Source organism: Spongiactinospora sp. TRM90649, assembly GCF_029382225.1.
Lineage (GTDB): Bacteria > Actinomycetota > Actinomycetes > Streptosporangiales > Streptosporangiaceae > Spongiactinospora.
Genome location: NZ_JARLTC010000033.1, coordinates 107,757 through 150,989, shown reverse-complemented (window position 1 = coordinate 150,989; position 43,233 = coordinate 107,757). Strand labels below are relative to the sequence as shown.

Annotated in this window: 54 protein-coding genes and 2 pseudogenes (1 of these 56 cut by a window edge); 23 read left to right on the top strand and 33 right to left on the bottom strand. The window is 71.6% G+C overall.

Going from position 1 to position 43,233, the window contains the following annotated elements; genetic code table 11:
* A pseudogene (locus tag P3X83_RS33185) lies at positions 1-1,167 on the top strand (AfsR/SARP family transcriptional regulator); the annotation flags it as partial.
* Positions 1,168-1,414: 247 nt separating this feature from the next.
* Here the strand turns inward: P3X83_RS33185 and P3X83_RS33180 are convergent.
* Positions 1,415-2,002: an NAD(P)H-dependent oxidoreductase gene (locus P3X83_RS33180; protein ID WP_277309254.1), complete on the bottom strand. Its 588-nt coding sequence runs from the start codon at positions 2,000-2,002 to the stop codon at positions 1,415-1,417.
* 224 nt (positions 2,003-2,226) lie between these two features.
* Here P3X83_RS33180 and P3X83_RS33175 point away from each other — a divergent pair, with 224 nt between their 5' ends.
* Entirely contained in the window at positions 2,227-2,457 is a 231-nt protein-coding gene (locus P3X83_RS33175) for a hypothetical protein (protein WP_277309253.1), read from the top strand.
* On the opposite strand, the gene P3X83_RS33170 is transcribed toward P3X83_RS33175, so the two are convergent.
* Positions 2,451-2,972, bottom strand: coding sequence for a DinB family protein (locus P3X83_RS33170; protein ID WP_277309252.1), 522 nt, complete (start codon positions 2,970-2,972; stop codon positions 2,451-2,453). The genes P3X83_RS33175 and P3X83_RS33170 overlap by 7 nt on opposite strands.
* Positions 2,973-3,111: 139 nt before the next feature.
* Here P3X83_RS33170 and P3X83_RS33165 point away from each other — a divergent pair, with 139 nt between their 5' ends.
* Entirely contained in the window at positions 3,112-4,095 is a 984-nt protein-coding gene (locus tag P3X83_RS33165; RefSeq protein WP_277309251.1) for a Ppx/GppA family phosphatase, read from the top strand.
* A 4-nt stretch (positions 4,096-4,099) separates the two neighbouring features.
* On the opposite strand, the gene P3X83_RS33160 is transcribed toward P3X83_RS33165, so the two are convergent.
* Both P3X83_RS33160 and P3X83_RS33155 read right to left on the bottom strand, forming a co-directional pair.
* Positions 4,100-4,687 carry a YdeI/OmpD-associated family protein gene (locus P3X83_RS33160; RefSeq protein ID WP_277309250.1) on the bottom strand — a complete coding sequence of 196 codons (588 nt, stop codon included), beginning with the start codon at positions 4,685-4,687 and terminating at the stop codon, positions 4,100-4,102.
* Position 4,688: 1 nt separating this feature from the next.
* A complete protein-coding gene (locus P3X83_RS33155) occupies positions 4,689-5,105 on the bottom strand; it encodes a VOC family protein (protein WP_277309249.1) in 417 nt (138 codons plus the stop codon).
* A 90-nt stretch (positions 5,106-5,195) separates the two neighbouring features.
* Between P3X83_RS33155 and P3X83_RS33150 the strand changes: the two genes are divergently transcribed.
* Both P3X83_RS33150 and P3X83_RS33145 read left to right on the top strand, forming a co-directional pair.
* A complete protein-coding gene (locus P3X83_RS33150; RefSeq protein ID WP_277309248.1) occupies positions 5,196-6,131 on the top strand; it encodes a WYL domain-containing protein in 936 nt (311 codons plus the stop codon).
* 165 nt (positions 6,132-6,296) lie between these two features.
* A complete protein-coding gene (locus P3X83_RS33145) occupies positions 6,297-6,482 on the top strand; it encodes a hypothetical protein (protein ID WP_277309247.1) in 186 nt (61 codons plus the stop codon).
* A 43-nt stretch (positions 6,483-6,525) separates the two neighbouring features.
* On the opposite strand, the gene P3X83_RS33140 is transcribed toward P3X83_RS33145, so the two are convergent.
* A complete protein-coding gene (locus P3X83_RS33140) occupies positions 6,526-7,227 on the bottom strand; it encodes a TetR/AcrR family transcriptional regulator (protein ID WP_277309246.1) in 702 nt (233 codons plus the stop codon).
* Positions 7,228-7,334: 107 nt separating this feature from the next.
* Between P3X83_RS33140 and P3X83_RS33135 the strand changes: the two genes are divergently transcribed.
* Complete coding sequence (locus tag P3X83_RS33135) at positions 7,335-7,946, top strand: dihydrofolate reductase family protein (protein WP_277309245.1); 612 nt, start codon at positions 7,335-7,337, stop codon at positions 7,944-7,946.
* On the opposite strand, the gene P3X83_RS33130 is transcribed toward P3X83_RS33135, so the two are convergent.
* The 3 genes from P3X83_RS33130 to P3X83_RS33120 all read right to left on the bottom strand — a co-directional run bounded on the left by P3X83_RS33130 (position 7,931) and on the right by P3X83_RS33120 (position 9,167).
* The gene (locus P3X83_RS33130; protein ID WP_277309244.1) at positions 7,931-8,236 is read right to left on the bottom strand and encodes a hypothetical protein; all 306 of its coding nucleotides are present in this window, start codon (positions 8,234-8,236) and stop codon (positions 7,931-7,933) included. The two genes, P3X83_RS33135 and P3X83_RS33130, sit on opposite strands and share 16 nt — an antisense overlap.
* 109 nt (positions 8,237-8,345) lie before the next feature.
* Positions 8,346-8,846, bottom strand: coding sequence for a hypothetical protein (locus tag P3X83_RS33125; RefSeq protein ID WP_277309243.1), 501 nt, complete (start codon positions 8,844-8,846; stop codon positions 8,346-8,348).
* A gap of 72 nt (positions 8,847-8,918) precedes the next feature.
* Positions 8,919-9,167, bottom strand: a complete 249-nt coding sequence (locus P3X83_RS33120; protein ID WP_277309242.1) for a hypothetical protein — start codon at positions 9,165-9,167, stop codon at positions 8,919-8,921.
* A 129-nt stretch (positions 9,168-9,296) separates the two neighbouring features.
* Between P3X83_RS33120 and efeU the strand changes: the two genes are divergently transcribed.
* The 3 genes from efeU to efeB are packed head-to-tail and all read left to right on the top strand — an operon-like array spanning position 9,297 to position 12,540.
* Positions 9,297-10,121 carry an iron uptake transporter permease EfeU gene (gene efeU, locus P3X83_RS33115; protein WP_277309241.1) on the top strand — a complete coding sequence of 275 codons (825 nt, stop codon included), beginning with the start codon at positions 9,297-9,299 and terminating at the stop codon, positions 10,119-10,121.
* Between the two features lie 14 nt (positions 10,122-10,135).
* Positions 10,136-11,269 carry an iron uptake system protein EfeO gene (gene efeO / locus P3X83_RS33110; protein ID WP_277309240.1) on the top strand — a complete coding sequence of 378 codons (1,134 nt, stop codon included), beginning with the start codon at positions 10,136-10,138 and terminating at the stop codon, positions 11,267-11,269.
* A gap of 20 nt (positions 11,270-11,289) precedes the next feature.
* The gene (gene efeB, locus P3X83_RS33105) at positions 11,290-12,540 is read left to right on the top strand and encodes an iron uptake transporter deferrochelatase/peroxidase subunit (protein WP_277309239.1); all 1,251 of its coding nucleotides are present in this window, start codon (positions 11,290-11,292) and stop codon (positions 12,538-12,540) included.
* Here the strand turns inward: efeB and P3X83_RS33100 are convergent.
* From P3X83_RS33100 to P3X83_RS33080, 5 genes are all read right to left on the bottom strand, one after another.
* Positions 12,455-13,447, bottom strand: a complete 993-nt coding sequence (locus P3X83_RS33100) for a hypothetical protein (protein ID WP_277309238.1) — start codon at positions 13,445-13,447, stop codon at positions 12,455-12,457. The genes efeB and P3X83_RS33100 overlap by 86 nt on opposite strands.
* Positions 13,444-14,268 carry an ABC transporter ATP-binding protein gene (locus P3X83_RS33095; RefSeq protein ID WP_277309237.1) on the bottom strand — a complete coding sequence of 275 codons (825 nt, stop codon included), beginning with the start codon at positions 14,266-14,268 and terminating at the stop codon, positions 13,444-13,446. Before P3X83_RS33095 ends, P3X83_RS33100 begins: the two co-directional genes overlap by 4 nt.
* Positions 14,265-14,645 carry a GntR family transcriptional regulator gene (locus tag P3X83_RS33090; protein ID WP_277309236.1) on the bottom strand — a complete coding sequence of 127 codons (381 nt, stop codon included), beginning with the start codon at positions 14,643-14,645 and terminating at the stop codon, positions 14,265-14,267. Before P3X83_RS33090 ends, P3X83_RS33095 begins: the two co-directional genes overlap by 4 nt.
* Positions 14,646-14,999: 354 nt before the next feature.
* A complete protein-coding gene (locus P3X83_RS33085) occupies positions 15,000-15,725 on the bottom strand; it encodes a VOC family protein (RefSeq protein WP_277309235.1) in 726 nt (241 codons plus the stop codon).
* Between the two features lie 104 nt (positions 15,726-15,829).
* Positions 15,830-16,300 carry an Lrp/AsnC family transcriptional regulator gene (locus P3X83_RS33080; RefSeq protein ID WP_277309234.1) on the bottom strand — a complete coding sequence of 157 codons (471 nt, stop codon included), beginning with the start codon at positions 16,298-16,300 and terminating at the stop codon, positions 15,830-15,832.
* Between the two features lie 111 nt (positions 16,301-16,411).
* On the opposite strand from P3X83_RS33080, the gene P3X83_RS33075 reads away from it, so the two are divergent.
* Positions 16,412-17,029 (top strand): LysE family translocator, encoded by a 618-nt coding sequence (locus P3X83_RS33075; RefSeq protein ID WP_277309232.1) that lies wholly within the window; start codon positions 16,412-16,414, stop codon positions 17,027-17,029.
* Here P3X83_RS33075 and P3X83_RS33070 read toward each other — a convergent pair whose 3' ends face one another.
* Positions 17,030-17,491: a MarR family transcriptional regulator gene (locus tag P3X83_RS33070; RefSeq protein WP_277309231.1), complete on the bottom strand. Its 462-nt coding sequence runs from the start codon at positions 17,489-17,491 to the stop codon at positions 17,030-17,032. It lies immediately after the preceding gene.
* A 48-nt stretch (positions 17,492-17,539) separates the two neighbouring features.
* Here P3X83_RS33070 and P3X83_RS33065 point away from each other — a divergent pair, with 48 nt between their 5' ends.
* Positions 17,540-17,710, top strand: a complete 171-nt coding sequence (locus P3X83_RS33065; RefSeq protein WP_277309230.1) for a hypothetical protein — start codon at positions 17,540-17,542, stop codon at positions 17,708-17,710.
* Here P3X83_RS33065 and P3X83_RS33060 read toward each other — a convergent pair.
* Positions 17,696-18,889 carry an MFS transporter gene (locus P3X83_RS33060; RefSeq protein ID WP_277309229.1) on the bottom strand — a complete coding sequence of 398 codons (1,194 nt, stop codon included), beginning with the start codon at positions 18,887-18,889 and terminating at the stop codon, positions 17,696-17,698. The two genes, P3X83_RS33065 and P3X83_RS33060, sit on opposite strands and share 15 nt — an antisense overlap.
* Positions 18,890-19,057: 168 nt before the next feature.
* On the opposite strand from P3X83_RS33060, the gene P3X83_RS33055 reads away from it, so the two are divergent.
* A complete protein-coding gene (locus P3X83_RS33055; protein WP_277309228.1) occupies positions 19,058-19,666 on the top strand; it encodes an XRE family transcriptional regulator in 609 nt (202 codons plus the stop codon).
* On the opposite strand, the gene P3X83_RS33050 is transcribed toward P3X83_RS33055, so the two are convergent.
* The 6 genes from P3X83_RS33050 to P3X83_RS33025 all read right to left on the bottom strand — a co-directional run bounded on the left by P3X83_RS33050 (position 19,581) and on the right by P3X83_RS33025 (position 25,419).
* Positions 19,581-20,084: an isochorismatase family protein gene (locus P3X83_RS33050; protein WP_277309227.1), complete on the bottom strand. Its 504-nt coding sequence runs from the start codon at positions 20,082-20,084 to the stop codon at positions 19,581-19,583. The genes P3X83_RS33055 and P3X83_RS33050 overlap by 86 nt on opposite strands.
* A 68-nt stretch (positions 20,085-20,152) precedes the next feature.
* Positions 20,153-22,216, bottom strand: a complete 2,064-nt coding sequence (locus P3X83_RS33045; protein ID WP_277309226.1) for a sensor histidine kinase — start codon at positions 22,214-22,216, stop codon at positions 20,153-20,155.
* Between the two features lie 147 nt (positions 22,217-22,363).
* Positions 22,364-23,509 carry a winged helix DNA-binding domain-containing protein gene (locus P3X83_RS33040; protein ID WP_277309225.1) on the bottom strand — a complete coding sequence of 382 codons (1,146 nt, stop codon included), beginning with the start codon at positions 23,507-23,509 and terminating at the stop codon, positions 22,364-22,366.
* Between the two features lie 37 nt (positions 23,510-23,546).
* Positions 23,547-24,233 carry a cation transporter gene (locus P3X83_RS33035; RefSeq protein WP_277309224.1) on the bottom strand — a complete coding sequence of 229 codons (687 nt, stop codon included), beginning with the start codon at positions 24,231-24,233 and terminating at the stop codon, positions 23,547-23,549.
* A complete protein-coding gene (locus P3X83_RS33030) occupies positions 24,230-24,601 on the bottom strand; it encodes a metalloregulator ArsR/SmtB family transcription factor (protein WP_277309223.1) in 372 nt (123 codons plus the stop codon). The genes P3X83_RS33035 and P3X83_RS33030 overlap by 4 nt, the downstream gene beginning before the upstream one ends.
* Before the next feature lie 542 nt (positions 24,602-25,143).
* Positions 25,144-25,419: a hypothetical protein gene (locus P3X83_RS33025; RefSeq protein WP_277309222.1), complete on the bottom strand. Its 276-nt coding sequence runs from the start codon at positions 25,417-25,419 to the stop codon at positions 25,144-25,146.
* Between the two features lie 72 nt (positions 25,420-25,491).
* Here P3X83_RS33025 and P3X83_RS33020 point away from each other — a divergent pair, with 72 nt between their 5' ends.
* Together P3X83_RS33020 and P3X83_RS33015 are read left to right on the top strand one after the other, a co-directional pair.
* Complete coding sequence (locus tag P3X83_RS33020) at positions 25,492-25,989, top strand: hypothetical protein (RefSeq protein WP_277309221.1); 498 nt, start codon at positions 25,492-25,494, stop codon at positions 25,987-25,989.
* 7 nt (positions 25,990-25,996) lie between these two features.
* Positions 25,997-26,581 (top strand): annotated as a pseudogene (locus P3X83_RS33015) (Tn3 family transposase); the annotation flags it as partial.
* A 35-nt stretch (positions 26,582-26,616) separates the two neighbouring features.
* On the opposite strand, the gene P3X83_RS33010 reads toward P3X83_RS33015, so the two are convergent.
* Together P3X83_RS33010 and P3X83_RS33005 are read right to left on the bottom strand one after the other, a co-directional pair.
* Positions 26,617-27,024 carry a phosphotransferase gene (locus P3X83_RS33010; RefSeq protein ID WP_277309266.1) on the bottom strand — a complete coding sequence of 136 codons (408 nt, stop codon included), beginning with the start codon at positions 27,022-27,024 and terminating at the stop codon, positions 26,617-26,619.
* 43 nt (positions 27,025-27,067) lie between these two features.
* A complete protein-coding gene (locus P3X83_RS33005; protein ID WP_277309220.1) occupies positions 27,068-27,727 on the bottom strand; it encodes a CGNR zinc finger domain-containing protein in 660 nt (219 codons plus the stop codon).
* A 101-nt stretch (positions 27,728-27,828) separates the two neighbouring features.
* Between P3X83_RS33005 and P3X83_RS33000 the strand changes: the two genes are divergently transcribed.
* The 3 genes from P3X83_RS33000 to P3X83_RS32990 all read left to right on the top strand — a co-directional run bounded on the left by P3X83_RS33000 (position 27,829) and on the right by P3X83_RS32990 (position 29,660).
* The gene (locus P3X83_RS33000; protein ID WP_277309219.1) at positions 27,829-28,365 is read left to right on the top strand and encodes a carboxymuconolactone decarboxylase family protein; all 537 of its coding nucleotides are present in this window, start codon (positions 27,829-27,831) and stop codon (positions 28,363-28,365) included.
* A gap of 44 nt (positions 28,366-28,409) precedes the next feature.
* Complete coding sequence (locus tag P3X83_RS32995) at positions 28,410-29,102, top strand: MOSC N-terminal beta barrel domain-containing protein (protein ID WP_277309218.1); 693 nt, start codon at positions 28,410-28,412, stop codon at positions 29,100-29,102.
* A gap of 99 nt (positions 29,103-29,201) precedes the next feature.
* Entirely contained in the window at positions 29,202-29,660 is a 459-nt protein-coding gene (locus P3X83_RS32990; RefSeq protein WP_277309217.1) for a nuclear transport factor 2 family protein, read from the top strand.
* A gap of 314 nt (positions 29,661-29,974) precedes the next feature.
* On the opposite strand, the gene P3X83_RS32985 is transcribed toward P3X83_RS32990, so the two are convergent.
* The 3 genes from P3X83_RS32985 to P3X83_RS32975 all read right to left on the bottom strand — a co-directional run bounded on the left by P3X83_RS32985 (position 29,975) and on the right by P3X83_RS32975 (position 31,643).
* Positions 29,975-30,175: a recombinase family protein gene (locus P3X83_RS32985; RefSeq protein ID WP_277309265.1), complete on the bottom strand. Its 201-nt coding sequence runs from the start codon at positions 30,173-30,175 to the stop codon at positions 29,975-29,977.
* A gap of 71 nt (positions 30,176-30,246) precedes the next feature.
* Positions 30,247-30,597: a hypothetical protein gene (locus tag P3X83_RS32980; RefSeq protein ID WP_277309216.1), complete on the bottom strand. Its 351-nt coding sequence runs from the start codon at positions 30,595-30,597 to the stop codon at positions 30,247-30,249.
* Positions 30,594-31,643, bottom strand: a complete 1,050-nt coding sequence (locus P3X83_RS32975; RefSeq protein ID WP_277309215.1) for an aldo/keto reductase — start codon at positions 31,641-31,643, stop codon at positions 30,594-30,596. The genes P3X83_RS32980 and P3X83_RS32975 overlap by 4 nt, the downstream gene beginning before the upstream one ends.
* Positions 31,644-31,723: 80 nt before the next feature.
* On the opposite strand from P3X83_RS32975, the gene P3X83_RS32970 reads away from it, so the two are divergent.
* Positions 31,724-32,782 (top strand): LLM class flavin-dependent oxidoreductase, encoded by a 1,059-nt coding sequence (locus P3X83_RS32970; protein ID WP_277309214.1) that lies wholly within the window; start codon positions 31,724-31,726, stop codon positions 32,780-32,782.
* Here the strand turns inward: P3X83_RS32970 and P3X83_RS32965 are convergent.
* Positions 32,739-33,128, bottom strand: coding sequence for a hypothetical protein (locus P3X83_RS32965; RefSeq protein ID WP_277309213.1), 390 nt, complete (start codon positions 33,126-33,128; stop codon positions 32,739-32,741). The genes P3X83_RS32970 and P3X83_RS32965 overlap by 44 nt on opposite strands.
* A gap of 68 nt (positions 33,129-33,196) precedes the next feature.
* On the opposite strand from P3X83_RS32965, the gene P3X83_RS32960 reads away from it, so the two are divergent.
* Positions 33,197-33,508: a hypothetical protein gene (locus P3X83_RS32960; RefSeq protein ID WP_277309212.1), complete on the top strand. Its 312-nt coding sequence runs from the start codon at positions 33,197-33,199 to the stop codon at positions 33,506-33,508.
* A 29-nt stretch (positions 33,509-33,537) separates the two neighbouring features.
* Here the strand turns inward: P3X83_RS32960 and P3X83_RS32955 are convergent, their stop codons facing one another.
* From P3X83_RS32955 to P3X83_RS32945, 3 genes are read right to left on the bottom strand one after another with little or no spacing between them, the layout of a single operon-like run.
* Positions 33,538-34,758, bottom strand: a complete 1,221-nt coding sequence (locus P3X83_RS32955) for a DUF6596 domain-containing protein (protein ID WP_277309211.1) — start codon at positions 34,756-34,758, stop codon at positions 33,538-33,540.
* Positions 34,755-35,093 (bottom strand): YciI family protein, encoded by a 339-nt coding sequence (locus P3X83_RS32950; RefSeq protein ID WP_277309210.1) that lies wholly within the window; start codon positions 35,091-35,093, stop codon positions 34,755-34,757. Before P3X83_RS32950 ends, P3X83_RS32955 begins: the two co-directional genes overlap by 4 nt.
* 22 nt (positions 35,094-35,115) lie before the next feature.
* On the bottom strand, positions 35,116-35,514 hold the full coding sequence (locus tag P3X83_RS32945) for a VOC family protein (protein ID WP_277309209.1): 399 nt from the start codon (positions 35,512-35,514) through the stop codon (positions 35,116-35,118).
* Positions 35,515-35,722: 208 nt separating this feature from the next.
* Here P3X83_RS32945 and P3X83_RS32940 point away from each other — a divergent pair, with 208 nt between their 5' ends.
* Positions 35,723-36,847: a cytochrome P450 gene (locus P3X83_RS32940; protein WP_277309208.1), complete on the top strand. Its 1,125-nt coding sequence runs from the start codon at positions 35,723-35,725 to the stop codon at positions 36,845-36,847.
* On the opposite strand, the gene P3X83_RS32935 is transcribed toward P3X83_RS32940, so the two are convergent.
* Positions 36,837-37,697: a LysR family transcriptional regulator gene (locus tag P3X83_RS32935; RefSeq protein WP_277309207.1), complete on the bottom strand. Its 861-nt coding sequence runs from the start codon at positions 37,695-37,697 to the stop codon at positions 36,837-36,839. The two genes, P3X83_RS32940 and P3X83_RS32935, sit on opposite strands and share 11 nt — an antisense overlap.
* Positions 37,698-37,778: 81 nt before the next feature.
* Between P3X83_RS32935 and P3X83_RS32930 the strand changes: the two genes are divergently transcribed.
* Positions 37,779-38,999, top strand: coding sequence for an MFS transporter (locus tag P3X83_RS32930; protein ID WP_277309206.1), 1,221 nt, complete (start codon positions 37,779-37,781; stop codon positions 38,997-38,999).
* Here the strand turns inward: P3X83_RS32930 and P3X83_RS32925 are convergent.
* On the bottom strand, positions 38,984-41,377 hold the full coding sequence (locus P3X83_RS32925; RefSeq protein ID WP_277309205.1) for an excinuclease ABC subunit UvrA: 2,394 nt from the start codon (positions 41,375-41,377) through the stop codon (positions 38,984-38,986). The genes P3X83_RS32930 and P3X83_RS32925 overlap by 16 nt on opposite strands.
* Positions 41,378-41,497: 120 nt before the next feature.
* On the bottom strand, positions 41,498-41,908 hold the full coding sequence (locus tag P3X83_RS32920) for a VOC family protein (RefSeq protein ID WP_277309204.1): 411 nt from the start codon (positions 41,906-41,908) through the stop codon (positions 41,498-41,500).
* Positions 41,909-42,029: 121 nt separating this feature from the next.
* Here P3X83_RS32920 and P3X83_RS32915 point away from each other — a divergent pair, with 121 nt between their 5' ends.
* Both P3X83_RS32915 and P3X83_RS32910 read left to right on the top strand, forming a co-directional pair.
* Positions 42,030-42,494: a MarR family transcriptional regulator gene (locus P3X83_RS32915; RefSeq protein WP_277309203.1), complete on the top strand. Its 465-nt coding sequence runs from the start codon at positions 42,030-42,032 to the stop codon at positions 42,492-42,494.
* Between the two features lie 265 nt (positions 42,495-42,759).
* Positions 42,760-43,233: the 5' portion of a DinB family protein gene (locus tag P3X83_RS32910; RefSeq protein WP_277309202.1), read on the top strand. 96 nt of this gene lie beyond the right edge of the window; the window shows 474 of its 570 coding nt (coding positions 1-474); its start codon is at positions 42,760-42,762; its stop codon lies off the right edge, out of view.

Below are 43,233 nucleotides of genomic sequence, written 5' to 3'. Positions count from 1 at the left end.
ACCGGCCCGGCCCCCGCCGCCGCGCGCGCCAGGGCCGCCGCGTGGAGCGCGGGCCTGGCCCTGCTGCGCGGCGAGGCGGCGGACCGCCCCGACGCCCGGCACCAGGGTCTGCGGCTGTTCGCCGGAGCCGGCGACCCCGCCGGGCAGGCCAGGGCCGAATGGTTCCTGGCCTACGCCGGGCTCGACGCCGGCGACACCGCCGCCGCCGACGACCTGCTCGGCCGGGCGCTGGCCGGTTTCACCGCCATCGGCGACGAATGGGGCCTGGCCGCCGTGCTGGTCACCCGCACCAAGCTCGCCCACATCCGGGGCGATTTGGCCACCCTCGAAGCCGACGGGCGGCGCGCCGCCGCCCTGTTCGCCCGGATCGGCGACCGGTGGGGCGAGCAGCAGGCCACGGCCTGGCTCGGGGCGCTGGCCGAGATGACCGGCGACCAGCGGGAGGCCGCCCGGCTGCACACCGAGTGCCTGCGGCTGGCCGAGGAACTCGGGCTGTGGCCCGAGGTGGCCGGGTCCCTGGCCTGGCTCGGCTGGATCGCGCTGCAGGAGGGCGACCACGAACGGGCCCGCGACCTGTGCGAACGCGGGCACCGGCTGGCCGTGGAACAGGGCTCGCGGCCCCTGGAGGTCTTCACGGGGATGGGGCTGGGGTTCGTGGCCCGCCGGGCGGGGCTGCTGGAGGAGGCCGACGCGCACCTGCGGGCCGTCCTGGCCCTGGGAGGGCACGACCAGCAGGGTGAGCCCGGTGAGGACGCCGATGAGCATCCGGCCCCGCACCTGCCGATGGTCCTCACCGAACTGGGCGTGGTGGCCGAACGGCGCGGCGACGCCGCGGCCGCCCTGTCCTACCTGCGCCGGGCCCTGGCGCCGGCGGTCCGCCTCGGCGCGCCCAGGGCGCAGGCCCTCGCGCTGGAGGGCGCCGCCGCCGCGCTGCTGTGCGCCGGACGCCCCGGCGACGCCGCGCGGCTGCTCGGCGCGGCGGGCGAGGTGCGCCGCACGGCCGCGCTACCCGTCGGCTCCGCCGAACGCCAGGACATCGACCGGGTGGCCGCACTCCTGGCCGAGGTCCTCGGCGAGGACGGCCGCGCCGCCTGCATCATGGCCGGGGCCGCGCTCACCCCCGCCGCCGCCGAGCCGCTGCTGATCCACCCGCCCGCCGCGTCATGAGCCGCCGTTCTCTTGCCCGGGGACGCGCCGTACACCGGGGTGGCGGGGTCCATGGCGCGGCCCGTCGCCACGTCGGCGATCCCGGCCACGGCGTCCACGATCGGCTCGCCGTCCCGGTAAACCGCGACCTGGATCCCGGTCTCCTGCCCGGATCCGACCAGCTCGCCCATGACGTCCTCGACCCGCCGCTGAACATCGCTCATCGTCGCCCTCTCATCAAGCCCGGCCATGCGGCCGGGGCCGGGGGTCACGCCACGAACGGCTGCCGCCGCCTGGCCTCGCGCAGGGCCCGGGCCCACCAGCACAGCCGCTCCAGCACGGTGCGCACGGTGTCCTCGCAGACCGCGCCCGGCCGGGGCCAGCTCCCGTCGGCGGCGAACCGCTCCCAGTAGCACGGCAGGCTCACCCCGTCCCGCAGCGGCACGGCGTGCAGCTCGGTGAACACCTGGCGGAGCTGCGCTACCGCGTGCAGGCCCCCCGACTCGCGGCCGTAGGAGACGAACGCGACCGGCTTGGCCCGCCACTCCCCCAGGTACCAGTCGATGGCCGTCTTCAGCGGGGCGGGAAAGCTCAGGTTGTACTCCGGGGTGACGATCACGAAGGCGTCGGCCGCGTCCAGCCGCGGCGCCAGCCGCCGCACCGCGGGCGGGACGTCGTCGTCCACGTCGCAGAGCGCGTCCGGCAGCCGGGCCTCCGCGAGGTCGATGAGATCGACCTCCAGCCCCGGCGTACGGCGGGCGCGGGTGGCGAACCACCGCGCGACCGTGGGACCGAAACGGCCCTTGCGCGTACTGCCGATGATGATCGCCAGCCGCAGCCGATCGTGCTCGGGCATCCCGTCCTCCCTTGTGCGTGACGCTTCCCTCGAACCGCCGTCAGCGTGCCGGAGGCCGTTTACGGTTCGTTGACCCTCGATTTACGGTCCCCCGGGAGGACGGCGGATCTTGCCGCAGGGGACGCGCCCCCGGTAACGTCGGCACCTCAACCGGTTTAAGTGGTTACGGGGGGTCGCGTGACCGGCGCGGAAACGGCGCGGGCGACGGCCACTTCTGCGAGCGCGTGCTACGCGACGACGCGCTGCTGGTCAGCAGGTTCGGCACGGCGGGAAAGGCCCAGGTCGTGCCGCTGATCCAGGCCAACCGCAACCCGTTCGTGCGGGCGGAGCCGTCCGCGCACCGTGTCGTCGCGCTCGCCGGCCGCGCTCACCGGCGACAGCGCGCTCATCACCTACCGGTGCGACTACACCGCCCGGACGCCGCCCCGCCCGCGCGGCGCGGGCCGCGTCAGTAGTAGCCCTTGTGCCCGTCCAGCAGCTCCCTGATCACGTCCAGGTGGCCGGCGTGCCTGGCGGTCTCCTCCACCATGTGCAGGACGATCCAGCGCAGCGACGCCGCGCCCGCAGGAAAGCCGGGATGACGGCCAGTGTCGTCCAGCGAATACGCGGCGATGATCTTGTCGGAGGCGGCGCACTGCTCGGCGTACTCGTCGAGCAGCCGGGCCAGCGGAACGCCCTCCGCCCGCATGTCGGCGTCCTCGACGTCCTCGCTGAACTGCGGCTGCCCCTCGGACGAGCCGCCCATGAACAGCACCTCGAACCAGGTGTGCTCCGTCCAGCGCAGGTGGGACACCAGCCCGGCCAGCGTCATCAGCGGCGAGCCGGGCAGCACCGGGCGATGCGCGTCGGCCTCGGACACCCCCTCGCACTTGTAGTGCACGATCGCGCGCTGCATGTCGTACCAGCCCATGAGCTGCGTCCGCTCGTCGGCCGTGAAAGGGGGGCGTACGCGTGGAGGAGGAGGCGTCATAGGCGCCGACGTTACTTCGCGCGCCCCGCGCCGCGCACGCCGTTTTCCCGCGCCGCGATACCGGCCACACTATGTGGCCGCGTTGCTACTCTTCGCATTCAGGGGGGTCGCGGGGGCGGATAACCGGGAAGTGGTCCCCGTGGCGAAGGCGAAGGGGGTGCCCATGCACCGGGCGGGTGTGCTCGACGTCGGATGCCACAGCGCCACGCTCACCGTGGTCAGGGGAAGACGGCCCCGCCACCCGGCCGACCCGCCCCGGCGGACCGCCTGGAAGACCATCGCCACGCACAAGGCGCGGCTGCGGCTGCACGACATGCTCACCCCCGACGGGCGGCTCGACGACCACGGCGTGCGCAGCGTCCAGCGGGCGGTGGCCTCCGCCCGCGCCGCCCACCCCGCCGAATGGCCCGAGGTGTTCCCCTTCGCCACCTCCGTCATCCGCGACGCCCCCAACCGCGAGGAGGTCATCGGCCGGGTCGCCGAGGTCACCGGCACCCGGCTGCGGGTGCTGCCCGGCCTGGAGGAGGCCCGGCTCGCCTACGTCGCCGCCCGCCGCTGGATCGGCGACACCGGCGGCGGGCTGCTGGTGCTGGACATCGGCGGCGGCACCGTGGAGATCGCCTGCGGCCACGGCGAACGGCCCGACGTGCTGCTCTCACTGCCGCTCGGCGCGCGGGCGGTCACCCGGCGCTGGCTGCCCGGCGGCATCGCGCCCGGCCTGCCGTACCTGCGGGAGGTGGCGCGGCATCTGCGGCGGGTCCTGGCCCGCGCGCCCGGCCTGCCCGCCGCCGCCCCCGGCGGGCAGGTGCTGGCCTGCTCCAAGACCTTCGGCCAGCTCGCCGTCCTGGCCGCCGCCGCCGGTCCGCCCGGCGCCGCGAAAGACGGCCTCGACCTCGCCGGGGTGCGCGGCTCGCTGGCCGTCCTGGCCGCCACCGACGTTCCCCGCCGGGGCGACCTGCCCGGCATCAGCCGCCACCGCGCCGAGCAGTCACTGGCCGGCGCCCTGGTCGCCGAGTCGCTGATGCGCGCCTGCGGCGTCCCCCGCGTGGAGATCTGCCCCTGGTCCACCCGCGAGGGCCTGCTCCTGGAGACCCTCGACGCCCGGGCCCGGCCCGCCCCCTGACCCATCAGGGGGCGTCGCCCATCCGCACCCCCGGATGGGCGGCCCGGATGTCGCGCGCGGCCAGCGCCACGGTCCGCTCGATCCGGCGCAGCCGGGTCTCCGGCCGTTTCGCCGACGCGATCCACGTCAGGATCAGGCGGCGGGAGGACGGCGGGAAGCCGTCGAAGTTGACGCGCGCCGCCTCGTCCGCGCCGAGCCGTTCGCGCAGGTCGGCCGGTACGGCCAGGCTCTCCGCGTCGGGCACGACCTCCCAGGTCCCCCGGCGCTTGGCCAGTTCGACCATGGCCCGCCCGGCCTCGGTCATCAGCCCCAGCTCCGTCATCCGCGCGGCCCGCCGCCGGTTCACCGCGCTCCACGTGCCGCGCGGATCGCGCGGGGTGAACCGGAGCCGGGAGCTGTGCTCGTCGTGCTTGCGGGCGTGGCTGTCGATCCAGCCGTAGCACAGCGCGTGCTCGATCGCCTCGGCGTAGCCCATGCCCGGGGTGGAGCTGTCCCTGTGGTGGATGACCAGCCACGCCTCCTGCCCGGCGGCGTGGTTGGCGGCCAGCCACGCCCGCCACTCGGCGGGCGTGCCCGCGTGTACCAGGTTCATCTCAGCGCCCCGTCCGGTCGGCGAGGACGTCCAGGTAGTGCTGGTTGTACATGACCCCGAGAACGTTGCCGAACGGGTCGGTCACCGACGCGGTGACGAACCCCGGCCCGCGCTCCACCGGCTCGGCGTGCACGGTCGCGCCCAGCTCGACCAGCCGCCGGAAGGCCGCGTGGACGTCGTCCACGTGCCAGTAGGCGATCTCGCCGCGCGGCTCGGCCGACCGGCCGCCCGGCACGAACCGGGCGTCGATGAGGCCCAGCTCGTGCTGGTAGTCCCCGACCCGGAACTCGATGTAGGCCGGGCGGTCCTCGACCGAGCGGGCGAAGTAGGGCTCGACGCCGAGCACTTCGGCGTACCAGTCGCGGGCGGCGGCCAGGTCCTCGGCGACGAAGGTGACGGTGGTGAGTCCGCGCAACATCTTGGGTGTTCCTTCCCTCGGTGGGTGACCCTTTGATTCTTCGCCCCAAAGTGCTCACCAATTGAGCACTTTTTCCGGCAGTCTTGAACCATGCGCGCTGACCGTCTCGTCGCCGTCCTGCTGCTGATGCAGACCCGTGGCCGGGTGACCGCCACCGAACTGGCCACCGAACTGGAGGTGTCCGTCGCCACCGCCCGCCGCGACCTGGAGGCGTTGTCGGCTGCGGGCATCCCGGTCTACCCGCAGCCCGGGAGAGGCGGCGGATGGTCCCTGGTCGGCGGCGCCCGAACCGACCTCAGCGGCCTGTCCGCCGCCGAGGCGCAGGCCCTGTTCCTGCTCGTCGGCCCGGCGGCGGCGCTGTCGGAGGAGGCTAAGGCCGCGCTGCGCAAACTCGTGCGGGCGCTGCCGACGACCTTCCGCGCCGACGCGCAGGCCGCCGCCGAGGCCACCGTCATCGATCCCGCCCGCTGGGGGGAACGCGACCGCGACAGGCCCGAACCGGTCGCCCTGCTGCAGGACGCGGTGATCAGGCGGCGCAAGGTCCGCCTCACCTATGCCGGGCGCGACCGCCGCAGCGAACGCCTCGTCGACCCCTGGGGCCTGGTCGACAAGGACGACATCTGGTACCTGCTCGCCGGCACCGACGCCGGGCGGCGCACCTTCCGCCTCGACCGGATCATCGCCGCCGAGACCACCGGCGAACCCGCCGAACGCCCCGACGACTTCGCCCTCGCCGCCGCCTGGCAGGAGGTGGTGACCGAGATGGAACGGCGGCGCTCACGCACCTGGGCCACCGTCCTGGTCGAGGCCAGGTTCGTGCGCGTGCTGCGCGACCAGTTCGGCCGCCACTGCCACGACGACGGCGAGAGCGACGGCCGCGCCCGCGTACGGCTCGGCGCCCCCACACCCCTGGACATCGCCCGCCACCTGGCCGGCTGGGGAGCGATGATCGAGGTCCTCGAACCGGCATCGGTGCGCGGCGAACTGGCCCGCATCGGCGGCGAGCTCACCACCCGCTACTCCTGAACCGATCGGTTTCGGTCACCTAGGTATTTCGCTAAGGAGCATGAAGAAAGCCTTATCATTCTGAATTTTATGCTCCTTAAGGCCGTCCCTCCCAATGAACGACGTAGAAGTCTGGGCCGATCGGGAACCGTGGACCTCTCCACACCCGGGTTCCCGATGGAGACCATGAGACCGCTGCGGCCGACGCTCACCGACCTGGCCACCGGGAAGACCGCATCGGTCGCCACGGAGGCCGGGGAACTACGGGTCCTCCTGGAGGCCATCGGCGCCGAGCCGCCACGCCCGGTCCTGCTGATCGCCGGCACGGCTCCCCTTACCCGCCAGGCCGTATGTGTATGCCCTGGGCGCTGAGCGGCAGCGCGAATTCCCGGCGATGATCGGGCGGTTTGGTCGGTCAGCGTGTGCGTTGGTTGATGAGGACTTCTAGGCCGTCGAGGAGGCGTTGGAGGCCGAACTCGCGGCTCTGGTCCGGGGTCTGTTCCCCGGCGGATGCGATGGCGGCGGTCAGCGCGGGAAAGCGGTCGGCGGCGTGGTCGGGCAGGGTGCTGAGGTCGGGCGTGAGCTGCCGCTGTGTGGTCCATGGCTGGGTTCCGGCCGATGCGGATGATCGGGTGTTGCGGACGTGGCCACTGAGCAGGAGGATCGCGTCCATCTGCTCGCTGCCGTCCAGGCCGGTCCCGGCGAGGGCGGCGACCGCGATTTCTGTCCAGCCGATCTCTTTGGGGCCCATGACCCGCTCGCCGATGGTGGCGCCGGGCAGCCACGGGTGGCGGTCCCAGGTCGCCCACAGCTGCTGGGCCCACTGTTGGAGCTTGCCGCGCCAGCCGCCTGGGACCGCGCTCAGATCGAGCGGCTGGCCCACGGCTTCCTCGATCATGACGGCGATGAGTTCGGCCTTCCCGCTGACGTAACGGTACAGCGCCATCTTGGTGAAGCCGAGTTCGCCGGCGACCCGCTGCATGGACAGCGCGGCCAGTCCTTCGGCGTCGGCGAGGTCCATCGCGGCCCTGGCGATGTCTTGGATGGTGAACGCAGGCTTGGGTCCCCGGTTCGGCGCTGGTCGCACCCCCCAAAGCAGCTCAACGGTGCTGTCCAAATCGATCCTCCAGGAATGCCTTGCCGCCGGCCTGAATCTGTGTCTAGCATACACAGCGTCCGCCGGATACTGTTTCGTGGATCGTCATCAGCTACAAGGGGGCCATCATGGCTGAGAACACCGACCAGCAGCGCAAGGTCATCGCCGACGCCGTCGTCTCGATGGACGGATACACCAGCACAGGCCCCGAGGACGACATGAGCTGGGCCATGGCCCACATCAGCAGCGAGCAGAGCGAGATCATGTACGAGGGGATCTGGCGCGGGGTGAGCACGGCGGTCGTCGGCCGCGTCAACTGGGAGGGCTTCACTTCCGTCTGGCCCGGCCTGACCAGCGACCCGAGCAGTTCGGCTCGGACCCGCGATCTGGGCAACTGGCTCGCCACGGTCGAGAAGGTGGTCATCTCCACGACCCTGCAGCAACCCGACCTGGACAAGACCGAATGGACCAACGCCCGAGTCTCCCGCGACCTCGAGGCCGAGGTACGTTCCCTCAAGGCCGCGCCGGGCCGCGACATCCTCGTCATCAACAGCGCCAGCATCATCAAGGCACTGCTCAAGGCCGACCTGATCGACGAGCTCCATATGACCGTGGTCCCGGCGACCCTGGGCGGCGGAGTGCGCCTGCTGCCCGACGGCCTGGCGTCGAAGTGGCGGCTTTCCCACGCCACCACCATCCCCGAGACGAGCGCCGTCGCCCTGTGCTACCACCGCCCCTGAGCCCGGCGTCTCGCCTCGGCCGGGCGGAACCCTTCGGCGACGCCTTCGGTCCGCACGAGGAGGCCGGCCTCGGTGAGGATGTGCCGCTGCCGCAGCAGGGACTGGGTGGCGCCGGAGGCTCGATCTTCAACGTCCCCCCGCCCGATGGCGTCGGGCAGCAGGACGCGGACGGCCGGGCCGGTCGCGCGGAGTTCGTCGAGCTGGGCGTACAAGCGCCGGCCGGTGGGATCGAGGGTGATGGGCTCGCCGCGGGAGCCGGCGGGGCTGGCGGGACTGGTGGGCTCGGTCACGATCTCCTCCTGGGGAAAGGCGGGTCTTCGAGGCCGGGTCGTCGTAAGGGTGGACGGGGGCAGGGCCGCTGACCAGGGCAGATGGAACCGTTGGCGTAGCCTGAACCGGTCACGGCCGGGTGGTGCCGGTGGCGGCGCGGTGCGCGCCGAGTTCGCTGCCAAGCGTGACGGTACGGCTACCGCACCGGCCCGGCAATGTCCCTTTCGCGTGAGAAATCAGCTCCAGCGAGCTCATCCCGCAGGCCCTGCAAGGCTGCCGCAACGTGGGCGTGGTGGGCCTGGCCGGCAACGGCCCGGCGGAACCCGAGGGGATCATCCCCCACCCGCTCTGGGAACGCGCCTCGGCCGGCCTGCCGGGTTCACCGATGTCTCCTTCGACTTCTCCGTGCTCATGCTGACCAAGAGCGAGGAGGAGCTGGCGCTCGCGAGGTACGGTGCCGCGGTCGGCGAGGCGGCCTGCGCCGCCATGCTGGAGATCACCGAGGCCGGGAAGGGTGACGACGGCCTCCACTCCCCGGTCCGGCGCGACCACGGGGGCCGACATCGAGATCACCCCACTCTGCATCTCGCCCGCGCTCAGCGCGAATCCCCGGGACCTGGCCAGCGCCACCTCCGGCCGCTCGCCAGGAACCGGGGGACGCGCGGCGAGCAGCGCCAGGCCGTCGGAACCGCGGTCGAGCGGCTACCGGAACCCCGGGCGCAGCGCCACGTGCAGGCTGCTCGACGGCGGCTCCACCGACATCAGGCACACCGCGTCGCCGCCCTCCGCCACGCTCATCGCCACCGTCGCGTCGAGCCGCTCGGCCAGCCACGTCATGTACGGCACGGCGGCGCGCTGCAGCCCGCCCTCGACGGAACTGCCCAGGTCGAGCAGCCCGGGCCCGAGCCGCAACGCCCCGTTGGCGTCACGTGCCACGCTGCCGCCGTCCACGGCTGACCTGCTCCGGCGCCGATCGACCGGCGCGTGGGCGAAGTGGGACGCCCCTGTGGCGGAACGTTGGGGCGGGCGTAAGGTGAACCTGGCCTGAATTAGGAAAGGCTCACCTTCGGGAGCGTTCACATGTTCGCAAGCTACCTCATCGGCCTCCGCGAGGGGCTTGAGGCCACTCTCGTGGTGTCGATACTCATTGCGTTCCTGGTCAAGAGCGATCGCCGGGACCGGCTGCCGGTCGTGTGGGCCGGGGTCGCGGCGGCAGTGGCGCTCTCCGTCGGTTTCGCCGCACTGCTCTCCTTCACCGCCGCCCGCCTGCGGTACGAGCACCAGGAGCTGTTCGAGGCGGTCGCGTCCATCGCGGCCACGATCTTCGTGACCTGGATGATCTTCTGGATGCGCGGCGCGGCCCGGAAGATCTCGGCCGACCTCAAGGCCAGGCTCGGCCAGGCGATGCAGGTGGGCTCGGTCGCGGTGGCGGTCATGGCGTTCCTGTCGGTCGTGCGGGAGGGGCTGGAGACCTCTCTGCTGTTCTTCGCCTCCGCCCAGGGCGCGGCCACGACCGCCCAGCCGCTGATCGGCATCAGCCTCGGCCTGCTGACCTCGGTGCTGATCGGCTGGGGCCTGTACGCCAGCGCCATCCGGGTCAACCTCACCAAGTTCTTCATGTGGACCGGCCTGCTGCTCGTCCTGGTCGCGGGCGGCATCCTCAAGTACGGCGTGCACGACCTGCAGGAGGCCGGTCTGCTGCCCGGCCTGACCAGCCACGCCTTCGACGTCAGCGGCGTCCTCGACCCCGGCGCCTGGTACTCCGCGGTGCTGAGCGGCATGTTCAACATCACCGCCCAGCCCAGCGTGCTGGAGGTCACGGCGTGGCTCCTGTACGTCGTGCCCGTCCTGTTCCTCTTCCTCCGGCCGCCCACCGCCAAGGCGGCCCCTCAGACCGCTTCATGATCCCGGAGAGAACAATGCGCACCCGAATCCTGGCCGGCCTGCTGGTCCTCGCCGGGCTCACCGCCTGCAGCGCCGACGGCGACGGCGGCACGCCCGCCAAGGCCCCCGCCGCCGCTCCGGGCAAGGTGACCGTGGCCGCCGCCGACGCCGAGTGCAAGGTGTCGGTCGCCCAGGTGAACGCGGGCACCTCCACGTTCGCCATCACCAACGGCGGCACCAAGGTGACCGAGTTCTACGTCTACGCCCCCGGCGACCGCGTCATGGGCGAGATCGAGAACATCGTGCCCGGCCTGACCCGCGAGCTGGTCGTCGAACTGCCGCCCGGCGCCTATGAGACGGCGTGCAAGCCGGGCATGGTCGGCAGGGGCATCCGGGGCCCGCTCAAGGTCACCGGCGAGCACAAGCCGCTCACCGACGACGCCGCGCTGGCCGCCGCCGCGGCCGGCTACCAGCGATACGTGCGCAGCCAGACCGACGCGCTGCTGACCAAGACCCAGGAGTTCGTGGACGCCGTCAAGGCGGGCGACGCCAAGAAGGCCAAGGAGCTCTACCCGGTCGCGCGCACCTACTGGGAGCGCATCGAACCGGTCGCGGAGATCTTCGGCGACCTCGACCCCAAGATCGACGGGCGCGAGGACGTGCTGGAGGAGGGCATGGAGTTCACCGGCTTCCACCGCCTGGAAAAGGACCTGTGGGACGAGGGCGACATCAGCGGTTCCGGGCCGACGGCCGACCGGCTGATGGCCGACATCCGGCTGATCGTGCAGAAGGCCAACGCCGAGAAGCTGTCGCCGCTGCAGCTCGGCAACGGCGCCAAGGAACTCCTCGACGAGGTCGCCACCGGCAAGATCACCGGTGAGGAGGACCGCTACTCCCACACCGACCTGTGGGACTTCGCGGCCAACCTGGCCGGATCCAAGGCCGCCGTCCAGTCGCTGCGCCCGGTCCTTTCCGAGCGCTCCCCCGAACTGGTGACCACGCTGGACCAGAAGTTCGCCGCGGCCGAGACCGCGCTTGAGGCACACCGCTCGGGCGACGGCTGGAAGGCGCACAACGAGCTGAGCAAGGACGAACTGAAGGCCCTCTCCGACGTGATCAACGCGCTCGCCGAACCGGTGAGCAAGATCGCGGCGGTCGTGGCCGCCTAGGGAACGGGAAGGGAGCCGCCGTGAGCGCCATCAGCCGCCGCACGATGTTCGGCATCGGAGCGGCGGGGGTCGCCGCCGCCGGCGCGGGCGCGCTGGCCGCCCGCGCCCTGAGCGGGGAACCCCAGGCCATCCAGACCGTCTCGGCCCCGGGCCCGGTCCCCTTCTATGGCCCCCAGCAGGCCGGGATCGTCACCCCCGCACAGGACCGGCTGCACTTCGCGACGTTCGACGTCACCACCCGCGACCGGGCCGAACTGGCCGGGCTGCTGCAGGAGTGGACGGCCGCCGCCGCCCGCATGACGCAGGGCCAGGAGGCCGGCACGTTCGGCGCCCTCGGCGGGGTCCCCGAGGCCCCGCCGGACGACACCGGCGAGGCGCTGGGGCTGCCGCCGTCCGGCCTCACCCTGACCATCGGGTTCGGCGCCTCGCTGTTCGACGACCGGTTCGGGCTCGCCGCCAAGAAACCCGCCGCGCTGGCCCCGCTGCCCAGATTCCCCGGCGAGGCGCTGATCCCGGAGATCTCCGGCGGCGACCTGTGCGTCCAGGCGTGCGCCGACGACCCGCAGGTGGCCGTGCACGCCATCCGCAACCTGGCCAGGATCGGCTTCGGCCGCGTCACCGTGCGCTACTCCCAGCTCGGCTTCGGCCGTACCTCCTCCACCTCCCGCGCCCAGGCCACCCCGCGCAACCTGATGGGCTTCAAGGACGGCACCGCCAACCTGAAGCTGGAGGACACCGCGATGCTCCGCGACCACCTGTGGGTCGCGGGCAAGGACGGCCCCGCCTGGCTGGCCGGCGGCTGCTACCTGGTCACCCGTAAGATCAGGATGCACATCGAGACGTGGGACCGCACCTCCCTGGCAGAACAGGAGAGGATCTTCGGCAGGACCAAGGGCGAAGGGGCCGGGCTGGGCCACCAGCGGGAGTTCGACGAGCTCGACCTCACCAGGAAGGGCCCCGACGGGCAGCCGGTGATCGCCGACGTGGCCCACGTGCGCCTGGCCCATCCCTCCGCCAACGACGGCGCGCGGATGCTGCGCCGGGGCTACAACTACGTCGACGGCTCCGACGGCCTGGGCCGCCTGGACGCCGGCCTGTTCTTCATGGCCTACCAGCGCGACCCGCGCACCCAGTTCGTCCCGGTGCAGCTGGCCCTGGCCCGGCGAGACGTGCTCAACGAGTACATCAAGCACGTCTCCAGCGGCCTGTTCGCGGTTCCTCCCGGCGTCCGGGACGCGGCCGACCACTGGGGGCGCGCCCTGTTCGAGTGAGCGTCCGCCGTACGGTCACCGCGCTCAGCAGCAGGCTCCCGGCCACGAGGATCGCGGCCTCGGTGAGCTGGAACCGCCAGAACCGGTCCGCGAGGTGGACGTAGGCCACCTGGCGGTAGCCCTTGTCCAGCAGGCAGCGCTCGAACGCCTCCTGCTCCCTGGCGCCGCCGCCGCGCGGGCACACCGCAGGCGGCGGCCCGGCGCTCTCCCGGCCGTCGGGGCTCAGCCAGGCCCGCCGCACGAGCCTGGCGTCGTTCTCCAGCAGCGCCGCGTAGTCCGTGGTCACCACGCGGGACGGCACGGCGTAGTGATCGCTCAGGCTGAACAGCCCGAACGTGACCAGTGCGACCGCCGCGACGACGACCCCCATCGCGGGCATCGTCCTGCGCAGCAGCGCCCCGGCCGCCGTGCCCAGCGCGAACGCGAACAGCCACCACGCCGCGGGCATGATCCCGACCATGTTGAAAACGCCGATGTTGCCGAACACGTCCTGCCTGCCGAAGACCGGCCGCCACAGCGCGATCATCGCCGACAGCGCGAGCCCGCCCGCGACGACGGCGGCCGACAGCAGGCCGAGCTTGACGGCCAGCCACCTGCCGATCGGCACCGACTGGGTCCAGGCGAGCTGGTGGGTGCCGCGTTCGTACTCGCCGCCCAGCAGCGGCGCGCCCAGGAACGCGCCGACCAGGGCGGGAGCGACGATGGGCAGCCAGCCGAAGATCGTGTAGATCACCTGGTACCGCTCGTTGAGTCCGGCCCGCATGTCGCCCTCGGGCAGGGTGGGGTGCCCAGCGCGGAACCCGCCGGCCTCCGCGCCGGAGATGAGGAACATCGCGGCGAGCGCGAGCAGCAGCCCCGAGGCGATCAGGAGTTGGGCGCGGTGCTGACGCCAGGTGAGCCAGATCATTGGGGCACCCCCGCGAGCCTGGGCAGGGCCGCCGATTCGGGGCTGCGCAGGTAGGCCATGACGAGCTCGTCCAGGCCCACGCCCCGCGCCGACCACCGGGGGTCAAGCGCGCCCGCGTCCTTGACCAGCAGCGTGACCTGACCGCCGGCGCGGCCCGCCGCCACCACCTGCGCCGGCTCGGCGAGCCCGGGCGGGCCGGTCAGCAGCAGATGACGTTCCAGCAGCTCGTCGATGTCGCCGCCGACCTGCACGCGCCCGCCGTTGAGCACGATCAGCCAGTCACAGGTGTCGCGCAGGTCGGCGATCACGTGCGAGGAGATCAGCACGGTCAGCTCGCGCTCGGCGACCTCGGCCATCAGCGCCCGCATCACGTCGTGCCTGGCCAGCGGGTCGAGGTTGGCCAGCGGCTCGTCCAGGACGAGCAGCGCGGGCCGCCGGGCCAGCGCCAGGGTGAGCGCGACCTGCGCCTGCTGCCCGCCCGACAGCCGGCGCGCCCTGCGGTCCAGCGGGATGTCCAGCTCCGCCAGCCGGGACCGGGCGGCGGCCTCGTCCCAGACCGGGTTGGTCCGGCGCCCGAACGTGAGCAGCTCGGCCACGGTGAACCCGTGGAAGAGCGGTTTGTCCTGCGCCATGAACGCCACGTCACCGGCCGTCGTGACCGTGCCCCCGGCCGGTGCGAGCAGCCCGACCAGCACATGCATCAAGGTCGTCTTGCCGACGCCGTTCGGGCCGACGAGCGCCGCGACCCGCCCGCGAGGGATCGCGAACGCGCAGTCGCGCAGGCCCCGTATGTGCAGGCCGCGCACCTCGACCGCGTTCACGCGACCGCCTCCATGAGCACGGAGTCGAACAGCGCCTTCATGTCCTCTTCGGCGAGCCCGGCCTGCCGGCATTCGCGCACCCAGGAGGCAAGCCCGCCGCGCAGCCGCGCGTGCTCGGCGAACGTGGCCCCGCCAATGACCCGCCGCACGAACGTGCCCATGCCGGGCAGCGCCTCCACCAGGCCCTCGCGCTCCAGCTCACGGTAGGCCTTGAGCACCGTATTGGGGTTGATCGCCAGCTTCTCCACCACCTCGCGGGCCGTCGGGAGCTGGTCGCCCGGCTTGAGCGCGCCGAGCCGCATGGCGGCCTTGACCTGGTGAACGAGCTGCAGGTAGGTCGGCACCCCCGAACCGCGGTCGAGCTGAAACTCGATCATCACCAAACCACCCTTTCACTAAGGTATTAGCTAAATGGTACATCGGCGATCGCTCACCCCGAGCTTGGCGTAGATGTTCAACAGGGTTCTCTTCACCGTGGCCTCGGTGATGGACCGGCCGGGTCGTGGTAGAAGGGGCCGTAGAGTTCCAGCGCCTCGCCGACCTGGAGGCGGTCAGGCAGCCGGCCGGACTGCAACTGAACGCCGCCGGGTCAGTACCGCGTGGTCCCGCAGGGGGTCGAGCCCGAGGACCCTGATCTCCCCCAGTGGACGGGACCTGCCTGCCGGACGGCGGGGCCGCGCGGTCAGCCGATCGACCGTGGCGATCCACCGATCGGTGGATCGCCACCCGGTTCATTCGCCGGCGGACAGCACACAGAACTCGTTGCCGTCGGGATCGGCCATCGCCACCCGGCCGGCGCCGGGCCGTACCGGTTCGAGCAGGGTCGCCCCCAAGCAGACAAGACGCTCGGCCTCCGACCGGGGATCACCGTCGGCGGGCGGCACGAGATCGAAGTGCAGCCGGTTCCTGCCCGTCTTGGGCATCAGCGGCGGACCACCCCAGGTGATCTTCGGGCCGCCGTGCGGCGAGCGGATCGCGGTCTCCCGGTCCTGGTCCCAGACCAGCGGCCAGTCCAGCGCCCGGCTCCAGAAGTAGCCGACCTCCGGCGAGCCGTCGCACGCGAGCGCCCCGACGAACCCGCATTCGGCCAGGAAGGCGTTGCCCGGCTCGATCACGCAGAACTCGTTGCCCTCGGGGTCGGCGAGCACGACATGACCCTCTTCGGGGCGCTGCCCGACGTCGATGTGCCGCCCGCCCAGGGTGAGCGCCCGCTCCACCGTCCGCCGCTGGTCGTCCGGGGACGTGCTGGTCAGATCGAAGTGCATCCGGTTCTCGCCGGTCTTCTTCGCCGTGCTCGGCAGGAAGCGCAGGCCGAACCCGGTGTCGTCGTCAGGTACGAGCGCGAGGCCATCTCCGGGGCTCCCGGTCGTCTCCCAGCCCAGGACCCCGGCCCAGAAGCGCGCCAGCGCGGGCGGGTCGTTCGCGTCGAAGCAGAGCGCCACGAGCCGAGCGGACATCCCGCGCCTCCAATCCACCGGCCGGCGGGCGCGGACCGGAGCACCACGCTAACCCGCCCGGTGAACGCGATGCCACCGGATAACGGCGCGCGCGGCCCGGCCGGTCACCGCCCGCGCGGCGGGGCCGTCGGCAGCGGACGGTCGTTCACCACGTGCTTCATCACCAGCGTGGAGTTGAGCCGCTGCACCCCCGGCAGCGCCGACAGCACGTCGTCCTCCAGCTCCTGGTAGGCGGTCAGGTCGGCGGTGGCGATGCGCAGCAGGTAGTCGGGGTCGCCGAACAGCCGCTGCGCCTGCAGCACCTCGGGCACCCGGGCCACCGCCTCCTCGAAACCGAGCAGGGTGTCGCGATCCTCCTGCCGCATGGTGACGAACACCAGCGCCTGGAAGGTGAGCCCGAGGGCGGACGGCTCGACGACCGCCCGGTAGCCCAGGATCGTGCCGTCGCGCTCCAGCTCCCGCAGCCGGCGGTGGCAGGGCGACACGCTCAGCCCGACCCGGGCCGCCAGTTCGGTGATCGTCATCCGGCCCTCCTCCTGCAGCAGGGCAAGGATCTTCCGATCGATCGCGTCCATGTGGAAGATTCTCCCACCGATGTGCTCGGGTCGAGGAGAAGTCGGAAGCACTTTCGCAGCTGATCTCACTATTCTTCGGACAAATGCTCATTTGTAAGGAGATTTGATTCCGTGGCCGCAGAATCAGTGGTCGCCTTCTGGGTGGTCTCACTCGCGCTCATCGCCGTTCCCGGACCCGACTGGGCCTTCATCATCGGCGCCGGGGCGCGCGGCAGGCCCGTCTACCTGGCCGTGGGCGGGCTGGTCGCCGGGTACGCGGCGGTCACCCTGGCGGTCGCGGCCGGGGTGGGCGCGCTGGTCGCCGGCGACCCCGGCCTGCTCGGCGTCCTCACCGTGGCCGGTGGCGCCTATCTGATCTGGCACGGCGTGACCACGTTCGCCGCGCGGCCCGGCGCGGCGGCGACGCGGGGGACGCCCGCCGGGGAACGGGGCGTGTTCCTGCGCGGGATCGGCGTCAGCGCGCTCAACCCCAAAGGGCTGCTGATCTTCGTCGCGCTGCTGCCGCAGTTCACCGACCCCCGCGACGCCTGGCCGATCGCCGCGCAGATCATCGCCCTCGGCCTGACCTTCATCCTCACCGTGGGCCTGTTCTACCTGGCCGTCGGCCGCCTCACCCGCAGCGTCCTCGCCGTACGGCCGGGCTCGGCCCGCCTGCTCGGCCGCCTGTCCGGCGCGGCCATGATCGCGCTCGGCGCCTGGCTCCTGGCCGCCCACCTCATCGGCGGATGATCAGTCCACCTCGACGTCGTCGAGCAGCCGCAGTAGCCGCGACAGGACCCGCAGGCACGCGGTGACCTCGGCGTCGGTCAGGTCGCCGCCGATCTGCCGCAGCACGGCGCGCTCCCGCGCGATCATCGCGGTGATGGCGGCCCGCCCCGGGCCGGTGAGCATGATCAGCGAGGACCGCTTGTGCGCCGGGTTCGCGGCGAACTCCACCAGCCCCAGCCCGGCCGCGTCGTTGGTCATCCGCTGCACGAACTGACGGCTCAGCGCCTGCACCCGCCCCATCTGCGGGACCGTCATCGGGCCGTGCTCGTGCAGCATGCAGAGCACCGCCCGTACCCCCACCGACAACCCCTCGATCGGCGCGTCCTGCTCCACCTTGCGCTGCGCGCGCCGGTAGAGCGGCCCCACCAGGTCGAACACCTCACTGAGCCGGTCGGTCACCGGGTCGCGGCGAGTCTCGTTCACCTCACCATCATGACACCTTGGTTGCCATCTTGCCCAAGAAATGACACCTTGGTTGTCATAGATGAACCCTTCTGGCTGGACACCGGCTCCGGCGCCCCCGTCGTCCTGCTGTACGGCGGCTTCCTGGACCACGGCATGTGCAAAGACCCCAACATGGAACGCCCCGACGCCTACAACGCCGTCCTCGGCGACTTCCTGCGCACGCTAGCGGCCGCGTGACATCCGGCGGTCCAGCAGGACGGCCGGCACGACGGCCGCCGCCAGGCAGACCCCCAGCCAGGGAACGGCGGCGACGCCCGCACCGGAGTTCAGCACCGTCCCGGCGAGCGCCGGGACCAGGCTGATGCCGAGCTGGAACGCCGAGACCGTGGTCGCCCCGGCCAGCGTCGGCGCCTCCGCCGCGATGGTGAACACCCGCCCGAAGATGGCCGGATTCAGGACGAACGCGGCGACCCCGAGCAGGGCGACCAGCGGCACCACCGCGACCGCGTTCCCCGCCAGCACGGCCAGCAGCGCCGAGACACCGAGAATGCCCGACGCCCCCAGCAGCAACGCGGCGAAGGGCCACCGGTCGGCGATCCTGCCGCCGACGGACAACCCGGCGAAGGCCCCTGCTCCGAACAACGCCAGGATCGCGGGCACCCAGACGGCCGGCACCCCGGTGACGTCGGTCAGGAACGGCGCCAGATAGTTGAACGAGACCATGTAGGCGGCGGTGCTCAGGACGGTCATGGCGTACACGACCCACAGCCGCGGCCGGCGCATGGTGCGCAGTTCCCGCCGCAGGCCGGGCTCCGTTCCCCCGCTCGTCGCGGGCATCGCCACCAAGGTCAGGACCGCGCCGAGCGCGGTCAGCGCGACCACGCCCCAGAAGCCGCCCCGCCACCCGGTGAAATGGCTGAGCAACGCGCCCGCCGGCCCACCGGCGATCATCGCCAGGCTGAGCCCGCTGACCACCACGCCGGCGGCACGCGCGGTGCGCTCCGGCGTTACCAGCCCGACCGCGGTGACCGCCGCGACCGCCCAGTACCCCGCGTAGGCCAGGCCGCAGACGAAACGGCTGACCAGCAGCACCGTGTGATCGCCGGTCAGCAGGCCGGCGGTCACCGAGACGGCGAACACGGCCTGCGTGGTCACCAGCGTGGTCCGCCTCGGCCAGCGCAGCGTCAGGATCGCGAACGGCGGCCCGCCGATGACGACGCCGACGGCGAAGGCCGAGATCAGCGCCCCGGCGGCGGACAGCGAGACCCGCAGGTCGCCCGCGACCGCGGGCAGCACCCCGGCCAGCAGGAACTCCGCGCTGCCCATCGCGAACAGGCTGAACGCGAGCAGATAGACGCCGAACGGCAGCCGCCCGCGAGGCGCCGCCACCTGCCGCTGTGTGGTCTCGACGCTCACCGCCCCTCACCCCGCACCGGAACCCCGCGCGAGACGGCCCCCGCGCCGCCGTCCTGGTCGTTCGTCGCCTCGATCATGGCGATCACCTCCGCGCCGATCGTGCGTCGGCGCTCGACGGATCGACAACTTCTGTTGCCGTTTCCGGGACGCGGCAGGTGGAATGGGGACATGGACGAGCAATCCCCGATCGCGGCCACGCTGGCCCAGGTCGGCCCCCGCCTCAAGCGCCTCCGCGCCCAGCGCGGGCTGAGCCTCTCGGCGCTGGCCGAGTCCACCGGCATATCCAAGAGCACGCTGTCCAGGCTGGAGACCGGGCGGCGCCGCCCCAGCCTGGAACTGCTGCTGCCCATCGCCCAGGCGCACCAGGTGCCGCTGGACGAACTGGTCGGCGCGCCCGAGGTCGGCGACCCGAGGGTCCGCTGCCGGCCCCGGGTCCACAACGGCCGCACGGTGATCCCGCTGACGGGCCAGCCGGGGCCGTTGCAGGCCTGGAAATCGATCATCCCCGCCGACCAGCACCGGCCCGAGCCGGTCACGCACGAGGGTTACGAGTGGCTGTACGTGCTGTCCGGGCGGCTGCGGCTGATCGTGGCGGGCCGGGACCTGATCATGGGGCCGGGCGAGGCCGCCGAGTTCGACACCCGCCTGCCGCACTGGTTCGGCTCGACCGGCGGATCCCCGGTCGAGGTCCTCAACCTGTTCGGCGGCCAGGGCGAGCGCATCCACGTCCGCGCCCGCCCGCGCTCCGGCGGGAGGGAGCCGCGCGACGACCGCTGATCGTCGCGGCCCGACCGGCCCCGATGGTCCCACCGGCGGGGACGCCGCAGGCGTCGGCCACCACCAGCGGGCGGAAACCGTGCTGCAGCGCGTCGGTGGCCGTGGCACGGATGCAGCCGCTGGTGGTCAGCCCGCAGATGAACAGCGTGTCGATGCCCGCGCTGGTCAGCGTCGCGGCCAGCGAGCTGCCGAAGACCTGCTGTACGCGCTGGACCGGATGGGCGTGGCCACCGGTATACGCGTCCGGCCACTGATCGAGACGGCCGCCTGGCTGGGCGAACGCCTGGGCACGGCCGTCCCCGCCCAGCTCGGCAGGGCCCCCCTCCACGTGGCCGACCCCGACGACAACCGGGTCGTCTCGCAGTTCACGGTGGAGCTCACCGACCCCGAGGGCAACGACGTCCGTCTCACGAGCCAACTTCTTCTACCTGGAGAACGGCCGGTTCAGCCGGGTCTACGTCTACATGAGCGACGGCGTGAACGTGCTCAACTGAACGGGAGGGTGGCCTCCACCTGGGTTCCCGGGCCGCCGTCAGGTGGCGGGGTGATCAGGCAGGTGCCGCCCAGCTCGGCCGCGCGTTCGCGCATCGAGCCGGTGCCGACGCCCGAACGGCGGTGCTCGGGCAGGCCCTTGCCGTCGTCGCGCACCCGGACCGTCACCACCTGCCCGGATCGCACCAGCGTCACTTCGGCGCGGGTGGCCGCCGCGTGCTTGCGCACGTTGGTCAGCGCCTCCTGGACGATCCGGTACACCGCCACCTCCACGGCGGCGGGCAGGCCGGTGGTGTCGCCCTCGATCCCGACGCTCACCGGCGGCCCCGGCGCCTCGGCCAGCGCCCGCACGGCCCCCGCCAGGCCCAGGTCGTCCAGGCTGGGCGGGCGCAGGCCGTAGATCAGCTCGCGGATCTCCTGGCTGACCGAGTCCATGCCGCCGTGCAGGTCCACCAGCAGCCGGTCGGCCGACGAGGGGGCCTGCCGCAGGCTCAGCCTGGCCATGTTCAGCACCATGGACATGTTGGTCAGCGCCTGGCCGAGTCCGTCGTGCAGGTCACGGCGGAGCCTGCGCCGCTCCTCCTCGCGCGTGCTCAGGATGCGCTCCCTGGAGTGCTGCAGGTCGGCCGTCATCAGCACGGCGTGCGCCACGTCGGCCACGTACGGCGTCGCCGTCGCGATCAGCCGCTGGGTGTAGGCCTCGGAGAACCGGCGCGCGCCGGGCGGGCCGACCAGCATCCGCCCGACCGGCTCGCCGTGCCACACCAGCGGCACCTCGCGCGGCTCGGCGCCGATCGCGCCCAGCTCCACCCGGATGCCGGTCGGGCCGACCTCGACGGCCAGGCCGGTGACGCTGAGCCCGTCGCGGACCACCGCCGTCACGGCGGCCAGCGCGTTGGTCGGCCCGGTCTCGCCGACCTCGCGGGCCAGCCGCGCGGCCAGTTCCCTGGGCTGGCCGTGCCTGCCGTACAGCATCACGTCGGTGAGACGGCGCAGCCGGGTGCGCAGCGGCTGGAAGAACGCGCCCGTGGCCAGCGCGGCGGCCAGGCCGACGACCTCGTCGTAGCCCGAGACCAGCAGCCCGGTCAGCGCGGCGGCGCCGAAGTACACCGCTCCGGCGGCGATGATCAGACCGGTGGCCACGACGGTCCGGCTGATGACGGTGTCGATGCCGTACAGGCGGTGGCGCAGCACCGCGAAGGCGACGGCCACCGGGATCAGGCCGGTCCACACGGTCGCCGGCAGCCAGAAGGACGGGCCGAGCAGCGGGCACACCGTGTAGATCGCGAACGCCAGCAGCGGCCAGGCGATCTGCCTGCGCGCCGTCGGCGAGGCGCGCCGCAGCCGCAGCGGCAGGGACAGCAGGACGAGCACCCCGCAGGCGTTGAGCAGCATGGTCAGCACGCTCTGCAGGGTGGCGTTGTGGGCGGCCAGCGCCTCGATCGCCAGCGGGTTCGGGATGACCTCGGGCCAGCGGTAGGAGGCGGCCGGAAGCGTCGGCCGGACGATGTTGCGGGTGGCCTCGGCGAGCACCGCCGCCACTCCGGCGACCGCCACCGGCAGCCAGCGGCGCGAGGGCAGGCGGTCGTCCGGCGACAGCAGCGGCAGGACGATCGTGATGGCGCACCCGCCGACGGCCCAGCCTGCGATCGCCGCGATCCGCGCCAGGCCCGCCCCCGTCAGGTCGCCCGCCGAGGCGAGCGCGAGCTGCACCCCGGTGAGCATCACGTTCAGCGCGCAGCCCAGGCCGCCCGCGCACATCAGCCAGGCCAGCCGCAGGCGGGGGCGGTGGGCGATGAGGAACGCCCCGACCGGCGGGAACAGCAGACCGGCCGCGTGGTCGGGGGCCAGCGGCGGCCACGGCGCCCATTCGGCGGGCAGCGCGAACTGGACGGCGGTGCCCGCGACGGTCAGCGCCACCGACAGCACGGCCAGCGCCACCGACAGGCGGCACGTCCACGGCAGCGCCCGCCGTCCCCGGCCGCTTCCGGCCCGGCTCCCGCTCGCGGGGCCCGGGGACGCCTGCGCGTCGCCGTCCGCCGTCACTGCCCGCCGCACTTCCCGTCCTCCTCTGGCGGGCCGCCGGGAGCCGTCACTCCCCGGCCGCACCCTCCAGAGGTAATTTTGTCCTGGTTGTGCCACCTTCAGGTACGGCTTCCGTCTCGGTTCACGCACGTTCCGTGCGGTGTGCGGCCGTCGCCGCGATCACCCCGCGGGCAGCACGCGGACCTCACCGCCGGGCATATTGCCCCACCAGTGGCCGTAGCGGCGGTACACCTCCGGTTCGCGGTCGCCGAGCAGCGCGAGCAGGGAACGGGCCTCCCCCGCCAGCGCCTCCCACACCTCGCCGGGCAGCGGGTGGAACGCCGTCGCCTCGATGCCGCCCTCGACGGCGCGCCACACCCCCGCCACCCGCCCGTCGACGAGCAGGGTCGGCAGCACGTCGCCGTTCTTGCGGATGACGTGCGGCCGGTAGGCGGGCGGGATATGACGGTCGCGGTCGTCGTGGGCCAGCAGCACGCTGTCCCACATCGCCATCAGCCTCGGCGGGGCCGGGGTCTCCTCATCCGGCCGGGGCGCGCCGGGAAGGTCGTACAGCACCCTGCCGTCGGGGCCTTCCAGCACTTCGACTTCGCCGTCGAGCGTCACCAGGGCCGCCTTGACGCGGGTCCGCTGCACGAGCGCGAACCGGGCGATGTCGGCCACCGACGCCGGTCCGAACCCCGCCAGGTAACGGCGGACCAGGATCCCCAGCGTCCGCGCGGACACCTCGGGGGCGGCCGGGACGGCCACGCCCGCCGCCGCCTCGTAGGACAGCCGCGCGCTGAAGCTCCACGGCCGCCCGGCGGGCGAGTGCAGCAGCGGCGCGTACTGACGCAACATCTGCCAGGCCGGCGGTTGCACGGGCGAGCCCAGCCGCTCGCCGAGCCAGGCCATCGCCTCCGCGGCGGTGCGCGGGCTCCCGGCGAACTTCAGCAGGTCGGGGAGCAGCGCCTCGGCGTCGGCCACGGTCAGCCCGGACTCGCCGAACCGCGGATCGCCCAGCCGCGAGCCGCGCAGCGTGGGCTCCATCGCCTCGCGGAACGGCCCATAGTCCTCGGCGTGCACCACGTGCAGGGTGATCCGCATCAGCGTCGACCTGACCACCCGCCGACCGGCGTACGCGGCGTCGAGCGCGGCGGCGTCGAAGCCGGTTAGCCGGTTCCACAGCGCCAGGTACGGCGAGGCCGGCTGCTGCGCCTGCAGGGCGACCACCCGGCGCACCGCCTCGGCGACGTCGATGGGCTGCCGCTCCAGCAGGAGCTGCCGCGCCAGGGTGGCCCGGTTCAGCGCCCGCGCCGTGACCTTCATGTCCGTGCCCTTTCTTTCGTCACTCGGATCGCCGGTCTCACCCGGGCCGGCCGGGGGCGCAGCAGCCGTCCGCGCACGGCTCCTCCCCGGCGGCCGGCACGGCGCAGCACGCGTTCCCGCGCCAGGCCGCGCGCCCCTCCTTGACCGCCACGGCGGCGATGACCAGGGCCGCGACCGGGTCTGCCCAGGCCCAGCCGAAGGCGCTGTTGAGCGCGAGCCCGGCCAGCAGCACCGCCGACAGGTAGGTGCACAGTAGCGTCTGCTTGGAGTCGGCCACCGCCGAGGCCGAACCGAGCTCACGGCCCGCCCGGCGCTGCGCCGCCGACAGGAACGGCATGATGATCAGGGACAACGCCGCGATCACCAGCCCGGGAGTGGAGTGCTCGGCCTCCCCCGCCCCGAGCAGCGACCGCACGGCGTCGACCGTGACGAAGGCAGCCAGCGCGAAGAACGACAGGGCGATGACCCGCAGCGCGGCCCGCTCGCGCCGCTCGTGCACGGCCGCGGAGAACTGCCAGGCCACCGCGGCCGCCGAGGCCACCTCCACCAGCGAGTCCAGGCCGAACCCGATCAGCGCCGCCGAGGAGGCCGCCGCGCCCGCGCCGAGGGCGACCACGGCCTCGATCACGTTGTAGGTGATCGTCGCCGCGACCAGCAGCCGGATTCGCCGCCGCAGCAGCGCACGCCGGGCGGGCGCCGGCCCGACCGCCATGGCCTCCGTCATCGGACCGCCTCACCGGCGCCGGCCGGACACAGGGCCACGGCGTGCCCGGTGGCGGCGAGCAGGTGCTCGGCGGCCACCAGCAGCCCGGTCAGCTCAGGACGGGTCAGCGAGTAGAACGACTGACGGCCCTGAGCCCGGTAGCCGACCAGGCCACAGTCACGCAGACAGGCCAGATGCTTGGAGACCGTGGACTGGGCCAGTCCGAGCTCGGCGGTGAGGTCCACCACCCGCGCCTCGCCCAGGGCCAGCCGCGCCACGATGCGCAGCCGGGTCTCGTCGCCCAGCGAGTGGAACAACGCCGCCGCCGGTGAGACCCCGGCGGCGATGTCCGCCCGCACACAGCTCCCGCCATCAGCATTAATCGTCATTTGGCGATGATATCTGAAGTTTGTGATGAAATGAAGCCTGTCGCCCGGCCCACGCGTCATGCCATGATCACGAATCGCCGAGTGCGGCGAACCTCTCGTCGACCTTCGCGAGCTGGACGCCCTGCGGGTGCCTGCGCCCGGCTGCGGCAGGGCACCGCCGATCGGCTCCTCCGCGCGGACCCTGCTCCCGGCCAGGCCGCGCCTTGGACGGAGCGCGCGGCCCGATACATCTCCCCGCCCGAGGTGGCCCCGCATGTCATGGAGGTCAACGACACCGACACCTGTCCTGGCCGAGGCCAGACGGGACCGTGGCATCCTCGCCGCGCGCTACGCGACGCAGGCCCCGGCCGCGCTCTGACGGGGCGGGAGCTCCGAGTCTCAGGCGATCGCGGCGGCCGGGCCGGTGTGGGGTCTTGGGACTATCCGGCCGGAATTGAACGGTAAGCCTCCGCCGCAGGTCAGGGGTGTAGGCTGAGGCATCGCGGACGAGTTGATCTCGGTTTGGGTGTACCGGCTGGTAGACAGTCATTGATCTCATACCGTCACGGTTTATGTCGTTTCAGTACTTGTCCGAGGAATAGCGGGCCCGCTACCGGCGGTTCTTGACGGATCCGCCGCCGGAGGATCTGGAGCGGTTCTTCTTCCTGGACGCGGACGGTGTCGGTCGATGACGCGCTGCTGCTGTTCGATCTGCTGATGTCGACGAAGTTGCTGGCGAGGGCGAGCCGGGATGAGAAGAACGCGAAGCTGAAGTCGCTGCCCAAGGTGCGCAAGGCCGCGCTGCAGGCCGAGTCGGCGCTGCGGGCAGCGCTGGACACCCCGATGACCCAGCAGGAACAGCCCCGCAGCCCGATGACCTGGCTGGGGAGAGTGCCGAATCGGGGCCGGTGGTGCGGGAGACGACCGCGTCGGAGACGATCGCACGGATCGCGTCGGTGGTGCCGATCGAGCAGTTGGAGGCGGCGCTGGCGGTGATCAAGGAGTTGGTGCCTCCGGCCGGTGAAGATGAGGATCTGGCGCGGCGGGCGGAGCTGACGAACCGGTTCGCTTCGGTGCGCGGGTTCGTCGAGCTGCTGGCCGACACGATCCCTTGGGGCGGCACCGATGCCGGTGTCCCGGTGATCGCGGCATTGCGGGGTCTGCCTCGTGTGCTGGCGTACGGCAAGCACGCCGGGCTGCAGCACATCGAGGCGCACAAAGATCTGGTGGCGGGGTCGTGGCGGCGGCTGGTGTACGACAACCCCGAGCTCGGCGACCGGCTGATCGACCGGCACGCCGCTGGCCGACAGCCTGGATGCCAACCCCGCGATCACGGTCAAGGACGGCCGGCTGAACCTGGCCCGGCTGGAGGCGGCCCAGCTGCCGGAGGCCTACCAGGCGGTCCATGACGCGGTGATGAACATGCTGCCGCGCATCGACTATCCGGAGCTGCCGCTGGAGGTCCACGGCCACACGGGCATGTTCGACGCCTTCGAGCACATCTCCGGTTCGACGTCGCGGCGCGCGGATCTGGACATCAGCCTGGCCGCGCTGATGATGGCGCGCTCCTGCAACCTCGGCTTGGGGCCGGTGGCCTAGCCCGGCGACCCTGTGCTGGGCATCCATCGGCTGATCAGCGCGGAGAAGGGCTATTTCCACCAGGAGGGCATGGGCTTGGCGTCGGGGAAGCTGATCGACAAGCAGGCCAGCATCGACATCGCCCGCGAGGACTGGGGCGGCGGGCTGGTCGCCTCGGCCGACGGGCTGCGGTTCGTGGTCCCGGTCCGCTCCCTGTACGGGCGGCCGAACCCGCACTACTTCGGCCAGTCCAAACGGTCCAAGGGCGCGACATGGCTGGCGGTCGTCTCTGATCGGGTGATGGGCCTGGGCGGGCTGCTGGTGCCGGGGACGATGCGGGACTCGCTGTTCATCCTGGACGCTTTGCACCGGCTGGACGCCAAGGAGCAGCCGGAGGTCCTGACGACGGACACGGCGTCGTATTCCGACATTGTGTTCGGTTTGTTCGCGATCTGCGGCTACCGGTTCGCGGTCAGGCGGGCAGGTGAAGGACCCCGCCGGGCCTGCCGTTCCAGGGTCCCTGCGGGATTGCGGGCGGCGGACGGCCCGTCCGGGCCGAGCATGAGGAACCAGCCCAGCGCGAGCAGCTGGCGGAAGTCCCGTACGCGTTCGCGCTCCTGCCTGGTCAGCTCCGTGGCGGCCAGCAGTTGCTCTGCGTCGAGGGCGCCGTCGACGCGTGAGATGTGCTCGCAGACTTCGGCGAGCTCGAAGGCGCGGTCGCTGCGGCCGGAGTCTTCCCAGTCGATGATGCGCACCTGGCGATCGTGGTCGTCCCACAGGTAGTTGGCATGGTTGCCGTCGGACAGGCCGAGAGTCGGCGGCAGGGGATCAGCGGTGAGCTGTCGGGAGCGCTCGTGGCCAACCACGCCGCCCCCGCCTGGTATGCCCGAAGCGCGACGGGTGCTTCGCCTAGGTTGGGCTGCTATCGGGCGGGCTCTTGTAGTGCCGTTGGTAGTGACGGGCAGCGCGAGCGCGGTTGCCGCATGCGGTTGAGCACCATTCGCGGCGCGGGTGGTTTTTCACGAAGTACAGCACGCAGCCCGGTGCGTAGCACGCATGGAGCTTCATGCGGTCTTCGCCGGTGAGCAGGTGGATGGCCTGGTGGGCGAGGGACGACAGGGCGCGTTGGGTGGCGGTGGCGTGGCCGGCGGTGGATTGGTGGAGTTCGCCGTCGTGATAGGTCAGCTGTGGCCAGGTGGGCGCATGTGCGGCGGCGCTGTTGAGGTCAGTGACGGCTTGCTCGATGTCGGCGGTGGCTGATGCGGCGGCGGGGCGCGCGTCATCGGTGAGCAGCGCGGCGAGGCGGCGCAGTGCGTCGCGCAGGGCACGGAATCGTTGCAGATCGCCGGGGTCGGGGTCCGGCGCCTCTTCGCCAGCTTGGACGGCGGTGAGCCAGGCGTGCAGGTTACCCGTCGTGGTCAGGACGTCGTGAACGCCGCCTCGGTCGGCCCAGATCGTATTCATCAGTTGGACGGGCAGCGGCTCGTCGGGCAGCACGACCACCAAGGATGCGGTGACCAGGCCGTCGGACCGCGCTATCGACTCCGGCGTTTCGACGGTATCTCCCATACTCACGTTCTAACGGTATCACGAGGTTGCATGCGTTAGAGATAGTCGCTATCGTTCCTAACGCAATCAACGCAAAACATCCGTTAGAAAGAAGGAGTCCTATGGCCCACCTGCCTCTCGTCGACCCGGCCACCGCCGCAACACCCGTGTCAGACCTGTTGGCCGAGGTCCAGCGGCGCCTGGGCGCAACCCCGAACATGACCCGGGCGATGGCCAACAGCCCTGCCCTGCTCAGGGCCTACCTGGACTTGTCCGGCGCGCTCAGCCATGGCGTGCTGGACCTGGCGACCCGGGAGCGCATCGCCCTGGCTGTCGCGCAGGGTAACAGCTGCTCCTACTGTCTGTCCGCGCACAGTTACCTCGGCGAGCACGTCGCGCACCTGGACACTGACGAGATCGCCGCGGCGCGCAAGGCCACCGCGTCCGACTCGAAGACGGCGGCGGTCCTGGCCTTCGCCGCCGCGGTCAACGAGGGCCGCGGCAGCGTGACCGATGACGCCTTCGCCGTGGCCCGTGCCGCCGGGCTCACCGATGAGGAGATCGCTGAGACCATCGGCCACGTGGCGCTCAACGTGCTCACCAACTACTTCAACAAGGCCGTCGACGTCAACATCGACTTCCCGGTCGTTTCCGCCTGACCCACGTCGGTCAGGTGGACCATCACCTGAGAAGGGTGGGTCGCATGTACATCGCCGGTCTGTGGCGATACCCGGTTAAGTCGTTGTCCGGCGAGGCACTGAAGACTGCGCAGCTGACCGGTGACGGACTCAGCGGGGATCGGGTCGTGCACGTCGCCAGTCCGCACGGCCCGCTCACCGGTCGTACCCGTCATGGGCTGCTCACCGTACATGCGGCCACCGGCCTTGATGGTGTTCCACGGGTGGCCGGTCACCTGTGGAACACCATCAAGGCCACTCAGGTCATAAGAACGGTCGCCGGCCCACAGGCACGTCTGGTCGGCTATCGCGGGCCAGAACGCTTCGACGTCCTCAACCTGCTCGTCGCCACCGACGGCACCGTGGCCGAGCTCAACGCCGACATCCGCCGTCTTCGTCCCAATCTGCTCATCGGCGGTGTGCCCCCGGGCGCCGAACACTCCTGGCCCGGCCACGAGCTTGTCATCGGCGAGGCGATCATCGGGGTCCACTCGATGCGGCAGCGCTGCATCGTCACGTCCATAGACCCAGACAGCGGAACCCAGGACCTGGAGGTGTTCCGCCGCATCCGACAGCGCTTCGGCAACGAACTCGCTCTCAACTGCTGGGTCATCCGCCCCGGCACCGTCCATCTTGGCGACCGGGTCGACCGTCGACCAACCACCGCCGAGCCCGCACACCTTGGCGGCGGGATTCTCGGCCGCCCCTACAGCCTGTAATCCCCGGTGGCGAGGGGCGGCGCACCGTCTGACCCCGCTCGCCCGCACATGGTCGTGCGGACCACCAACCACTCCACCCCATTGGTCAAGGAGGCCACCATGACAGCACGACCGCCCTTCCCGCCCTTCACGCTGGAAACCGCGCTGGAGAAGGTCCAGACCGCAGAGGACGCCTGGAACACCCGCAACCCCGAGCGTGTGGCACTGGCTTACACCGAGAACTCCGTCTGGCGCAACCGTGACCAGTTCATCACGGGCCGCACCGAGATCATCATATTCCTGCGGCACAAGTGGGACCGAGAACTGGACTACGCGCTCCGCAAGGAACTGTGGGGATTTCGCGACAACCGGATCGCAGTGCGCTTCCAGTACGAATGCCAGGACCCGACCGGCCAATGGTGGCGCAGCTACGGCAACGAACTGTGGGAGTTCACCCCCGAGGGACTCATGAGCCGCCGTGAGGCCAGCATCAACGACATGCGCATCACCGAGGCAGACCGGCGTATCCACGGACCCCGCCCCACCAACCAGCACGGCACCCCACTACCGGTCCGCTAGCGGCTCGGTTGCAACCGGCCGGCCTAAGCGCCGACCTGCTCCAAACTGCCCCGTTACCGACGCCGCCGTCACCGTCACCGTCACCGATGAGGATGAAGATGCGGTTGGGATAACTCCAGTTGACCGCGACGATGCTGCCGAGGTCCGGTTCCTCCATCGTGCTCACGTCTGGACTCCTCTGCCGGCTGAGGTTGGTGGTTCGGCACCTGACTGGGCCCTTACGTGGGCTCGGTGTCGAGATTCCGGTAAATGGTGGTGCGGCCGACGCCGAGCCGGTCCGCGATCTGCTGGACGGTGTACTTGCGCTTTCCGTCTTAGCCCTTCATCTCATACAGCGCTCGGGCCATCTCGATTCCATCGGCGTCCATCGCCCGCGGCCGGCCACCGACACGGCCGCGAGCTCGCGCGGAGGCCAGCCCTTCGAGCGTGCCCTCGACGATGAGCTCACGCAGGAACTCATCGAACGCGCCGAACATGTGAAACTGCAGCCGCCCGGTCGGGGCGGAGGTATCGATCTCGCGTCTCGATAACGATCATTTCTGCGATCCACACACAGTCACCACCCTCACTCACTGTGAGAACTGGGTCAGTTCAGATCTTCGGTGATCGTCCAGCCGCGGCTGCCGCCGATCTTGGCAAGCTGCCGGCGCAGCACCGCGATCCGCTCACGCGCGTCCGGCCCCGCGATCCCGATTGTGATGCGCTCACTGGTCGCGTGATAACTGGTCCGCCGATCCCCCGCCGCGACCCGGCACGTCGCGTTGATGGCGGCTCGCAGCCGGGCCACTTTCCGTGGATCACCCTGCCCGCCGAACCCTTCGATCGTCACCGACAGCGGTGCGAGGCGCAGGCCGGAGTTGCCGGTGCGGCGGTACTCCAGCCTCTCGTAGCGGTCCCCGGCCGCCGCGTAGGTCGTCTCGAAGGCGCCGTGGCTCATGGGCGTGAGTCCTCGCCGGTACGGCCGCGCCGCAGCGCCTCCGGCCGCAGGGACGGCGTGTCGCGGCCGGTGTCGCGTTCGAGGAAGTGGGTGCCCGGATCCACTATCTCGTCGATGCGATCCAGGAGGTCGTCGCCGAGTTCCGCATCGGCCGCCTTCAGATAGCTCTCCAGGTGCTCTGACGTGCGCGGCCCGATGATCACGCTGCTCACCGCCGGGTGGTTGAGCGCGAACGCCACCGCCAGGTCGACCAGCGTCAGGCCGTGCTCCTCGGCGAGCCGGGCCAGCGCGTCGGCGGCGGCCAGCTTGCGCCGGTTGCGCTCCGACGCGATGTCGAACCGGCCGGGCACCTGGTCGGCGCGGGCCGACGGCGGCTGCTCGCCGCCGATCCGGTACTTCCCGGACAGCCAGCCCGCCGCCAGCGGGCCGTAGGCGACGACGCCCACGCCGTACCTGCGCGTGACCGGGAACACCTCGCGCTCGGCGCCGCGGACCAGCAGGGAGTAGGGCGACTGCTCGGTGTGCGGGGCGATCAGCCCGTGCTTGTCGGCCAGCCAGTGCGCCTCGACGAGCTGGTGGGCGGGGAAGACCGAGGTGCCGTAGTAGCGGATCTTGCCCTGCCTGATCAGGCCGTCGAGGGTGGTCAGCGTCTCCAGCAGGTCGGTGTGCAGGTCCGGCCGGTGCGCCTGGTAGAGGTCGATGTGGTCGGTGCCGAGCCGGCGCAGGCTGTCCTCCACCGCGCGCAGGATCCAGTGCCGGGAGTTCCCGGCGTGCCGGGGATCCTCGCCGATCTGCCCGTGGAACTTGGTGGCCAGGAAGACGTCGTCGCGGCGGTCCTTGATCGCCCGCCCGACGATCTCCTCCGACGCCCCCTGTCCGTAGACGTCGGCGGTGTCGATGGCCGTGACGCCGGCGTCGAGGGCGGCGTGGATGATCCGCGCGCTCTCGGCCTCCTCCTGCCAGCGGCCGAAGTTCATGGCGCCCAGGGTGAGCGGGCTGATCGGCACGCCGGTACGGCCGAGCCTCCGGTTGACCTTGATCGTCATCTGGCTTCTTCCTGTCGATTCCATCCCGATCTATACTTTACCTACATGAAGAGTAGGTTTTACAACAGGAAGTCCCACTGATGAGCCTTCAGTTTCTCTGGTACATCCCCAATCAGGCAGAGCCCGGCCACCGTGGCGACGACACGGTGGTGGACCACAACACCCTGGCCACCCTCACCGGCTACGCCGAAGCACTGGAAAGACACGGCTGGGACGGCGCGCTGATCGGCACCGGCTGGGGACGGCCCGACACCTTCACCGTCGCCGCCGCGCTGGCCGCGCGGACGGCCACGTTCCAGCCGCTGATCGCGATCCGCCCCGGCTACTGGCACCCGGCCAGGTTCGCCTCCGCCGCCGCCACCCTGGACCACCTCACCGGGGGCCGGGTGCTGGTCAACATCGTCTCCGGCAAGGACGACCTCGCGGCCTACGGCGACAGCGAGGGCGACCAGGCCCACCGCTACGCCCGCACCAGGGAGTTCCTCCAGATCACGCGCAGGCTCTGGACCGAGGAGAACGTCACCTACCAGGGCGAGCACTTCGCCGTCGCCGGCTCGACCGTGGTCCCGCGCCCGGTCGCGCGGGACGGGCGCGCGCACCCCCGCCTCTACTTCGGCGGCGCCTCGGCCGCCGCCGAGCGGGTGGCCGCGGCCGAGGCCGACGTCCAGCTCTTCTGGGGCGAACCCCTCGACGGCGTGGCCGAGCGGATCGAGCGGCTCAGGCTGCTCGCCGACAAGGCCGGCCGCGAGCATCCGCCGCTGGAGTTCGGGCTGCGGATCACCACGCTGGTGCGCGACACCACCGACCAGGCGTGGGCGGACGCTGAGGACAAGGTCGCCCGGATGGCCGCCGGAGCCATCACCCGCGACCCGAACCGGCAGGTCGCCGTCGGCCAGCGGCGGCTGCTCGACCTGGCGGCGCGGGGCGAGGTGCTCGACGACAACCTCTACACCGCCCCGGGCAAGGTGGGCGGCGGCGGGGCGGGCACCACCTGGCTGGTCGGCTCGGCCGAGGACGTGGCCAGGTCACTGCGCAGGTACCAGGACCTCGGCATCACCCACTTCGTGCTCTCCGACACCCCCTACCTGCCGGAGATCAGGCGTCAGGGCGACCGTCTGCTGCCGCTGCTGCGGGGGTGAGCCGGGTCGCGGTGACCGCCACCGTGGTGTACGACAGCGTGAACCGGCCGCCGAGCGCGTCCACGGCGGCTCCGACGGTGTCCAGGACCTCCCCCAGCGCGTCCGGCGCGAGCCGGGTGAACAGGCCCTGGGTGGGGATCTGGTCCAGCCATTCGTCCTTGGTGTACTCGCGCCGCCAGTTGAAATGCCACTGCTCGGGCTCGCCGAACCCGCCCGCCGCCGCGATCCCCTCGGCGGTCTTGGTGAACATCGGCCGGTAGATCTTCAGGGCGGTCGAGTTCGGGTCGATGGCGGACAGCGGGCCGGGCAGTACCCGGCGGCAGACCTCGGCGAACGCGCTCGCCACGCCGCCCGGCAGTTCGAAGGTGTGCCAGAACGCGGCCGGCCGGCCACCTCACCGACGCGATCATCGCCGTGTACGGCTCGGTCGCCGTGGCGATCGTCGCCCTGGTCACCTTCCACGACGAGCTGCGCGCCCGGCTGCGCGAGACCTGGCCGGTCGGCGTGCCGGTGCTGACGGAGGCCGCCCTCGCGATCGGCGCCTACCTGCGCGAAGAGCGCGACCTCGGCCGCGTCGCGTCGAGCGCCGACGTCGACACGCTCGCCGCCACCCTGATCGGCGCGGGCCACCTGCTCTACGCCGACCGCACCGGCGCCCCGCCGGAGCCCGAAGCCGTGAGCCGGATGGTGACCACCGTCCTCGCCGGAGCCACCCCCGCCCCATGAGCCCGCCGCCCGCCGTCCCGGAGGACGGGTCAGGACCAGTCCAGCCGTTCGGCCAGCAGGGCCTGCTGGGCGGGGTTGGCGGTCAGCTCCAGCGCCCGTTCGTCGCAGCGGCGGGCCTCTTCGCGACGGCCGAGCGCGCGCAGCAGTTCGGCCCGGGTGGCGTGCAGCAGCGGGTAGCGCGCCAGCTCCCGTTCCAGGGACGCCAGCTCGGCCAGGGCGATCTCGGGTCCCTTGACGTGGTGCAGCGCGATGGCCCGGTGCAGCCGGGCGACCGGCGAGGGAGTCAGGCGCACCAGCATGTCGTACAGCACTAGGATCTGCGCCCAGTCGGTGGCCGCGAAGTAGGCGGCCTCGGCATGGCAGGCCACGATCGCCGCCTGCACCTGATACTGGCCGGGGCGGCGGTGGGCGCGTGCCGTCCGGGTCAGCATCGTGGTCGCCTCGGCGATGGCGGCGTGGTCCCACAGCGAGCGGTCCTGGTCGGCCAGCAGCACCAGCCGTCCCTCGGCGTCGAAGCGGGCCGCGCCGCGCGCCCGGTGCAGCCGGATCAGCGCCAGCAGCCCGGCCGCCTCCGGCTCCCTTGGCATCAGGTTCACCAGCAGCGCGGCCAACCACTCGGCGTCCTCCACCAGAGGGCGGGCCTGGGCGTGCGCGCTGTCACTGGACAGGTAGCCCTCGTTGAACAGCAGGTAGATGACCGCCAGCACGCCGCCCAGCCGCTCCGGCAGGTCCTCGGGGGCGGGCAGGCGGTACGGGATGCCGGTCTCGCCGATCTTCCGCTTGGCGCGGGTGATGCGCTGTCCCACCGTCGTCTCGGGCACGACGAACGCGGCGGCGATCTGCGCCGTGCTCAGCCCGCACACCACCCGCAGGGTCAGCGCGATCTGCGCCGCCCGCGAGAGCGCCGGGTGGCAGCAGATGAAGATCAGCCTGAGCCGGTCGTCACGTGGGGTGGGATCCGGCCAGGGCAACTGGGCGAGCTTGGCCCGGTAGTTCGACTCGCGGCGCAGCACGTCCAGGCCGCGCCGCCGGGCCACGGTGAACAGCCAGGCGTCCGGCCGGTCCGGGATCCCCTCGGCGGGCCAGCGGCGCAGCGCCGTCTCGACCGCGTCCTGCACCAGGTCCTCGGCGGCGGCGAAGTCGCCCAGCAGGGAGACCAGGGAGGCGGCGAGGCGGCCCGCGTGCTCACGCACCACGCGGGCCAGCACCTCCCGGCTCACCGGCTCGGACCGGTGATCGGCGTCGCTCATGAGACCGGGCGGATCTCCACGATCGGGCAGGCCGGCCAGGAGCGGGCCACCTTCAGCGCCTCGTCCAGGTCGGCCACCTCCAGCTCGGCGAATCCGCTGACCACCTCCTTGCCCTCCACGAACGGCCCGTCGGTGACGACCGGGTCGCCCTGCCCCAGGCGCACCGTGGTCGCGGTGTGCACCGGCGCCAGGTGCGCGTGGTGGGTGATCTTGTCGGCGTGGTCGTCGAACCACTGCCCGACGGCCGCGTAGGCGGCCTCCCGCTCCAGGTCGCCCATCGCCTCCAGCCGCTGGGTGAACTCCTCGGTCTCGATGAACATCAGCACGTACTTCACGCCTGTTCTCCTTTCCTCGCGCTCAGCTCGCCGGGAGGCTCGCGTACAGATCGACGCCGTTGCCGTCGGGATCGGCCACGGTCGCGTAGCGCATGCCCCAGAACGCGTCGAACGGCGCGGCGATCCCCCGGTGCCCGGCCCCGGTCAGGTCGGCATAGGCGGCGTCCACCTCGGCCGGGCCGTCGAACTCGAAGCACAGCAGGGCGCGCGGGCCGCCCTGCGGCCGGGTCCAGCCGGGCATGAACGGCGTGCGGAAGCCCTCGCCGTCCAGCATGACGTGCAGCCCGTTCGGCAGGTCGCAGCCGGCGTGCTCGGGCGCCTGCGGATCGACCTTGAAGTCCAGGCCGAGCCGGGCGTAGAACGCCATCGCCGCCTCCAGGTCGGCGACGATGAGATCGATCGTGTTGAGCCGTGGATTCATCTGAGTCCTCCATCCGAGGCTCGTTGCCTCTCACTCCTCTGACGATCGGCGCGCCGTCGGATTCGACAACCTCCGAGTGGCGATATGCGCTGCCTTGGCGACCATGGAGGGGGAGTATGGGGATATGTCTCCTCATGTGTTTGGGGGAACCATGACAGATCCCGTGCGACTCCCGTTCGCGCAACCCGATCTGCTCCACCCTGCCCCGTTGCTGCGCAGGCTACAGGCACAAAGCCCGATCCATCCGATCCGCACCGCCGTGGGGCACCCGGGCTGGCTGGTGACCGGCTACCGGGAGGTCCGCGGCCTGCTCGACGACGACCGTCTCGGCCGCGCCCACCGCGACCCCGAACGCGCCTCCCGGATGGGCGAGTCGGTGATGTTCGGCGGGCCGATGGGCGACTTCGACACCGAGCACGCCGACCACACCCGGATGCGCGCACTGCTGCAGCCGCACTTCTCCCCCAGGCGCATGCGCGCTCTGCGGGAGAGCGTCGAGACCTTCACCGGCGAGTTCCTGGACCAGATCGAGGCCGCCGGTCCCCCGGCCGACCTGCACGTCTCGCTGGCGCTGCCGCTGCCGATCGCGGTGATCTGCGAGCTGCTCGGCGTGCCGTTCGACGACCGGACCCGCTTTCGGGCCTGGACCATGGCCGCCGCCGACGCCACCGACCGGGCCCGCTCCACGCAGGGCTTCGCCGACCTGTTCGTCTACGGCCGCGAGCTGGTGGCCTGCAAACGCGCCGAGGGCGACCCCGACGCCGACGTGATCTCCCGGCTGGCCGCCACCGAGGGCGTGTCGGACGACGAGGCGGCAGGTCTGGGGATGTCCCTGCTGTTCGCCGGGCACGAGACCACCGTGACGACGATCGGCCTGGGCGTGCTGTGGCTGCTGGCCACCCCCGGCCAGTGGCGGGCCCTGGCCGAGGACCCGGCGCGGATCGACGCGGCGGTGGAGGAGGTCCTGCGCGCCCCCCGGCTGGGCGGCCGGGGAATCCCCCGCTACGCCCGCACCGACTTCGAGTTCGAGGGCGCCCAGGTGAAGACGGGCGACCTGGTGCTGCTGGACAACGGCGCCGCCAACCACGACGCCACCGTGTTCGCCGACGCGGACCGCTTCGACCTCGGCCGCGAGCCGTTGCCGCACCTGACCTTCGGCCACGGCTCGCGCTACTGCATCGGCGCGCCGCTGGCCCGGATGGAGCTGAAGGCCGTCTTCTCCCGGCTCGCGGCCCGGTTCCCCACCATGAAGCTGGGGTGCGCGGTCGACGAGCTGAGCATCGACTCGCGGTCGATGAGCGGTGGGCTGACCGCCCTGCCGGTCACGTGGTGATCAGTTCGAGGAAGGCGGCGGCGGCCGGGGAGGGCCGTTTGTCCCAGATCAGGTACTCCACGCGCGTGGGCGCGTCGCGCAGCCGGACGGTCCGCAGGTCGGCGAAGCGCGGCGCGTACGCGGCGGGCAGCATGCCCACGCCGAGGCCCTGCCGTACCAGATCGGCCATGAAGTCGCCCGAGGACACCTCGAAGGGCACCTCACGGCGCACCCCGACCGCCGCGAACGCCTCGTCGGACTGCGCCCGCCCGGCGTGGCCCGCGCGGAAGTCGATGAACCGCTCGCCCGCCAGCGCCCGCAGGTCGGCCTCGCCGCCCGCCAGGGGGTGATCGGGGGCGACGACCGCGACCAGCTCGCCGCCGCCCAGGCGGCGGCTTTCCACGCCCTTCGGTTCCGCGCGGGGCGGCAGGCCGAGGAAGGCGGCGTCCGCCTCGCCCCGCCGGACCCGCTCGATCAGCGCCTCACTGCCCGCCGAGATGAGCGTGATGTGGACGCGCGGATGGCGGTGGCAGTACTCACGCAGCGCGACCGGCAGATCGACCGCCGTGAGCGTGGGGATGGCGCCGACGGCCAGCCGTCCGCGGATCTCCCCGCTCGCGGCGGCGACGTCGGCCCGCGCGCGGTCCGCGGCGTCCAGGCAGGCACGGGCGGCGGGCAGGAACGCCTCCCCAGCGGGCGTCAGCCGCACGCGCCGGCTGGTCCGCTCGAACAGCCGGGCGCCCAGCTCCCGCTCAAGCCCGGCGATCTGATGGCTGAGCGCCGACTGCACCACGCGACAGCGTTCCGCCGCCCGGGTGAAGTTGCTGGTCTCGGCGACGGCCAGGACGTACCTGAGTTGCTGCAGCTCCATCCATCCATCGTGCAGCACGATTGATCGCGATTACAAGTATGCGTTGGACTCATTGATCGCTCTTCGCGCACCCTTGATTCCATGAGTCTGAGTGAAGAAGTGATCACCTACGACGACCGGCCTCGCACGGCGCTGCGGCCATGGCTCGGCGTCGCCGCGATCACGGCCAGCCTGTTCGTCTTTCTCACCACCGAGCTGATGCCCGTCGGCCTGCTCACCCCGGTGAGCACGAGCTTGGGCATATCCGTTGGCGCCGCTGGCCTGATGGTCACGTTGTACGGCGTGTCGGCCGGCCTGGGAGTGCCGTTCATCGTGGCGTGGACCCGGCGCGTCAACCGCCGCGTGCTGCTCTCGACGCTGCTGGTGATCCTGGTGCTGGGAAACCTGGTCACCGCCGTCTCGCCGAGTTACCCGCTGGTCCTGGCGACGCGCCTGACCATGGGATTCGCCAGCGGCGTGTTCTGGGCGATCGGCGTGAGCATGGCCATGCGCATGGTCCCCGAACGCCAGGCCGGCAAGGCCGCGGCGGTGGTGATGTCCGGCATCTCGGTCGCCGCCGTCGTGGGCATCCCGCTGGGCACACTGCTGGAGAGCCTCGCCGGATGGCGGGCCACGTTCCTCATCTGGGCGGGCCTGAGCGCGCTGGTGTTCCTCGCGGTCGTCGTCCTGGTGCCGTCGCTGCCGTCGGCGAACGCGGTCTCGGTCCGTGAGGTCTTCGGGCTGCCGCTCAGAAACGCGCGGCTGCGTTCGGTGCTGGTCGCGGTGGTGCTGTTCGTGCTCGGCCACTTCGGGGCGTACACCTTCGTGCGGCCCTTCCTGGAGGACAGCGCGTCGGCCACGCCGTTCTTCATCACGGTGGTGCTGATGATCTACGGTGTCGGCGGCGCGGCAGGGAACCTCATCGCCGGATCCACCGTGCACCGCGATCCGCGGCGCGGGTTCATCGTCGGCAGCGCGGGCCTGATGGTGTCGCTGCTGGCGCTGCTCACCATCGGCCAGGGCCTGGCCGGCGCGATCGTCGCGATGGTCCTGTGGGGCCTGTCCTTCGGCGTCGCCCAGCTCAGCCAGGTCAACATGACGCAGGCCGCCGCCCCCGAGACCTTCGAGGCCGCGATGTCGCTCAACACCATGGGCTACAACACGTCCATCGCGCTCGGGGCGCTGTTCGGCGGGCTGTTCGCCGACCACCTGGGCGTCACGAGCGTCGTGTGGTTCGGCGTGGCGCTGACGGCGGCGGCGCTGCTGTTCGCGCTCGGCGGCCACCGAACGCGAACAGCGGCGGCCGGTCAGGCTCCGACGTAGGCCGCGAGGTGCTCTCCGGTGAGCGTGGAACGGGCGGCGACCAGGTCGGCGGGGGTTCCTTCGAAGACGACCCGCCCGCCGTCGTGCCCGGCGCCCGGGCCGATGTCGATGATCCAATCGGCGTGCGCCATGACCGCCTGGTGGTGCTCGATGACGATGACCGACTTCCCGGAGTCGACCAGCCGGTCGAGCAGGCCGAGCAACTGCTCGACGTCGGCGAGGTGCAGGCCCGTCGTCGGCTCGTCGAGGACGTAGACGCCGCCCTTGTCGGCCATGTGGGTGGCCAGCTTGAGCCGCTGCCGCTCGCCACCGGACAGCGTGGTGAGCGGCTGGCCCAGGCTGAGATAGCCGAGCCCGACGTCGGCGAGCCGTCCCAGGATGGCGTGCGCGGCAGGCGTGCGCGCCTCACCCGTGCCGAAGAACCGCTCGGCCTCCGACACCGACATCGCGAGCACCTCGCTGATGTCGCGCCCGCCGAGGTGGTGGTCCAGCACCGACGCCTGGAACCGCTTGCCCTCGCACTCCTCGCAGGTGGTGGCGACCCCGGCCATGATCCCCAGGTCGGTGTAGATGACCCCGGCGCCGTTGCAGGTCGGGCAGGCCCCCTCGGAGTTGGCGCTGAACAGCGCGGGCTTGACGCCGTTGGCCTTCGCGAACGCCTTGCGGATCGGGTCGAGCAGCCCCGTGTAGGTCGCCGGGTTGCTGCGCCGTGAACCCCTGATCGGGGCCTGGTCGACCGAGATGACCCCTTCCTTGGCGGGGATCGAACCGTGGATCAGCGAGCTCTTGCCGGAGCCGGCGACGCCGGTGATCGCGCAGAGCACGCCGAGCGGGATGTCGACGTCCACGTCGCGGAGGTTGTGCCGGGTGGCGCCGCGGATCTCCAGGGTGCCCTTGGGGGTGCGGACCGTCTCCTTGAGAGCGGCCCGGTCGTCCAGGTGGCGGCCGGTGATGGTGTCGCCGTCGCGCAGGCCGTCGATGGGGCCCTCGTAGCAGATGGTGCCGCCCGCCGTACCGGCGCCGGGGCCGATGTCGATGACGTGGTCGGCGATTGCGATCGTCTCCGGCTTGTGCTCCACGACCAGCACCGTGTTGCCCTTGTCGCGCAGCCGCAGCAGCAGCGTGTTCATCCGCTGGATGTCGTGCGGGTGCAGCCCGATCGTGGGCTCGTCGAAGACGTAGGTGACGTCGGTGAGCGAGGACCCCAGGTGGCGGATCATCTTGGTGCGCTGCGCCTCGCCGCCCGACAGGGTGCCCGACGGCCGGTCGAGCGAGAGGTAGCCCAGCCCGATCTCCACGAACGAGTCGAGGGTGTGCAGCAGCTTGCCGAGCAGCGGCGCGACCGACGGCTCGTCGAGGCCGCGGACCCATTCGGCCAGGTCGCTGATCTGCATCGCGCAGGCCTCGGCGATGTTGGTCCCGGCGATCCGCGAGGAGCGGGCCCCCTCGCTGAGCCGGGTGCCCTCGCACTCGGGGCAGGTGGTGAAGGTGACCGCCCGGTCCACGAAGGCCCGGATGTGCGGCTGCATCGATTCCCTGTCCTTCGACAGGAACGACTTCTGGATCTTCGGGATCAGCCCCTCGTAGGTGAGGTTGACGCCGTCGACCTTGACCTTGACCGCTTCCTTGTAGAGGAAGTCGTTCATTTCCTTCTTGGTGTACTTGTTAATGGGCTTGTCCGGGTCGACGAAGCCGGACTCGGCGTAGACCCGGACCGTCCAGAAGCTGTCCGACTTCCAGCCGGGGATGGTGAACGCGCCCTCGGAGAGCGACTTGGTGTCGTCGTAGAGCTGGGTGAGGTCGATGTCGGAGATGTTGCCCCGGCCCTCACAGCGCAGGCACATGCCGCCGGTGATGTTGAACTCGCGGCGCTCCTTGGTGGTCCGCCCGCCGCGCTCCTGGGTGACCGCGCCCGCCCCGCTGATCGAGGCGATGTTGAAGGAGAACGCCTGGGGCGAGCCGATGTGCGGCTGCCCGATCCGGCTGAACAGGATGCGCAGCATGGCGTTGGCGTCGGTGGCGGTGCCGACGGTGGAGCGGGGGTCGGAGCCCATCCGCTGCTGGTCGACGATGATCGCCGTGGTCAGCCCTTCCAGCAGGTAGACCTCCGGCCGAGCCAGCGTCGGCATGAAGCCCTGGACGAAGGCGCTGTAGGTCTCGTTGATCAGCCGCTGCGACTCGGCGGCGATGGTGCCGAACACCAGTGAGCTCTTGCCGGAACCGGAGACACCGGTGAAGACCGTCAGGCGGCGCTTCGGGATCTCGACGCTGACGTCCTTCAGGTTGTTCACGCGTGCGCCCTGCACGCGGATCAGATCATGTGCGTCGGCGGCGTGCGGCGCAGGCGACTGCGCGTCCGTCTTGGGGGCCGTGCTCATCTTGTCTCCATCCAGTACTCGGGGGCCGTCTTCGCGGTCTCCCCGTCGGCGTCGCCCGACTGATTTAACCAGCAATGAGATGTATGTCTGCTTTGTCTGGTGCGGCCGGCCTGGGGTGGCTCAGCGCAGCTCGTTGATGCGGATCATGTTGCCTGCCGGATCGCGGACGGCGCAGTCGCGAACGCCGTAGGGCTGCTCGGTCGGTTCCTGGACGATCTCGACCTCGGCGGCCCGCAGTCGTTCGAAGGCGCCGTCGAGGTCGGTGACGGCCAAGACAATACCGGCGTAGGTGCCTTTGGCCATCATCTCAGCTATTGTCCGGCGCTCGTGCTCGGTGACACCGGGGTCGACCACCGGCGGTTGCAGCACGATGGACGCGCCAGGGCGGCCGGCCGGGCCGACCGTGATCCAGCGCAGCCCGTCGTAGCCGACGTCGCCGCGGACCTCGAACCCGAGGAGGTCGCGGTAGAAGACGAGGGTCGCCTCCGGGTCGTCGTGCGGCAGGAAGCTCGCGTGAACGCTCATGTCCATGCCGGTGAGGCTAGGTGCGGCGGGGGTCCCGGCGCTTCTCGATTCCTGACCGGCTCGCTCCTTCGGGAGGGCCCTGCTGGAATCCGGTTAGTTCGTCCCGCGAATTTGTTAGCCTGGGCCGGTGAGTGAGCATGTCGATGTCCGGCTCGGCGTGGTGACGGCGCTGGTCCGGTCCACTTTCCTGGTGAACGCCGTGTACGTGGATTCGGCCCGCGAGTACGGTCTCACGCAGCAGCAGGGCCAGTTGCTGTGCGTGCTGATGGCCCGGCCGTACGGCATGGGCGAGCTGGGCACGGTGCTCGGCCTGGCCAAGTCCAGCCTGACCGGGCTGATCGACCGCAGCGAGCGCAACGGCCTGGTCCAGCGCAGGCCCGACGCGCAGGACTCCCGCGCGGTGCGGGTGGAGCTCACCAAACGGGGCGCCAAGCTGGCCGACGAGTTCTACGCCGGCACCTGCCGCCGCGTCGAGGAGCTGACCTCGGGGCTCGGGCCCGCCGAGCGGGACGCGCTCGCCGTCCTGCTCACGCGCGTGGTGGCCGACAACAAAGTGCCCACCGTCTTCGTGGAGCCGGACGCCGCCCGCTGATCCTCGTTTCGGTTCGCGCAACGAACTAATATGATTCGTGGCACGAACCATATCCTTTTGGGGGCGGTGCAGTGTCCGAACAAGACATCGTCTTCGGCTTTGGCGCGCATTCCGATGCCGTCGGCCCTGTCGGACGGCCGGATCGAGCCCGCCCCGGTCGCCGCGCAGCCCGTGTGGACCGGATCGGTCGGTGCCAAGTCCCTGGCCGCCAGCCTGCCAGCCAAAGCGGACCGATCCTGTCCGCCAGGGATGTCAGGGTGGAGACATGGATGCGAACTTCACCTGGAACCGGGCCCTGCGCGAACAGTGGGAGGCGCACTGGAACCGCCAGATCCGAGCCCGGCTGGAGGGCCTGACCGACGACGAGTACTTCTGGTCACCCGTCCCGGACGCCTGGAGCATCCGGCCGCGCGGCACCTCGACGGCGCCCACCCAGGCCGGTGCCGGAGACTTCACCATCGAGTACGGCTTCCCCACGCCCGACCCCGTCCCCTTCACCACGATCGCCTGGCGGCTCGGCCACGTCACCGTCGGCGTGCTCGCCGCCCGCAACGCGGCGCACTTCGGCGCACCCGAGGCGTCCTATGAGACCTGGGACTACGCGGGCGACGCCGCCACCGCGCTCGACCAGCTCACGACCCAGCTCGACACCTGGCTGACCGGAGTCTCCGGCCTCGACGACGCCGCGCTAAGGGCGCCGATCGGCCCGAAAGAGCCCTTCCCCGACGCGCCCATGGCC

Bases quoted from the DNA above. Each gene is read 5' to 3' on its own strand.
- P3X83_RS33180 (WP_277309254.1), bottom strand. From the start codon at position 2,002: ATGCCCGAGCACGATCGGCTGCGGCTGGCGATCATCATCGGCAGTACG.
- P3X83_RS33170 (WP_277309252.1), bottom strand. From the start codon at position 2,972: ATGACGCCTCCTCCTCCACGCGTACGCCCCCCTTTCACGGCCGACGAG.
- P3X83_RS33160 (WP_277309250.1), bottom strand. From the start codon at position 4,687: ATGAACCTGGTACACGCGGGCACGCCCGCCGAGTGGCGGGCGTGGCTG.
- P3X83_RS33155 (WP_277309249.1), bottom strand. From the start codon at position 5,105: ATGTTGCGCGGACTCACCACCGTCACCTTCGTCGCCGAGGACCTGGCC.
- P3X83_RS33150 (WP_277309248.1), top strand. From the start codon at position 5,196: ATGCGCGCTGACCGTCTCGTCGCCGTCCTGCTGCTGATGCAGACCCGT.
- P3X83_RS33145 (WP_277309247.1), top strand. From the start codon at position 6,297: ATGAGACCGCTGCGGCCGACGCTCACCGACCTGGCCACCGGGAAGACC.
- P3X83_RS33135 (WP_277309245.1), top strand. From the start codon at position 7,335: ATGGCTGAGAACACCGACCAGCAGCGCAAGGTCATCGCCGACGCCGTC.
- efeU (WP_277309241.1), top strand. From the start codon at position 9,297: ATGTTCGCAAGCTACCTCATCGGCCTCCGCGAGGGGCTTGAGGCCACT.
- efeO (WP_277309240.1), top strand. From the start codon at position 10,136: ATGCGCACCCGAATCCTGGCCGGCCTGCTGGTCCTCGCCGGGCTCACC.
- P3X83_RS33100 (WP_277309238.1), bottom strand. From the start codon at position 13,447: ATGATCTGGCTCACCTGGCGTCAGCACCGCGCCCAACTCCTGATCGCC.
- P3X83_RS33090 (WP_277309236.1), bottom strand. From the start codon at position 14,645: ATGATCGAGTTTCAGCTCGACCGCGGTTCGGGGGTGCCGACCTACCTG.
- P3X83_RS33085 (WP_277309235.1), bottom strand. From the start codon at position 15,725: ATGTCCGCTCGGCTCGTGGCGCTCTGCTTCGACGCGAACGACCCGCCC.
- P3X83_RS33080 (WP_277309234.1), bottom strand. From the start codon at position 16,300: ATGGACGCGATCGATCGGAAGATCCTTGCCCTGCTGCAGGAGGAGGGC.
- P3X83_RS33055 (WP_277309228.1), top strand. From the start codon at position 19,058: ATGGACGAGCAATCCCCGATCGCGGCCACGCTGGCCCAGGTCGGCCCC.
- P3X83_RS33040 (WP_277309225.1), bottom strand. From the start codon at position 23,509: ATGAAGGTCACGGCGCGGGCGCTGAACCGGGCCACCCTGGCGCGGCAG.
- P3X83_RS33035 (WP_277309224.1), bottom strand. From the start codon at position 24,233: ATGACGGAGGCCATGGCGGTCGGGCCGGCGCCCGCCCGGCGTGCGCTG.
- P3X83_RS33030 (WP_277309223.1), bottom strand. From the start codon at position 24,601: ATGACGATTAATGCTGATGGCGGGAGCTGTGTGCGGGCGGACATCGCC.
- P3X83_RS33005 (WP_277309220.1), bottom strand. From the start codon at position 27,727: ATGGGAGATACCGTCGAAACGCCGGAGTCGATAGCGCGGTCCGACGGC.
- P3X83_RS33000 (WP_277309219.1), top strand. From the start codon at position 27,829: ATGGCCCACCTGCCTCTCGTCGACCCGGCCACCGCCGCAACACCCGTG.
- P3X83_RS32995 (WP_277309218.1), top strand. From the start codon at position 28,410: ATGTACATCGCCGGTCTGTGGCGATACCCGGTTAAGTCGTTGTCCGGC.
- P3X83_RS32990 (WP_277309217.1), top strand. From the start codon at position 29,202: ATGACAGCACGACCGCCCTTCCCGCCCTTCACGCTGGAAACCGCGCTG.
- P3X83_RS32980 (WP_277309216.1), bottom strand. From the start codon at position 30,597: ATGAGCCACGGCGCCTTCGAGACGACCTACGCGGCGGCCGGGGACCGC.
- P3X83_RS32975 (WP_277309215.1), bottom strand. From the start codon at position 31,643: ATGACGATCAAGGTCAACCGGAGGCTCGGCCGTACCGGCGTGCCGATC.
- P3X83_RS32970 (WP_277309214.1), top strand. From the start codon at position 31,724: ATGAGCCTTCAGTTTCTCTGGTACATCCCCAATCAGGCAGAGCCCGGC.
- P3X83_RS32955 (WP_277309211.1), bottom strand. From the start codon at position 34,758: ATGAGCGACGCCGATCACCGGTCCGAGCCGGTGAGCCGGGAGGTGCTG.
- P3X83_RS32945 (WP_277309209.1), bottom strand. From the start codon at position 35,514: ATGAATCCACGGCTCAACACGATCGATCTCATCGTCGCCGACCTGGAG.
- P3X83_RS32935 (WP_277309207.1), bottom strand. From the start codon at position 37,697: ATGGAGCTGCAGCAACTCAGGTACGTCCTGGCCGTCGCCGAGACCAGC.
- P3X83_RS32930 (WP_277309206.1), top strand. From the start codon at position 37,779: ATGAGTCTGAGTGAAGAAGTGATCACCTACGACGACCGGCCTCGCACG.
- P3X83_RS32925 (WP_277309205.1), bottom strand. From the start codon at position 41,377: ATGAGCACGGCCCCCAAGACGGACGCGCAGTCGCCTGCGCCGCACGCC.
- P3X83_RS32920 (WP_277309204.1), bottom strand. From the start codon at position 41,908: ATGGACATGAGCGTTCACGCGAGCTTCCTGCCGCACGACGACCCGGAG.